Source organism: Halobacteriovorax sp. GB3, assembly GCF_028649655.1.
Classification (GTDB): Bacteria; Bdellovibrionota; Bacteriovoracia; order Bacteriovoracales; family Bacteriovoracaceae; genus BSW11-IV.
In genome coordinates this window covers 115,343-173,013 of the sequence record NZ_JAQSLN010000002.1, presented here as the reverse complement: position 1 = coordinate 173,013, position 57,671 = coordinate 115,343, and the positions used below count along the sequence as shown (strand labels likewise).

53 protein-coding genes (2 of these 53 running past the window's edge) are annotated in these 57,671 nt (G+C 34.8%); 12 read left to right on the top strand and 41 right to left on the bottom strand.

The annotated features are described in order from the left end of the window. From HBN50_RS05425 to HBN50_RS05310, 24 genes are all read right to left on the bottom strand, one after another. Positions 1-69, bottom strand: partial view of an MraY family glycosyltransferase gene (locus HBN50_RS05425; protein WP_273868513.1) — the 5' portion only. 1,080 nt of this gene lie to the left of the window's left edge; only the first 69 of its 1,149 coding nucleotides appear in the window; it begins with the start codon at positions 67-69; its stop codon lies off the left edge, out of view. Beyond that, positions 70-1,077, bottom strand: coding sequence for a polysaccharide biosynthesis protein (locus HBN50_RS05420; RefSeq protein ID WP_273868512.1), 1,008 nt, complete (start codon positions 1,075-1,077; stop codon positions 70-72). An 81-nt stretch (positions 1,078-1,158) separates the two neighbouring features. Next, entirely contained in the window at positions 1,159-2,277 is a 1,119-nt protein-coding gene (gene wecB, locus HBN50_RS05415; protein ID WP_273868511.1) for a non-hydrolyzing UDP-N-acetylglucosamine 2-epimerase, read from the bottom strand. After that, on the bottom strand, positions 2,243-3,511 hold the full coding sequence (locus tag HBN50_RS05410) for a glycosyltransferase family 4 protein (RefSeq protein ID WP_273868510.1): 1,269 nt from the start codon (positions 3,509-3,511) through the stop codon (positions 2,243-2,245). The genes wecB and HBN50_RS05410 overlap by 35 nt, the downstream gene beginning before the upstream one ends. Position 3,512: 1 nt before the next feature. Further along, entirely contained in the window at positions 3,513-4,391 is an 879-nt protein-coding gene (locus tag HBN50_RS05405) for a dTDP-4-dehydrorhamnose reductase family protein (RefSeq protein ID WP_273868509.1), read from the bottom strand. A gap of 2 nt (positions 4,392-4,393) precedes the next feature. Next, the gene (locus HBN50_RS05400; RefSeq protein WP_273868508.1) at positions 4,394-5,254 is read right to left on the bottom strand and encodes a class I SAM-dependent methyltransferase; all 861 of its coding nucleotides are present in this window, start codon (positions 5,252-5,254) and stop codon (positions 4,394-4,396) included. After that, positions 5,254-7,098, bottom strand: coding sequence for a glycosyltransferase (locus tag HBN50_RS05395; RefSeq protein WP_273868506.1), 1,845 nt, complete (start codon positions 7,096-7,098; stop codon positions 5,254-5,256). Before HBN50_RS05395 ends, HBN50_RS05400 begins: the two co-directional genes overlap by 1 nt. A gap of 7 nt (positions 7,099-7,105) precedes the next feature. Further along, positions 7,106-9,010 carry a hypothetical protein gene (locus HBN50_RS05390; RefSeq protein WP_273868504.1) on the bottom strand — a complete coding sequence of 635 codons (1,905 nt, stop codon included), beginning with the start codon at positions 9,008-9,010 and terminating at the stop codon, positions 7,106-7,108. 75 nt (positions 9,011-9,085) lie between these two features. Then, positions 9,086-10,000 (bottom strand): transketolase family protein, encoded by a 915-nt coding sequence (locus HBN50_RS05385; protein WP_273868502.1) that lies wholly within the window; start codon positions 9,998-10,000, stop codon positions 9,086-9,088. After that, complete coding sequence (locus HBN50_RS05380; protein WP_273868499.1) at positions 10,000-10,806, bottom strand: transketolase; 807 nt, start codon at positions 10,804-10,806, stop codon at positions 10,000-10,002. Before HBN50_RS05380 ends, HBN50_RS05385 begins: the two co-directional genes overlap by 1 nt. Continuing rightward, the gene (locus HBN50_RS05375; RefSeq protein ID WP_273868498.1) at positions 10,803-11,921 is read right to left on the bottom strand and encodes a DegT/DnrJ/EryC1/StrS family aminotransferase; all 1,119 of its coding nucleotides are present in this window, start codon (positions 11,919-11,921) and stop codon (positions 10,803-10,805) included. The genes HBN50_RS05380 and HBN50_RS05375 overlap by 4 nt, the downstream gene beginning before the upstream one ends. Positions 11,922-12,006: 85 nt before the next feature. After that, positions 12,007-12,816 (bottom strand): polysaccharide deacetylase family protein, encoded by an 810-nt coding sequence (locus tag HBN50_RS05370; protein WP_273868497.1) that lies wholly within the window; start codon positions 12,814-12,816, stop codon positions 12,007-12,009. After that, positions 12,806-13,933 carry a GNAT family N-acetyltransferase gene (locus tag HBN50_RS05365; RefSeq protein ID WP_273868496.1) on the bottom strand — a complete coding sequence of 376 codons (1,128 nt, stop codon included), beginning with the start codon at positions 13,931-13,933 and terminating at the stop codon, positions 12,806-12,808. Before HBN50_RS05365 ends, HBN50_RS05370 begins: the two co-directional genes overlap by 11 nt. Continuing rightward, positions 13,924-15,012, bottom strand: coding sequence for a DegT/DnrJ/EryC1/StrS family aminotransferase (locus tag HBN50_RS05360; RefSeq protein ID WP_273868495.1), 1,089 nt, complete (start codon positions 15,010-15,012; stop codon positions 13,924-13,926). Before HBN50_RS05360 ends, HBN50_RS05365 begins: the two co-directional genes overlap by 10 nt. Continuing rightward, entirely contained in the window at positions 15,012-16,202 is a 1,191-nt protein-coding gene (locus HBN50_RS05355; RefSeq protein WP_273868494.1) for a glycosyltransferase, read from the bottom strand. The genes HBN50_RS05360 and HBN50_RS05355 overlap by 1 nt, the downstream gene beginning before the upstream one ends. Further along, positions 16,199-17,656 (bottom strand): oligosaccharide flippase family protein, encoded by a 1,458-nt coding sequence (locus tag HBN50_RS05350; protein ID WP_273868492.1) that lies wholly within the window; start codon positions 17,654-17,656, stop codon positions 16,199-16,201. The genes HBN50_RS05355 and HBN50_RS05350 overlap by 4 nt, the downstream gene beginning before the upstream one ends. After that, entirely contained in the window at positions 17,656-19,125 is a 1,470-nt protein-coding gene (locus HBN50_RS05345; RefSeq protein ID WP_273868491.1) for a hypothetical protein, read from the bottom strand. The genes HBN50_RS05350 and HBN50_RS05345 overlap by 1 nt, the downstream gene beginning before the upstream one ends. Next, complete coding sequence (locus HBN50_RS05340) at positions 19,119-19,802, bottom strand: hypothetical protein (RefSeq protein ID WP_273868490.1); 684 nt, start codon at positions 19,800-19,802, stop codon at positions 19,119-19,121. The genes HBN50_RS05345 and HBN50_RS05340 overlap by 7 nt, the downstream gene beginning before the upstream one ends. 5 nt (positions 19,803-19,807) lie before the next feature. Continuing rightward, positions 19,808-20,587: a class I SAM-dependent methyltransferase gene (locus tag HBN50_RS05335; protein ID WP_273868489.1), complete on the bottom strand. Its 780-nt coding sequence runs from the start codon at positions 20,585-20,587 to the stop codon at positions 19,808-19,810. A gap of 1 nt (position 20,588) precedes the next feature. Next, on the bottom strand, positions 20,589-21,728 hold the full coding sequence (locus tag HBN50_RS05330) for a glycosyltransferase family 4 protein (protein ID WP_273868488.1): 1,140 nt from the start codon (positions 21,726-21,728) through the stop codon (positions 20,589-20,591). Between the two features lie 193 nt (positions 21,729-21,921). Next, a complete protein-coding gene (locus HBN50_RS05325; protein ID WP_273868487.1) occupies positions 21,922-23,346 on the bottom strand; it encodes a UbiA family prenyltransferase in 1,425 nt (474 codons plus the stop codon). Next, positions 23,330-24,097: a class I SAM-dependent methyltransferase gene (locus HBN50_RS05320; RefSeq protein ID WP_273868486.1), complete on the bottom strand. Its 768-nt coding sequence runs from the start codon at positions 24,095-24,097 to the stop codon at positions 23,330-23,332. Before HBN50_RS05320 ends, HBN50_RS05325 begins: the two co-directional genes overlap by 17 nt. Beyond that, positions 24,097-25,071 carry a UbiA family prenyltransferase gene (locus tag HBN50_RS05315; protein ID WP_273868485.1) on the bottom strand — a complete coding sequence of 325 codons (975 nt, stop codon included), beginning with the start codon at positions 25,069-25,071 and terminating at the stop codon, positions 24,097-24,099. Before HBN50_RS05315 ends, HBN50_RS05320 begins: the two co-directional genes overlap by 1 nt. Beyond that, positions 25,068-26,603 carry a B12-binding domain-containing radical SAM protein gene (locus HBN50_RS05310; protein ID WP_273868484.1) on the bottom strand — a complete coding sequence of 512 codons (1,536 nt, stop codon included), beginning with the start codon at positions 26,601-26,603 and terminating at the stop codon, positions 25,068-25,070. Before HBN50_RS05310 ends, HBN50_RS05315 begins: the two co-directional genes overlap by 4 nt. Positions 26,604-26,692: 89 nt before the next feature. Between HBN50_RS05310 and HBN50_RS05305 the strand changes: the two genes are divergently transcribed. Together HBN50_RS05305 and HBN50_RS05300 are read left to right on the top strand one after the other, a co-directional pair. Further along, positions 26,693-28,357, top strand: coding sequence for a hypothetical protein (locus HBN50_RS05305; protein WP_273868483.1), 1,665 nt, complete (start codon positions 26,693-26,695; stop codon positions 28,355-28,357). Between the two features lie 124 nt (positions 28,358-28,481). Further along, positions 28,482-30,305, top strand: coding sequence for a polysaccharide biosynthesis protein (locus HBN50_RS05300; protein WP_273868482.1), 1,824 nt, complete (start codon positions 28,482-28,484; stop codon positions 30,303-30,305). Between the two features lie 2 nt (positions 30,306-30,307). Here HBN50_RS05300 and HBN50_RS05295 read toward each other — a convergent pair whose 3' ends face one another. Genes HBN50_RS05295 through HBN50_RS05285 form a run of 3 tightly spaced genes read right to left on the bottom strand, consistent with a single transcriptional unit; the run spans position 30,308 to position 33,600 of the window. Next, a complete protein-coding gene (locus tag HBN50_RS05295) occupies positions 30,308-31,495 on the bottom strand; it encodes an O-antigen ligase family protein (RefSeq protein WP_273868481.1) in 1,188 nt (395 codons plus the stop codon). Between the two features lie 13 nt (positions 31,496-31,508). Then, the gene (gene galE / locus HBN50_RS05290; protein ID WP_273868480.1) at positions 31,509-32,492 is read right to left on the bottom strand and encodes a UDP-glucose 4-epimerase GalE; all 984 of its coding nucleotides are present in this window, start codon (positions 32,490-32,492) and stop codon (positions 31,509-31,511) included. Beyond that, a complete protein-coding gene (locus tag HBN50_RS05285) occupies positions 32,485-33,600 on the bottom strand; it encodes a glycosyltransferase (RefSeq protein ID WP_273868479.1) in 1,116 nt (371 codons plus the stop codon). Before HBN50_RS05285 ends, galE begins: the two co-directional genes overlap by 8 nt. 229 nt (positions 33,601-33,829) lie before the next feature. Between HBN50_RS05285 and HBN50_RS05280 the strand changes: the two genes are divergently transcribed. Then, entirely contained in the window at positions 33,830-34,141 is a 312-nt protein-coding gene (locus HBN50_RS05280) for a hypothetical protein (protein ID WP_273868478.1), read from the top strand. Positions 34,142-34,213: 72 nt separating this feature from the next. Here HBN50_RS05280 and HBN50_RS05275 read toward each other — a convergent pair whose 3' ends face one another. Further along, entirely contained in the window at positions 34,214-35,002 is a 789-nt protein-coding gene (locus tag HBN50_RS05275; protein ID WP_273868477.1) for a mechanosensitive ion channel family protein, read from the bottom strand. Next, a complete protein-coding gene (locus HBN50_RS05270) occupies positions 34,992-36,920 on the bottom strand; it encodes an ATP-binding protein (protein ID WP_273868476.1) in 1,929 nt (642 codons plus the stop codon). The genes HBN50_RS05275 and HBN50_RS05270 overlap by 11 nt, the downstream gene beginning before the upstream one ends. A gap of 192 nt (positions 36,921-37,112) precedes the next feature. On the opposite strand from HBN50_RS05270, the gene HBN50_RS05265 reads away from it, so the two are divergent. Together HBN50_RS05265 and HBN50_RS05260 are read left to right on the top strand one after the other, a co-directional pair. Further along, positions 37,113-38,480 carry a hypothetical protein gene (locus HBN50_RS05265; protein ID WP_273868475.1) on the top strand — a complete coding sequence of 456 codons (1,368 nt, stop codon included), beginning with the start codon at positions 37,113-37,115 and terminating at the stop codon, positions 38,478-38,480. A 416-nt stretch (positions 38,481-38,896) separates the two neighbouring features. Then, on the top strand, positions 38,897-42,007 hold the full coding sequence (locus HBN50_RS05260; protein ID WP_273868474.1) for an SNF2-related protein: 3,111 nt from the start codon (positions 38,897-38,899) through the stop codon (positions 42,005-42,007). Here HBN50_RS05260 and HBN50_RS05255 read toward each other — a convergent pair. Both HBN50_RS05255 and HBN50_RS05250 read right to left on the bottom strand, forming a co-directional pair. Further along, on the bottom strand, positions 41,973-42,371 hold the full coding sequence (locus tag HBN50_RS05255) for a hypothetical protein (protein WP_273868473.1): 399 nt from the start codon (positions 42,369-42,371) through the stop codon (positions 41,973-41,975). The two genes, HBN50_RS05260 and HBN50_RS05255, sit on opposite strands and share 35 nt — an antisense overlap. Next, a complete protein-coding gene (locus HBN50_RS05250; protein WP_273868472.1) occupies positions 42,368-43,153 on the bottom strand; it encodes a helix-turn-helix domain-containing protein in 786 nt (261 codons plus the stop codon). Before HBN50_RS05250 ends, HBN50_RS05255 begins: the two co-directional genes overlap by 4 nt. Positions 43,154-43,487: 334 nt before the next feature. On the opposite strand from HBN50_RS05250, the gene HBN50_RS05245 reads away from it, so the two are divergent. After that, positions 43,488-44,171: a sensor histidine kinase gene (locus HBN50_RS05245; protein WP_273868471.1), complete on the top strand. Its 684-nt coding sequence runs from the start codon at positions 43,488-43,490 to the stop codon at positions 44,169-44,171. Positions 44,172-44,202: 31 nt separating this feature from the next. On the opposite strand, the gene fghA is transcribed toward HBN50_RS05245, so the two are convergent. Further along, entirely contained in the window at positions 44,203-45,033 is an 831-nt protein-coding gene (fghA, locus tag HBN50_RS05240; protein ID WP_273868470.1) for an S-formylglutathione hydrolase, read from the bottom strand. A 3-nt stretch (positions 45,034-45,036) separates the two neighbouring features. After that, positions 45,037-46,155, bottom strand: a complete 1,119-nt coding sequence (locus HBN50_RS05235) for an S-(hydroxymethyl)glutathione dehydrogenase/class III alcohol dehydrogenase (RefSeq protein ID WP_273868469.1) — start codon at positions 46,153-46,155, stop codon at positions 45,037-45,039. A gap of 88 nt (positions 46,156-46,243) precedes the next feature. On the opposite strand from HBN50_RS05235, the gene HBN50_RS05230 reads away from it, so the two are divergent. Further along, positions 46,244-47,128, top strand: coding sequence for a LysR family transcriptional regulator (locus tag HBN50_RS05230; RefSeq protein WP_273868468.1), 885 nt, complete (start codon positions 46,244-46,246; stop codon positions 47,126-47,128). On the opposite strand, the gene rfbB is transcribed toward HBN50_RS05230, so the two are convergent. From rfbB to HBN50_RS05205, 5 genes are read right to left on the bottom strand one after another with little or no spacing between them, the layout of a single operon-like run. Further along, the gene (gene rfbB / locus HBN50_RS05225) at positions 47,123-48,136 is read right to left on the bottom strand and encodes a dTDP-glucose 4,6-dehydratase (protein ID WP_273868467.1); all 1,014 of its coding nucleotides are present in this window, start codon (positions 48,134-48,136) and stop codon (positions 47,123-47,125) included. The genes HBN50_RS05230 and rfbB overlap by 6 nt on opposite strands. Next, positions 48,115-48,954 (bottom strand): dTDP-4-dehydrorhamnose reductase, encoded by an 840-nt coding sequence (gene rfbD, locus HBN50_RS05220; RefSeq protein WP_273868466.1) that lies wholly within the window; start codon positions 48,952-48,954, stop codon positions 48,115-48,117. The genes rfbB and rfbD overlap by 22 nt, the downstream gene beginning before the upstream one ends. Beyond that, on the bottom strand, positions 48,951-49,499 hold the full coding sequence (rfbC, locus tag HBN50_RS05215) for a dTDP-4-dehydrorhamnose 3,5-epimerase (RefSeq protein WP_273868464.1): 549 nt from the start codon (positions 49,497-49,499) through the stop codon (positions 48,951-48,953). Before rfbC ends, rfbD begins: the two co-directional genes overlap by 4 nt. Continuing rightward, complete coding sequence (gene rfbA / locus HBN50_RS05210) at positions 49,496-50,368, bottom strand: glucose-1-phosphate thymidylyltransferase RfbA (protein ID WP_273868463.1); 873 nt, start codon at positions 50,366-50,368, stop codon at positions 49,496-49,498. Before rfbA ends, rfbC begins: the two co-directional genes overlap by 4 nt. Positions 50,369-50,377: 9 nt before the next feature. Beyond that, on the bottom strand, positions 50,378-51,424 hold the full coding sequence (locus HBN50_RS05205) for a hypothetical protein (protein ID WP_273868462.1): 1,047 nt from the start codon (positions 51,422-51,424) through the stop codon (positions 50,378-50,380). Positions 51,425-51,582: 158 nt separating this feature from the next. On the opposite strand from HBN50_RS05205, the gene HBN50_RS05200 reads away from it, so the two are divergent. The 3 genes from HBN50_RS05200 to HBN50_RS05190 are packed head-to-tail and all read left to right on the top strand — an operon-like array spanning position 51,583 to position 53,157. Beyond that, positions 51,583-52,065 (top strand): glutathione peroxidase, encoded by a 483-nt coding sequence (locus tag HBN50_RS05200; RefSeq protein WP_273868460.1) that lies wholly within the window; start codon positions 51,583-51,585, stop codon positions 52,063-52,065. 8 nt (positions 52,066-52,073) lie between these two features. Beyond that, entirely contained in the window at positions 52,074-52,523 is a 450-nt protein-coding gene (locus HBN50_RS05195) for a MarR family winged helix-turn-helix transcriptional regulator (RefSeq protein WP_273868459.1), read from the top strand. Further along, entirely contained in the window at positions 52,513-53,157 is a 645-nt protein-coding gene (locus HBN50_RS05190; RefSeq protein WP_443135164.1) for an NAD(P)H-dependent oxidoreductase, read from the top strand. The genes HBN50_RS05195 and HBN50_RS05190 overlap by 11 nt, the downstream gene beginning before the upstream one ends. A 28-nt stretch (positions 53,158-53,185) precedes the next feature. Here the strand turns inward: HBN50_RS05190 and HBN50_RS05185 are convergent, their stop codons facing one another. The 3 genes from HBN50_RS05185 to HBN50_RS05175 all read right to left on the bottom strand — a co-directional run bounded on the left by HBN50_RS05185 (position 53,186) and on the right by HBN50_RS05175 (position 55,976). Beyond that, positions 53,186-54,064 carry an aldose 1-epimerase family protein gene (locus tag HBN50_RS05185; RefSeq protein WP_273868457.1) on the bottom strand — a complete coding sequence of 293 codons (879 nt, stop codon included), beginning with the start codon at positions 54,062-54,064 and terminating at the stop codon, positions 53,186-53,188. Between the two features lie 33 nt (positions 54,065-54,097). Continuing rightward, the gene (locus HBN50_RS05180; RefSeq protein ID WP_273868456.1) at positions 54,098-54,772 is read right to left on the bottom strand and encodes a response regulator transcription factor; all 675 of its coding nucleotides are present in this window, start codon (positions 54,770-54,772) and stop codon (positions 54,098-54,100) included. A 106-nt stretch (positions 54,773-54,878) separates the two neighbouring features. Further along, positions 54,879-55,976 (bottom strand): response regulator, encoded by a 1,098-nt coding sequence (locus tag HBN50_RS05175; RefSeq protein WP_273868455.1) that lies wholly within the window; start codon positions 55,974-55,976, stop codon positions 54,879-54,881. A gap of 184 nt (positions 55,977-56,160) precedes the next feature. On the opposite strand from HBN50_RS05175, the gene HBN50_RS05170 reads away from it, so the two are divergent. Together HBN50_RS05170 and metH are read left to right on the top strand one after the other, a co-directional pair. Next, complete coding sequence (locus HBN50_RS05170; protein WP_273868454.1) at positions 56,161-57,108, top strand: methylenetetrahydrofolate reductase; 948 nt, start codon at positions 56,161-56,163, stop codon at positions 57,106-57,108. A 10-nt stretch (positions 57,109-57,118) separates the two neighbouring features. Next, positions 57,119-57,671: the start of a methionine synthase gene (metH, locus tag HBN50_RS05165; protein WP_273868453.1), read on the top strand. Its footprint extends 3,164 nt past the window's final position; only the first 553 of its 3,717 coding nucleotides appear in the window; the start codon lies at positions 57,119-57,121; its stop codon lies beyond the right edge, outside the window.

Below are 57,671 nucleotides of genomic sequence, written 5' to 3'. Positions count from 1 at the left end.
GATTGAAACAACACTGATAAAAAGTGATGTTAAAAAAGAAGCAATATAAACGAGATAGACTGAATCCATTTAGAAAGTTCCTTCAAGTTCCCTAAGATCTTTAAGGAGAGCGATCAACTCATCTTCCGTTAACTGGCTTGTATTGTGCGAATTGTATTCCATCGCCTCAGTAATATCAGATTCTCCATCTTCAAAGTAAGCACCATAGTTTAGGTCTCTTTGGTCAGGAACAATTCTAAAGTAATTTCCAAGATCCTCAGCTTTTACCATCTCTTCTCTTGTTAGTAGAGTTTCGTAAAGCTTTTCACCATGACGAGTACCGATCACTTTAATTTCATGATCATGCTTGCCCATCATCGACTTGATAGCCTTAGCCAGAGTTTCAATTGTAGAAGCTGGAGCCTTTTGAACAAAAATATCTCCATTGCGACCATTTTTAAATGCATAGAGAACTAACTCAACGGCCTCATCTAAACTCATCATATAACGAGTCATTGAAGGATCTGTTATTGTAATTGGCTGATTCGCTTTAACTTGATCGATAAAAAGAGGAATTACTGAACCTCTTGATGCCATGACGTTACCATAGCGAGTTCCACAGATAACTGTTTGCTCGTCATCAAGTTGGCGAGACTTAGCGATGAAAGTTTTTTCCATCATTGCCTTACTCATCCCCATAGCATTGATAGGATAAACGGCTTTGTCAGTACTCAAGCAAATGACCTTCTTAACACCTTCTGCAATTGCAGCATTAAGAACATTTTCAGTTCCTAAGATATTTGTTTTAACAGCTTGAATTGGATAAAATTCACAAGATGGAACTTGTTTTAAAGCTGCTGCATGAAAAACGTAGTCAACGCCTCTCAAGGCAGTTTGAACAGAGTTCTGATCGCGTACATCTCCAATATAAAACTTAAGTTTCGAAGAGCTATACTGCTTTCTCATATCATCTTGTTTTTTCTCATCACGAGAAAAAATGCGAATCTCTTTAATAGAGGTATCTAGAAAACGACGTAAAACAGCATTCCCAAATGAACCCGTTCCACCCGTTATTAATAAAGTTTTTCCATCAAACATATCATCTCTCAATTTTATTTAGGTCAATATCATAAACACAAATTATCAACATGTGAACTAACTACTTAAGATATTTTTATCTTATTTATGCCAAACAACACGGTTCACATATTCCGTATAACTTGAAATAATTTTGACAACGTGCGAGGAAACATTGCTTACTTCGTAGTCTCTAATTTGATTGAACTTTCTCGAATCATCAGATGTAGCCAATTTAATTGAATTAATAACACCCTCTGCAGTTAGACCTGACATAACGACAGCTCCAACATCCATCCCTTCAGGTCTTTCGTGTGTCTTTCTAATCATAACTCCAGGGAAGCGCATTGCATCAACCTCTTCTGTCAATGTTCCACTATCCGAAAGAACGCAAAAGGCACATTGTTGAAGTTGATTGTAGTCAAAATATCCTAGAGGCTTACTTAGAATCACTCTCTCATCTAATTCGAGATCACTGAGAGCATCGATTCTCTTTCTCGTTCTAGGGTGAACAGAAACGAGAACTTTCTTATCAAAATGTCTTGCGGCTTCATTCAGTGAACCGAGAAGCATTCTTAGATCTGTTTCATAATCAACATTTTCCTCTCTGTGAGCACTAACAAGTATGTATCCATGCTTATCTAAACCGAGGTTTTCTAGAACTTTCGATGAATTAATACTGTCTTTATAAGTTTCATAAATCTCAGGAATTGGACTTCCCGTCTTTATGATCGTCTCAGGCTTAATCCCCTCTCTCTCTAAATATTTTCTCGCGTGATCAGAGTGAACCATATTGATATCGCTTAAATGATCGACGATTTTTCTATTCAACTCTTCAGGAACGAGTTGATCAAAGCATCTATTTCCTGCTTCCATGTGGAAAACCGGAATCTGAAGCCTTTTAGCACTAAGAACGCATAGGCAGCTATTTGTATCACCATAAACGAGTAGAGCATCTGGCTTTGCTTCTCTAAGATACTCATCACTTTTTGAAATAACATTTGCAACAGTTTGAGATGCACTCTCTCCTGCAACATTAAGAAACATATCCGGTTTTCTAATACCTAAATCTTCGAAGAAAACTTGATTTAATTCGTAATCATAGTTTTGTCCTGTATGAACAAGCTTATGATCAAAGAACTCGTCACACTTTTTTATGACCTTCGAAAGTTTAATAAGCTCAGGTCTAGTTCCTACGATTGTTACAAGTTTCAACTTCATTTCTCTCTCCAAAATTATATAAAATGTTTGTTATTTTTTTCATCTGTAAGTCTCTCTTAAAAAAGCGAGAATAGTATGAGTGTCCGTTGAGCCCCATCTCATTTCTTTGCTCTTTCGTTAATGAGATAAACTTTTGTATATTATTGGCTAAGTGTTCCACATCATCAAACTTGCTGACAAGACCACACTGCGCAAGATTGATCAACTCCTCAGTCTCCCCTTCAATTGAAGCGAGTATAGGCTTAGCACAAGCTAGATATGACTGAATTTTACTTGGTACTGTAATCTTAAACGTCTCATCATTTCTAAGTCCTAAATACATAACATCGGCTATGGAAAAGAATGAAGGCATCTCTTTTCCAGGACGAGAACCTAGAAAAGTAATTTTATCTTCCAATTCATTGTCTTTTACAAATTGCTCAAGAGTTTCCCTATTTCTTCCATCCCCTAAGAGAAGAAGACGAATATTTAAATGTTCAACTTTCTTAATGGCCAGAACAAGAGTTTCGAGACCTTGTGCTACGCCAATATTTCCAGCAAACATAAGTGTAAATATATTGGGATCATAGAGCGACTTAGCTTCTGTATTAACTTTCTCATCACTTGGTAATAAAGAGCTGTAGAAATCTTCGGCCCAATAAGGAAAATATTCAATATTAGCTTGATCATGGCGCTTACGTACCGACTTTTCGAAGCCCTTACATGAAACGAGAATGAGATCGCTCAGGCGATAAATTACTCTTACAGCAACGTCCACAACAGAAAGAATCTTTTTATTATTAATTGTTTTTGTCGCAACGAGACTCTCTGGCCACAGATCAGTAATCCACAACACGGAAGGGACTCGAAAAAATATTTTCAACACAAGTGCCGGGATGGCCATAAAAATAGGAGAAGTTTGAGTAACGAAAGTTAAATGAAACCGATATTTTAGATGTAAGAAAAAGGAAAAAAAGCTCGCAAAGAATGGAAAGCTAATATAATTCAAAGCAAGCTGAATCTTACTCGTTCCTCTTGCAATAAGAGGAGAACGATAGATGGTAATATCTTTATAAGTTTCTTTTAACGGACGTAAAAAACTGTAACCTTCGTCAAAAATACCTAATGGATAATTTGGTTTTCCAGTTAAAACCACAAGGTCAATTCTCTCTCGATCTAAACCATTCACAAGATCATTAAACCTGAAATTTTCAGGCCAAAAATGTTGTGATACGAGAAGAACTTTTTTTTTCACATTAACTTCTTAAGTTTTCGTAGTATTCATTATCAACAGATAAGTCTTTAACAAGCTCTTCCCAAGATGGTGGATTAAATCCTGTTTTTTCATTAAAAATCTTTCCATCCAAAGATCTGTCGAGAACAAAATCCGAATTTTTATGAATTGTTATCTCTTTTCCAAAATGATCTTTTACTAAATTTAAGAGATCAAATTTCGATATCTTTGGACTCGCCACATTAAGTACACCTGAAAGATCTGGATTTTTGAAAACAATAGAATCCAGTATTCTAGCAATCGTTTCGGTTGGATATCCAGTGTAGATAGCTTTATCAAAACCTTTAATCTCACCTTCTTGTGAAAGAAACCATTCGATTAGACTTCCCTTTGGAAAAATCTCACGCCCAATGATTGAAGTTCTCATTGTTAAGCAATGTTTAGAATAATCCACTTCTCCAAGAAATTTTGATCTTCCATAAAGGTCTGTCGCATTAGATTGATGCTGTTCATTGTAAAAACCTTCAGCACCATCAAAGACGCAATCAGTACTAAAGTGAACAAGCTTAGAATTATATTTTTCACAAATTGAAGTCAATTCGTGAGGTAATAAAGAATTTATTTTAATCGATGTAATATGATTTTTTGAAGCATCGATTTGTTTTATAATTCCGACACAGTTTAAAACATAGTCAGGGCCAATCTTTTTAATCGCTTCTTCTACCGAATTTAAATTATTAACATCGACATCTGTAATGGCCTTTTCTAGGTCAATATGAGGAAGATGATTAAGTTCCGAAACTTTATTTCTTACCGTTGCATAAACATCATGATTCTTACTAAGAGAACTCCAAAGACGATGCCCTAGCATCCCTGTTCCACCAATTACCAATATTTTCACATTTACTCCATGTTCTTCATTTTTTGAAAAGTTACAATCATCTCACCTCCATAAAATGGTAAGGGTAACCTTTTAAGAAATCTAGGAAGTGGTTTGTAAAACAATGAAAAGATCCACCTAAGCTCAGGTCCAAAAAAATTCAATTGATGATAAACATATTCAGGTGTTAGTTTTTTCACATGAGCATCAAATAATACTTCCCCAAAGTTGTATTTCAAAGCTAATTTTTTTAAACTTTTCCTCGAAAAATAAAAAGTATGTTCAGGAGCAGCATATGGAAACCATTTGCTTCCCAACAGATACCTTAAAAAAGATCCTTCATTTGGAGTTTGTATAACAAGCGCCCCCCCTTCCTTGAGATTTTTTTTCGCGAATTTAAAGATTTGTACAGGATCTAACATATGCTCAATTAGCCCAAATGCTGTTATGTAATCGAACTTCTTGGACGAGTCGAATTCTTCAATTGCTCCATTGAATATTCTTCCACAATGCTTTTTATTAGCGATATCAGAAGCATTTTTTTGCAACTCAACCCCATATGTTTCCCAGTCTTCTTTAGCGACGAGATCTAAGAAAAGACCATCAAAGCATCCTATATCTAGTAAAGAAGGTTTTTCTGGAATATTAAGCTTATTCTTAATGTAAGTTAAAAGTTGATGATAAACATCTAACCTTGCAGATGAGTTTTTAACATCATAATTTCCGTTATCTTCTCTTTCTTTATAATGTTTTATTAATACATCCATCGACGGCATAGGAGATAACGAGGAGACATTACATTCATTACATCTTAAAAAATTATAACCTTGCTTTTTAAACATAAAGTCACGTCGATCTGAATCACAAATTTTACAGTTTTCCATTATCTTTCCATTTGTTTAATATTACCAAAAATACTTAATGCTTTTTCAAAGCTTACCGATTTTTCACTATTTTTAGTTGCTGTACAACCAAAATTAATAATCTCTCTATTTAAATCTCTAGAATTAGCTTCTAATATATTTAAAAGTAACTTTTGCATCTCATCAACTGGTAATTGTCCTATGATCTTCTTCCTAACATCCTCTTCAATCGAATCTCCTTTCACAAAAGAACCAATTCTAAGAACACTTACAAGAGGTATTTTCATATTAGATAGGACAAGCTTTTCATAATTTATTAGTCGATCAACATTAGAATCCGTTGAATTGATTACAGTTCTTTCGTCACATAGTTTTTTTTCCTTCCCTATTGCTTCAGAATAAACAGCTAAACTAGAAAAAAAGTAAAATTTTGGTATTTTCAATATTGCCAACATTTCCAAAAAAGCATGCATCGACAATATATCATCTTCAATTTTTTGTTTTTCATTAGAAGAGTTAGAATCAGTGAAAAAGAAAACAGATTGAACTCCTCTTATAGATTTTAAAGCACAACCGACATGCCCGATCTCGCCATGAACAACTTCTACATTTTCACCAAATCGACTAAGAACAGAATCACATGTGCCCTTATTTTTTTCCAATAACCTAACCTTGACTCCATTTGATATTAAAAAATCAATAAGATTCTCTCCATATTTTTCGACAGCCCCAACAAGTAAAACAGGTGCATTTTTTAAAACGATTGGAGCTAAAATTTCACTGCTAATATGAGGAGCAAGATTTAAAAAGATTCTTGGAAGAGTGACAACAGGAAACAAAAGAAGAGAAAACAAAAAAAAGAACAACTGATTTTCAAATAAAACAGAACCTAAAGTAATCAAGGCGACAAAGACCATCAAGAAGAGTAAAGATTTTTTAACACTAGAGGCTTCCCCATTTCTACCATAAATTCCAAAACTCCATGCCCCAGTTAACAAAAATAAACATGAAAAATAAAGTTCATACACAGAAACCGCTACATTAAACAACTTCAAGATAGTAAAAAGAAAAAAACTTAAAAATGATATTGCTAATAGATCATATAACAATCTTGCTTTATTTGGACCCATTTCAGCGTACTCTTTTAATAAGCCCTTTATAGGATATTTCAAATAGCTCCAAAAGACATGAGGCTGATAAACAAACGAACTACCTCGCTGATCACAATCTCTAGTATAAAGAGTAACAGGAATTTCAATGAAATTTAATTTCCTTTTTTTTAGAAAATATAATTCTTCCATAATTGACGGAAAACGATTTTCTTGAAAATCAAAGTCATGAATATATTCTAGCTTAATAGCACGATACCCATTAGTACAATCACTTAAACCCAATCCAAATAACTTTGATGCTACAATATTACCTATCCACGAAATAACCCACCTCTTAAATGGTACTCCTTCAACACGCCCTCCACCTTTGTAACGTGTTGCCTTGATAAAGTCGTAGCCTTCATACATTTTCTCTATAAAACGTGGAATATCCTTAGGGTCATTCGTCAAATCCGAATCTAAATGTATGATGTATTCAAAACCATTTTTATACGCAACCTTATTTGCTGAACTCAAAGCTTGACCATAACCCTTATTGGATTCATGAACTACTAGAATAAAGCCTATTTCTGATTTTAATTTCTGTAAAACTTCAAGAGTATTATCAGAGCTACCGTCCTCAACAACGAGCAATTGAACATCCGCATTCTCTATAGAAGAACACCATTGATGTATTGTTCTAATACATCGTTCAGCACCCATAGACTCATTAAACATTGGAACCGCAACACAAACTCTAATTTTTTTTTCCATAAACTCTCTATATTCTTATTATTTTATAACTATCATTTTTGTAAACTACAGGATATTTTAAATTATTTATTTCAGAGCTGATTACGATATAATTCAAGCCAAACTTCATCTTTATGCGCTCCAGCTCATAATTATTTAACTCCAAAATCTTTCTCCCATTTGTTATTTGTTTTATACTTTCTTCATAACTATAACTTTTTAAAGTATAAAAATAAGGATTTCCCACTTTAAACTTTATAACAGGTCTATTCGCTATAACTCTCCAACCATAATAAGATGGATGATCTTTAATATAGAATCCTTCATTCTCATCAGTATTTTGATTTACCCATACCTGCATTTGATAAAAGTCTTTACTCTTATTTTCGATGTAGTTTGACCCACTAATATATTTACGGCCAAGTCCAAACAAAATGAAAAGTGGCAGCAAACCTACAATTTTATATTTTCTAAACAGAAAGAGAAAAAGGCTTAAAAGAAAAAGTGTTGCAAGCGGAAGATAACTATTGAAGTCAATCACTTCAATCCCTTTACTGTATGAGTAAAGAAAGAGTGAAAAGACTGAAAAGCTGCAACCAATAAGAACTTGTTTTACATATTTTGATTTAAACTGCGAGTAAAGAATAAGAGCGAATAGCAATCCTAACAATACAACCTGGAGTTTTTTATCAGGGATGGCATATGCAAAACACTTCACAAAGCTTACAGACATAATAAAAAGAGACACAAGTCTTTGGCCAATTTTAAGCTTAGGCATTTTCTCTTGTGATATAGGTAGAAAGTAGAGGGCCAGACCAAATATACCAACAGAATAAACAAGTGATCCAAACTCAGAAGCATTTAGTAGAATGAGAAGACCAATAAATTGAGCGACAAGATCTTCATCACTTAATCGGATAATTCCTAAGATCAAAATTGGAATTGAAATAAATGACAAGAGTTGTGTTGACCTTGTTCCAATGAGGCGCATTCCAGGAATCACACCAAACTTAACAGAGAGAATGTGAATCAAGATAAATACACAACATGCTATTCCAGTAGATAGGTAAACATTTTGAAATCTCTTATGAACTTCTTTTTTATAAAAATAGCTGAAGGCAAGAATAAGAGCACCCAATAGGAAAAGAATAACTGGAATAATACGGCTCATTCCAGGATTGATATGTCCATTAGAACGAACGAGCTCTTTTAGAATTGATCCAGCAATCTCACTTCCTTTTGAGGCATTGATCAAAGGCCAAGAAATAAAGAGCGCAAGGCCAGCAACTAAAGCACAACAGTCTCTTAGAAAACTTTTTACACTAGTAAAAGTTAAAAGGAGATAGATCCCATAGATACCAATTCCATAGACTCCCATTGAGGGATGGAAGAAACCACCTATTATCACGAATAACAATGCAAGATTTCTTCTCTCTCTCAAAAGAAATAGTAGGCTAAAGCCAATAAACGGTAGTGCAAATAATCCGGCATAAGGCATCCATTCAAGACCACCATAATCAGCTAAATTTTGATTTGTAGGATTAGCTAAAGCACTAAAAAATACGGCTAGGTATGCCGTAAGGTCATTTTTGAAGATTTCTTTTGAAATTAAAAATGTAGCGAGAAAAAAAAGAAAAGATTGTAAAAAGATAACAACCTTAGCAATAGCAAGGGCCGAGATTCCAAACTTTAAAACAATAAGAGTTGAAAGATAATTTAGAGCAGATGCATTTGCAGGTAAAATATTATTCTGAATTTCGTAGTCATTTATAAAACGAGCACTATCTTTAAGATAATTCGAATAGGCTAAAAAAGAATCATCTCCTGCAATTGTAGCAAATCTGATATCAAAGTCCCCAACAAGGAAGATGACAAATATAAGAGAAAAAATAAAAAGGAAAATGATATTTTTATATCTTGAAAGAGCAGTCAAAATTACACCTGGATTAAGAAATAAAACAGGTGTAATTCAACCACAATTAATTCGCTTTATAAACAAAAAACTCGGCTATAACAGCTCTAAAGCGACTTTTTCAATCTCTTTAGCATCCATTTTGTAGTGAGCTTTTAAGTAAGGTTGAGATCCAACAATTGAAGAAAAACCTTCTTTCATCCCAATTCTTCTAAAAGGGATCTTATCGTGGGAACTCTCCATCCACTTTTCAGCGACCAATCCACCAAGACCACCAACAACAGTGTTTTCTTCAACAGTAATAAGCGCCTTATGTTTTGCAACATCACTAAGCCATTGTTCTGTTTCAACATTATTTAAGTCTGGAATTGTATAAACTGAAGAAGTTAGATTATGATTTTTTTCTAATGATTCAGCTGCTTCAAGAACATCAAGACAAATCCCACCACAAGTTACAAAACAAACATCACTCCCTTTTCTAACTAGTTGAGGCTCATTTGTTTTATATTGAGAGAAATCTCTGTCGACAGGAGCATTTGTTTTATCTAAACGAAGATATGAAGTTCCTTTTGAATTAACGAGATGCTCAGTAATATGCTTAACCTCATTTAAATCTGTTGGAGCATAAACACCCATTGGAAAAGATCTCATGATAGAGAGGTCTTCCGTTGCATGGTGAGACATTCCTAGAGCACCATAGCTAAATCCACCACCGATTGATACAACGGTTAGATTTGCATCATGGTAGCAAGCATCATTTCTAATTTGCTCTAAACACCTTAACGTTGAGAAGTTCGCAATCGAGTAGACAAAAACTTTAAATCCTTCAAGAGCAAGCCCAGTAGCTAAACCTAGCATATTTTGCTCTGCAATTCCGGCATTGATAAATTGATCAGGAAGTTCTTCTCTAAATTTATCAAAAACACCAAAACCTAGATCACCAGTGACAAGAATAACTTTTGAATCTTTCTTAGCTAATTCGCTCAATTTTTCAATGAAAGCGTCTCTCATTACTTATCCCTCGTTAACTCTTCAAGAGCTGCATCAAATTCATCACCTTGAGCATTTCGATAATGCCAAAGGACTTGGTTCTCCATAAAGCTTACGCCTTTCCCCTTGATCGTATCAGCAATAACAACAGTTGGTTTATCACCAATAATAATGCTGTCAAACGCACCAATAAGGGCCTTGTGATCGTGTCCATCAACTCTCACGACATTCCAGCCAAAGCTTTCCCACTTATCAGTAAAAGGTTCAAGGGCCATTGTGTTTTCAACAGTATCAAGACTTTGATACTTATTATAATCAACAACAGCAACGAGGTTTCCAAGTTTAAATTGATTAGCAAATAGAGCAGCTTCCCAAACAGAACCTTCATCACACTCGCCATCACCAAGAACAGTGAAAACTCGATGACCTCTTTTTAGTTTTTTAGCCGCTAAGGCCATACCAACGGCCACAGGTAATCCATGACCTAAAGATCCCGTAGAGAATTCAACACCAGGGATTCCTTTATGCGAAACGTGCCCACTTAAATTCGATCCATCTTGATAATGAGTCATTAGCTTTTCCTTATCGAAAAAACCAACTTCAGCAAGAGCAGCATAAACACCTGCTCCGGCATGACCTTTACTTAGAATGAAACGATCTCTATTTTCACTTTTAGGATTCTTCACATCATATTGAAGAATCTTTCCGTATAAAACAGCGATAACATCGGCCATGGAAAAAACACATCCAATGTGTGAGCTTTTTCCACGGCTAGTCATATTAAGTGCGTTAATTCTTATATTTTTTGCTAATTCTTCAGTATTCATAGGCTCTTATAAAACTTAGTAATCGTTTCACAAACGTATTCAATATCGTCATTAGAAACAGACATATTAATTGGAAGAAGTAGCATAGTAGATGTAACTTGCTCAGTGAATGGAAGATCCTTAGACAGCTTAAGGGCCTCAAATTCGTGAACAGCTTTTCCACCCCACTGACAAAGAGTTCCAATATTATTATCGGCAAGGAACTTCTTCAGTTCATCTCTTCTTTCAGCTCTAATTTCATAGTTTTGAAAAATATCAAAATAGTCTCCACCTTCAGTTGGAGCAGGAGGAAGAGCAAGTTGCTCGAGATCTTTAAGTCTATCATTATAAATAGCAGCGATCTCTCTTCTTCTTGTAATAACTGATGGGTATGACTTTAATTTCTGATTAAGGAAAGCTGCTTGAAGGTTATCCATTCTAAGATTTAGACCCCAATCAACAACTTCACCAGTTTCAGGACATCTACCGTGATCTCTTTGAATCATTAAGCTCTTGTAAACTTCTTCATCATTTGTAAAAACGGCACCAGCGTCACCAAAACATCCTAATACCTTAGCAGGGTAAAAACTGATTGAACCAGATGATCCAAAAGTTCCTGCACATTGTCCCTTGAATTTCGCACCAAGAGCTTGAGCTGAATCTTCTACAATTTTAAGATTATACTCATTGGCAATCTCAATAATATCGTCCATTTTTGAACAACGACCGTTTAACTGCGTTGGAACAATGAACTTCGTCTTATCAGTAATATTCTTTCTAATATCTTCAACAGAGATTTGGTGATCAGGAGCACACTCTACAGGAACAGGTTTTCCTCCAGCATAGTGAATGGCCGCTGCTGTCGCAACAAATGTGTGAGAAGAGAAAATACACTCATCACCCTCTTTAATTCCCGCAGCTCTTAAACCCATAGTAATGGCATCAGTACCGTTAGCAACACCAACAGCATATTTAACTCCTACAAACTCTGCTAAGTTTTTTTCAAACTCAGTTAAGTCTTTTTGGAGAATGAAGGCTCCTCTACTACAAACATCTTTGAAGATGTTCATATAAGTCTCTTCTTCAGACTTAAAGACATAAGGATAATCAAAAAATGGCACTTTGCGAGTTGACATAAAAACCTCTTTTAAAATGTCGATTATTGGCTAAAAGTATATACAAACTATAACGAGAGAGAAACAAAATCCTTGCAATATTTGTTTAGAGATCGGTTTTCCCTTTTTGCATCTTCCCAAGGTAGTTATAGGCTCCTTCAATCTTACACACTGCATCCTTTAAAGTGTCATCCATATCAATCATGACCCTTGGAATACAGAATAAATCTTCACATTTGACCTCAGTAGACATGAACGTCGCATAGGCAGATTTAAAACCTACGTCCTCTACTCTTTTTAATATGTCCTTATTGATTGCCCCATTCGGATAAGCAAAGTGGGTTGGTTTACGTCCGCACATCTGTTCAATTTCTTTTACACTTCTCTCAAGTTCGTAAGTCACTTCATCAAGAGTAATTTCATTCAAAGAAATATGAGTATGAGTATGGGCCTCAAATCTAACAAGATCATCATTCATCGATTTAATATCATTAAGCTCAAGAGGGATCAGCTTTTCACCCCCTTCAGTGAACTCAACTTCTTTTTTTACAAAACCACTCGCGATAAAAATGGTCGCAGGACAGTTATATTTTTTCAGGATAGGATATGCGACATCAAAATTATCTTTGTAGCCATCATCAAAGGTAACAGCTGCATACTTATGAGCATTTTTACTACTCTTAACTAAATTCGCGATTTCATCTAAATGAACAACAATATAATTTTCAACAAGATACTTTATTTGCTTTTCAAACTCATCCGTATCAACCCTCAAGCCTTCTCTGTTAAGAGATTTTCCAATTGAGTGATAATAAAGAATTGGAATATGTTTTTCGAATCCCGACTTTTTATTGAACGTAGAATAAGCAAAGGCACCTGCTCTTTTTATAACCTTTTTAATTTTTCTAACTTCCATGTTTACTAAGCTTCCTATACAAAGAGTTTAATATCTTATTTTGTTTTACCATTGGTTTAACTTTTTCTTTTAAATCATTTTTGGTTTCAAATAAAAGTCTATCCATTGGTCTTTTGAAGTAATTAAATTGAAAACAGTCGACACTCTCATTTGCCCATTTTAATTTATAATTCTCAACTCCAATCATTAAATCAAAGCCCTTCATCTCATTTAAAAAGCTCGATTCTACAAGGTATGAAAGATGCAGTTTTCCTAGAGATCCAATCCTAATTGCGGAATCAAAACTTGGAATCCAATAGCGGAAATGGTCTCTATCTTTGAATCCCATGACCACTGAGACCACTTTATCATCAATAATAATCCCACTTATATTAGTCTCTGAAACTGGAGATAAATCATCGATCAATCTCTTATAAAAAGAAGATAATTCTTCTTCTAAAAAGAAACTTGTTCCGACTTTGTTTTCTTGTCTTGATACGTGAAACTTAACGAGACTCTTATAAAGGTCCTCTTTTTGATCGTGATCGATAAAAACAGGCTCACAATTAAATTCTTTTTTAATTTTATTTTTGGTTGTTCTAAGTTCCTGCCTAAGCTTTTTACTTAATTTTGGGAAAAAGCTTTCCCAGTCCTCTTCTATTTTCAATACAGGAGCATGGCAAATAAAAGAAGATACACCATTTGATTTTCCGAGATATTTCTCAAGTTGCTCAAAAGATAAAGAATCATTTCTTACTCTTGAAAGCTCTATTTGAGACCACATCTTCTTATGCTCATTCAATGTAGCGAAGAGCTCATTGAAGAAATAATCGGCGAAAGTATTATCGAATATAAAGTCAGAATAATCGGCAACGTAGTCATCATTAAGGAATGAAAGAACAGATTTTCTGCCTCGCTTTTTTAACGACAAAGGAGCTATCCCAACAGGAAGACCTTCTTTATTACTAACGACAACAAGAAACAGTTCTCCCTCATTCTTTCCAATTGTCTCATACCAATTGTAATTCCAATGCCAAGATGAAAAGACTGTTAAATGTTCATTCAATTCATAAAGTCTATCCCAGTCTTCTTGAATTGATTTAAATGATGCTAGATCATTAATAATCTTTACTGACATAGTATTTCCTTCACATGAATTTGGTGAGAGAGAATATCTCGATGAGTAGGAATCCCTATAAATGAAGAGCACTTGCTTCTTAGTTCTGCATAGGAATCATTCGTTTTTATAATTTTTTCATTATCTACGAAAGGTTCATTCAAAGAAGGCTCTAAAAACAGTCCTTCTCTATAAAGAGATTCAAGGATGTTATCTCTATTTTCCAGTCTTACAGGAACAATATATGCAATCGCATCTTTATTTGATTCGTGAATTAACACTTGGACTTTTGACTTATCAAGTGACCTTACGACTGATTGAAAAATAGTATTTCTCTCTTCAATATATTTTTTTATAGAGATAAATTTTAATAAATGACGACTGATCTTTGAGATCCTTTTAGAATAATTCTGAAAAGATAAATCAAGGTCTTCATAGTTTTTAAGAGGTTTCGAAAGCTGAATTTTTTTATATTTAAATTTCAAAAAAGAGCTCAACATGGGCTTTAGTAAAATCACCATAAAGCTAATGAATTGCTTAACTTCTTCTTTAAAAGATTGATTATTAAACCCAATATTATTGAGATTAAATTGTTCGTTATTGCAAACCAGTACTGCACCATCAGGTATCGGTAAAAATTTGCGCAAACTAAAAATAGAAAAATCGCCTATTTTCCCGATTTGAGATTGATCTGATGACGGCATTGTTAAGGCACAGTCTTCAATCATATAAATTTGATGCTGATTACAAAACTCTCTGACTTTTTGGGCCGATGATGAAAGTCCGAAAAAGTTCACATAAAGAAATATCGACACATTCGTTAAGTCTAAATTTTCATTAAGAACAGGATTAAATTGATCATCGATATCATAATAGAGGATCTCATATCCCTGATTAATAATTGGAGCGATGGCCACAGAGCAAATTGAGGCAGGAGCTAAAACTCTTCTTCTCTCATCCTCTCTCTTGATCAATTCAAGTGCCTGAAAGATCCCATTTCTAGCATGAGATAAGAAGACACTCTCTCCAAGACCAAAGTGAAACCTCTCATTTTTAAATGAGAGAGAAGAAAAAGAAAATTTTGGTCTCTGCCAAAGCATTAAGACTCCATCGACAATTCAACAAACTTCTTAACTTGCTTTCCACCATCTGAATTTGCCAACAAGTTTTCAGCAAATTTTCTAGAATTATCTGATAGAAGATTTCTTAATTCATTATCTCTTCCGATCTCTTCTATAGCATCGGCAATTTCTATTTCAGATTCAGGTTCGATTAGATACGCTGTATCTTTGTGATTCAATTTATAAGGGATTCCGTTAACTTTAGTTGCAATCACTGGTAGACAATACGTCATTGCTTCGTAAATCACTCTTGGAAATCCTTCTCCAGCATACGAAGGAACAATAAAGATATCGGCCTGCTTATAATTTTCCATAAGACGATCATCATTACTTAAATGACCTGTAAAACGGATATAATCTTGTAAATTATGATCTTGAACGTAAGCTTCCAGACTAGGCTTTTCTTCACCATCTCCTACAATTGTAAGAGAGTAATTTGTCTTTCCATTTTTAACTAGATATTCAACAGCTTTAATCAAATAAAGACAACCCTTTCTCGGGATTAGATAACCAACAAAGAGAAGAGAGATCTTTTCTTTTTCTTCAATGGACCTAGGAGTTAATTTTAACTCTGGCCAATTTAGTCTTGGAATCGTTTCAACGACAGGAAGTTTAACGTAATCGTATTTTGACTTTAAAAGGCCACCTGCTGTTAATGTAAATTTCCCATCGACAACAGCGGAATCCTGAAAGTAAGCAAGGAGCTTGTGATAAATAGGATGAATAATCTTTCCAAAGAAACCTTTCCAAGGAATCAATAAATGAGATTCTTCAGGCCAGTCAGAGGCGAGATAACAAGAGTAAGGTATTCCTCTAAAACGGCATATCATAGAAGTAAAAGCCGCCGGATATCCAGGAAAGAAAATATAGACGAATTCCCAATTTTTGGAGAGCTTCAATAATTTAAAAATCATTAAAATTATTTGTAGCTTCTTTTTTACTAGTCCAAAAAAGAGAGGGAGTTCAGTTACTTTTATATTTGTAGCTTGAAACTTTCTTTGAGCTATCGACTTATAATAGTCATGCCCTTTTTTGTATGAATAAGTTACGATTTCGACTTCATCAAAATGCTTGGCAATATTATCGAAATAAATGGCCTCACCTTCTGTGTAATAATAATCTTTACCATCAAAGGCCACTGGCCCTTCAGGAATTATTGTCAACTTCATTCCATTACCTTCTTTTTTAAAATAAATTCGGAGCTTCGTACGCCAAACAGCGTCATTACAATGTAGTAAGCGGCAGCTCCAATGCCAATCGATAAGATTAGGCTTAAAACGGGAGAATTAATACTTACAAATCTTTGGAATAAAAACAAACTAGCTCCCATCACTAAACAAGATATCATTGATTTCACAGCAAATAAAATAGGAAATCCCCATCGAATATTTAGCTTGAAATTGAGCCCTAAAACTAAAATAAGAAGAAAAGCAAAAGAAATACATGTAGCAAGGGCGGCTCCTGTAACTTGTAATTTTGGAATAAGTACAAGATTGAGGACAATATTTAGGGCCCCAGCAACAGTATACAAGCTTGCCTGTAATTTCATACGCTTTAAGAGTAGAAAGCTTTTTTGATAATACTGAAGAAGTGCTGAGATAAAGGCCGTTATCAATAGGTATGGAACATACTCATTCGCCGCTTGATATCGTTCATCAAAAAATGTAGCAAAGACATCTTTTGACACAAAGAAAATACCAACAATCGCAGGTAGAGCAAAGAGTAAGTATGTCTGAACACCTTTATCTATTACATAGGATGTATCTTGCTTTAATTCCCATGAATCAACGATCTTAGAGTAATACGTCATAATGAGAGTTGTACCAATAACTCCTAAACTATTTGCAATAATTAAGTTTGAAACGTTATAGAATGAAACAGATTCTGGTCCCAATAGGATATTGATCATATATCGATCAGATTGGATAAGAATTAACCCACCAACTCCCGTCATAATAGTTGGAAGTCCAAAATGAAGAACTTCTTTAATAAAAGATTTATCAATTGATAATGAACTGATTTTAATACTTTTTGATACTAAAAAGATAACAAATAGAAAGGACAAAAGTGTACTACACGCCCAAAGCGAAAATAAATACGAAATGTCCTTAGTGAGAAAAACAGAACAAAGAACCACCCCTAGCTTCATTAAGTTATTGAGTACAAATACAAGGGCGTAGCCCGTGGCATTCTCATCGGCCCGCAACGTACATAAGTTTAAATCGACTAATGAATTCAGAAGATAAAAAACAAGAATCTGGACAATCATCCAACTCGTGGCCCCAGGAAATAAGGGAAAAAAGAAATTTATAAATATTGCAGATAAGATGACAATCAAAGATGCAAAAATTTGAGTCAATATTAAACTACCGTAAGTACTCTCTTTAGATCTCTCTTGAGAAGAATAGAACCTAAGAATACTTGTACCAACCCAAGAGCTTCCAAATAGAGTTAGGAAGTTAATAGAGGTTATATAAATAACATACTCTCCATAGACTTCTGTAGAAAGACTTCTTGTGAGAAGAACAACAATTAAAAAAGAAAAAACTGGCGAAAGAAGCTGCGCTACTAAATAAGCAACCGCTCCCCTTCTAAAAAAGTCCTGAATTCTCTTAATCATCATTAATTTAACTCAACAGCTTTATCCCAGAATGTTTCCTTAATCTTGATCATACAATCATCTACAGTATTCGTCGTATCAACTTCTAAAATTTTCACATCTTGTGGAAATTGAATTTTTTGAAACAATTCATAGCGAGACCTGACAAACTCTTCAGGCTCAGGGTTATCTCTTTTAGAATTTCTAACGAGAGTTTCATCCAAAGGAGCTGAAACTTTAATAATGAGATTTGGAGTTCCTATTTTATTATAAAAATGAGACTCAACTTTACCTAGAAACTTCCCAAGTCCGGCCTTCGCATCGATTCTAGGACCATCAATCATACCAACTTCTTTATTTGGAAAACGGTCTGTTAAAACGATAAATCCTTTATTCTTATACTTCATAAGTTTTTTAGTTAAAAAGTAACGATCAATTGCATCTGACATACAAATGAGAGGATGAGGCTTATTCTCTTTTAACTTTTTGAGCTTAATTTCTTGATCTTTCTTTTCATCTACTTTCTTAAAAGAGTTTAGTAATCCCTTTATCTTCACTAATGAAGGGAGAGCTCTTCTAAAAAGAGAAGTAAAAATAGTCGCAGGAGGTTTCCCACAATGTACGCGGACATATGAAAAATCAGATTTCACCCACTTCTCAAGTCCATTACTTAGAGTCGTCTTTCCACTGGCTTCCGTTCCTACAAATGAAACAATCATTCCATTCTTAGAAATTTTCCTAAAACTTCTTCCTTTAAAAACACGGCCCTTAATAATCATAAGAGCAAAGAAGATAAACCTTAAAGCTTCAATATAGAGAGAGTTTTTAATTCTATACTTATTAAGATGCTTATAGACAGCTAGTCCCTTTTTAATTCTTACTGTTAGTGGTTCATTATCAACTAATCTCTTAGTTAATTCCTGAAAGTGCTCCAAAGTAAACTCTGGAAAATAAGAATTTAGTAATCTCTCTACTACACTCCAATCACTTCTCTCTAAAAGCCAGTTAAGTTCTTTGTTAATGTTTTTGTAATCATACCAAAGTAGCCTCAACTCAACGATAGAGATGTGTTCAATGTACTTTCTAAGAACAAGTAAAACGAGTTCAACCTCAGGAAGAGGAATTTTAAAAGAACTTGTCTCTTTCAAATTTTCAAAAATTATATTCGTCGGTATGTTGTAATTTTTAAGAATTGACCCACCAGTGATTAATTCGTAATAAACATGAAGATGAACAATTTTCCCAGAGTCTTTGTCGATACCGTAATAATGTAGGATTTCATCACTCTCATTATAGAATGGCTCTTTTGTAGGTAAGAAACCTAGATCAAAAATAACTTTTTCAAAATCCGCTCTACATTTCTTTTCGACAAGTAAATCGACATCTCCAAAACCGTTTACAGTTTCTTCTAGGATATTATTACTCTTCCAGTGACAAAACTTAACATTTGCCTTATCAGAGTTATCAATAATTTCTTTAATAACTTTTAACATAAATCCTCTTCATACTTTTTTTTATTACCGATGAGAAAGTCTTCAGATGAAGTGATTCTATCATTACAGAGCTTTAAAACTTCTTTAAAAAGATCATGAGCGCTTTCAACAAATTTCAAGGCCTCTTCATCACTATTGATACGACTTGAGCGATCGGTTCGCTTTAACATTCTTTCTTTTAAAACATCCATGCTTTCATGAAGTACAACAACTTTGTCAGTAACTCGAAAGCTTTTACAAAACTTTGAAACACCTTTTAAATTCACTTCTGAGTTAGGCTGAACCCATAAATTATGTAAAAAGTGAAAGGGCCCCTCATCAAAAATCACATTTTCATTCTTTAATCGAAAAAGAACGACAAGGCCGAGTCTTCTTAACAACAAACGCAAAATTGTAATCTTTGGCTTTAAGCCTTTTTCGACAGCAACGGCCTTTAACAATACTTGATATGAAAATGACAGATTGAAAATGAAACCAACTATTGAAAGAGGACTCAAGATTAGATCTAATTTAATATTGTGATTTGCGCAATTATAGACAAGAGAGTTAGATGATACGATTCTCTCATTATCAGTAACAAATTTAAATTGCCCTTGCTTAGCAAATTCAGAATTTGCCAATTTTTCACAATAAGAAGATTTCCCCGAACAAGTTGGACCAGACAATTCAATAATCATACTGACTAACCAGCAAAACAATAAAGGAGTTTGTAGTCATTATCTACGAGGTTCTCGTCTAGTAAGTCTATCGCTTCTTCAAATTCATCTTCTATTGTTAAATTCTTTTGTAGCTCAATATTCTTTTTAAGAAGCACTTTCTTAAGAGCTTCTTTGATAACTTTTGCTCCAGGCAAGATATTCATCAATTTAGCGGCCTGGATTCTTAGAAATCTAGCATTCTTAACAACATCACTAGCGATCTTGAATGTTCCAAATATCTGAACTTCTGAGAATGACTTTTCAAAAATCTTCTTCAGCTCAGCATTATTGTAATAAGCAACACTATACTGGCTTCCAATAAACCCTTTAATTTCTTTATTTGGAATACAAATTAGTGCTTTCCCTCCAGGTCTTAAAACACGCTTCATTTCAGCAATGCATTTATCTACATCTTGAAAATAAAAAAGAGCTTCAAAACAGAGAATGACATCAAATGAGTTATCGTCAAATGATAGCTTATGAGCATCAAGCTCTTTAAAGTGAGCATTGCTAAAAGGATTATTCTTCTTCGCAAGCTCAACAACAGCAGGGTTTATATCACCGCCCCAGTATGACTTTGCGCCTTTTTTAATCAGGTGAGATGCTCCCAGTCCGGGGCCACATGCAATTTCCAAGACATCTTTCCCTTCAGTTAGTTTCGAAGCTTGGAAATATCTCATCTTCATCATTCTTAACTGTTCGTCAGTAAAGTTTTGTCCCGGAAGTTCAGTAATATCAGTATAGCTTAAAGCATCTACCTGCATTTTATGCCCTTTTATATAAATCTTCGAATTTGAGTACTGTTTTATTTAAGGCCAAGTTCTCAAAGATATAATCTTTTCCACTCTTAGTTAAGGCCTTAACATCGTCAGTTCCTTCAAGAGCTTTTTCAATAGCATCAATGAGAGAACTATTGTCCCCATAAGGAACAAGTTGAGCAGCTTTCATTCTTTCAAGGTCTTCAGCAGCGCCATTACCACTTGTTGCTACAACATCGAGATCACAAAGAAGAGCTTCAATAGTTGTATGAGCTATTCCTTGCTCATAGCGAGAAGGTTGAACAAAAATATCAGCATCAACAAGAGCTTCCATTTTCTGCTGATGATTCATAAAACCTGGAAAAAGAATTTTATCTTCTAAATTATTTTCAGAAACGATTTTATCTAACTGCGGCTTAAATCCATCGTCTGGCCCAGCAAGTACTAACTTTACGTCATCGCGCTTCTTTGCCAATTCAGTAAAGGCCTTTACGAGAAAGTCTAGACCCTTGATCTCGTGGAGACGTCCAAGAAAGAAAATCATCTTCTCATTTTCTTTAAAACCAAGTTTTGCTCTAAATGCACCTTTAGAAGGTAATGTAGAGTAATCTTCAACATCAAAACCAGGGTGTTGAATTATGAGTTTTTGTCTATCTCCACCAAGAGCGGCATATTCCTCTGCACCAACTCCTGTTTCAGCAACAAGAAAAGAAGACTGATTAAACATTCCTAGTCCAAACATATCGTGAAAAAATCTCTTTCTTCCTTTAGCATCCGTACCTGGAAGGTTTCCGTGACAGTCAATGATAGTAGGAACTGAGAACAATTTTGCAAAGAATGAAATCGGAATATTGATGAAGCTTGTGTACGAATGGTAATGCACGACATCAAATCCCTTAACTTTAAGTGAGCCAAGAATTGCCCCTGGAGCAAAATTCATTCCTCCAAAGCGAAGCCAAGTTTTAAATTGAACCACTTTGACACGACTATCCAATTCCGCGAGAAACTTTTCATCTCTCTTATCGTCTGTAGAATAAATAGTAACATCGTGCCCTTGAAATGCTAATTTATTAGCTAACTTAAAAACAACTGAGGAAACTCCCCCACCAAGTGGAGAGAATACATCAAGAACAAGCAGAACCTTCAAATTTGACTCCTTTCAAATAATATCGAGATAAAAATTTATCATTGGGATTTTTATGTGGCAAAATATATTATTTAATTCAGTTAATTTTTAGAGTTCTTCAAACAGGCCTTACACAACACTCCCTAGCCTTGCCCTTATTTTTTTAAAAACCATCGAATTCTTAATAAAAAGTCACATTTCAAGAAGCTTTAAACTAAGCGATGACATATTGCTTAATGATAAAAAAGATAACAAACCCAACAACTGCAGACTGTAGAATACGTTGATTGATGATGTAGTAAAGAGGATAGGATTTCATCTTTCCGTTCAAAATCCCCTTAAATAGATAGAGTGAAAGTATTAGAAGAAAAGCTCCACTCCATTTATTCACAATTTGAACATTTAGAAGAGAAATCATTGAGAATGTTAACAATGATACAGAGAACGATTTCAAAAAGAACAAGTCATTCAAACCATATGGATTTTTAATATTATCTAAAGTCCCGTTAACAGCTAAGTTCTGTGCCAAGATTCGGTAAGTATCTAAGCAAGAGAATGAAGCAATAAATAACAAGATAAAGAGACAGACCTCGAAGTTAAGAGAAAGACCTAAAATCAAGCATCCAATATAAAATCTCGAAAGGTTTAAGAATGCTTTTGAAGCAATATCGACAATGGCCAAGTACTTAAGCTTATAAGAATAAAGGAAGCCAACAATAAAAAAGATAAGAAACGCTAGTGCCACATCTAACTTAAAATAAAGAAAGACCGATGCAATACTGAAGAGACTTAGTCCGAGAGAGGATATCACTGTTTTAGCAATCGAAATTTTTCCTGCAGCGACAGGTCTTGCTCTTCTTAAGAGATGCCTTCTATCAAACTCTAAATCAAATAAGTCATTTATGAGATAAAGAGAAATAGATAATAATGAAAGTAATAATGAAGCAATGACTAACGATAAGAAATTACTTTTCACCAAAGACTCAGGTGTATTAAAAAGAAAAATGGGAGCAAAAACAGATAAACTCTTAACTAAACGATTCAGTCTAATCGTATAGAATAACGTTTTTAGACTACTTTTAGGCTTTTCAAATACTTTTTCATATTGAACTTTTGGAAACTTTTTCTCCTGCCCAACGAGATAACTTTTAAAAGCTTTATCCCATACGGCAAGATCGCTTTTAGAATCTCCAATATAGTCAAAGCCTTTTTCACCGTATAATTCAACTAGCTTGTGTGCTTTATTTTCACCAATAAGATTCAACTGATCACTTGAAGTATATATTTCGGAGCAAAAATCAAATTTTGAATATAGACGATTAACTATGTACTCACTACAACCAGAGGCTATAACAACTTTTCGCCCACTTCTAAACTCTGACATACAAAAATTTAATACGTCTTTATTTACAGGAATATTTCTTAAAGAAATATTGCTTTCTTTTGCAACGATGTTCTTTATAATTGATTTTTTCCTATAACGGACAAGCAAAAAAAGAAATCTAAAAAGATTTAAAAGATTAGAACAGATATATTGGATTAAAGACTCATGAAATATATCAGTCTTTAATAGTGTTCCATCTAAGTCAACACAAAGAGGTCTTTGCCAATTATCTTTCTGCTTATTGCTTTCTTGCATAGACAAAGATTTTAGGATTTAACCAGCCAATTAATGGACTAAGGATTTTCAAATTCAAAAACTTAGAAATGAGATTAAAGACTAAGCTATCCGGGCCAATAACAATACCATTGAATCTAATGTGAGCAATTTCAGCTTTCCCTTTCATGATAGATCTATACTTCGCAGGGGTACCTAACTGAAGAAGTCCCCACTCTGTCTTGTCCAACAGATGCACGAGATAAATAAGAGGGTTTAATTTATTTGGTTCAAAAACAAGAATTTTTCCATCTTTTTTAAGAACTCTTAGAACTTCTTTAAGACCAGCTTCTATATCTTCTAGGTGATGAATTACATCCATTAATAAGACGGCATCAAAAGACTCATCTTCAAAAGGAAGAACATTCGGTTCAACAAGGGAGAAGTCGATATTGTCTATTTCAAGTTCTGATTGAAAATGCTTGGCTTCTTTTATAAAGCCGCTAGAAATATCAACAGCTTTAATTTCTTTACAATGCTTAGATGCTAGAAATGTAAATGTCCCAGGACCACATCCGAAATCGAGAACCTTGTCTTCTTTATTGAGTAATGGAGTTATTTCTTTTAAAAAGTTGCTTCTAACGATCTCTCTATTCATTAGGTTGATTGGATTATATCGCGCATCTTTTCCAAGAAAACTTCTCTTTTCTTCCCCTGTCATCAAATTATTATAGAAATCCTTCGTATACTCAGAGGAGGCAACGGTAAATCTTTTAGAGTCTTTTTTAGTCACTAGAACAACCTTTTAATATATTCTTTCAATACACCAATACTAAATTCTTTTGAAAGAATTAAAAATTCCATAATTTCAATTTCTACAAATGATAACAACACAAACAAAATAGAAATTATGATAACGAGAATAACAAGAATCTTATCTCGAAACAACTTCTCAGGAGTTTGAGTAATGGCATTCTTCTGCATTGCTAAATAAAAATAATAAGCAAATAACAAAGATAAAGCTGGAAGTAGTAAAATATACTCTACTTTATACTTCGCAAGAAAGATTGCGATAAAAAATGAAGAAAAGATCGCATAAAGAACAGAAGATGAAAGCAAAATCTCTTCAGTATAACTTTGGAACGACTTTCTATAGCGATGAAGATTTTCAACAGAGTCAATGCTCTTTATATGCACATATTCTGAGAATCTCTTTAATGACATTAAAAACGCTCCACCTAACCAATAAAGTAAAATAAGACTTAGTGGAGGTAAAGAAGCTGACGTCACCATAGTCCAACCTAAGATAAGTCGAATAGGATTGTTAATGGCCTCAGACAGGACATCTAGAAACATTTTCTCTTTTGTTCTAAAAGGTCTTACATTATATAAAACACCCATTAAGAAAAATGCAATCGTCGCAAAAAAGAATGACTCATTGATAAAATAAGCAATCGAGATCCCAGCAATACCAAGTAAAAAGTACTCCGAGTAAACAATTACTTTATTTAACTGTTCAGTTACGGCTGTTCTATCTTTTTTGATAGGATGGTATTTATCAAACTCTGCATCAAGCCACTCATTAATGACATAGTTAGCAGAGGCGATACAACAAGCAGCGGCAAATCCTAAAATGATATTCAAAACCATATTTGGACTATGCTCAGAGGACAAAGAGTAACTGATAATAATCCCAGGGATAATAAATATATGCTTTACCCAATGATCTGGACGAGCAATTGAAATATACTTTGAAATACTATTCATGACCTCACCTCCTTTTCAGACTTAGAAAAGATTCTTCCAATGAGATACTTAAAATACATCATTCTAATTTTATAAATTTTATAAAACGACATTTCCATTTTTGTTTCAAAGTTTTTGGAAGCGAAACCAATCAACTCTCTAATGACTTTCTTTGGGCGAAATGCTTTAAAAAAGAAGAAAGTTAAGTACATTCTCAATCGAAACCAGTTAACTGTACTATAGTCATCTCTCCATGTTGGCGAATGCGTTAATTCTGAATAATGCGAGTAACCCGTGATTGAATCAGATAACTTTGCTCCTGGAAGAGGAGTGAATATTGTTACGGCAATTTCATCGACACCAGAAGAGACGAGTTTTTTAACGTAAGAAATACTAAGCTTTCTATCAACTTCTGTTTCTCCAGGAGTCCCTGCAATAAAACACGCCTGAGTTCTAATTCCAATATCATTCATTTTCTTAACCATTTTTAAACCATGCTTATGATCAAAAGGCTTATTCATAATTTTCAAAAGGTCTTTAGATCCTGTTTCAGGTGAAAATGAAATAAAGACACATCCTGCTTCTTTCATCTTATCAAGAGTCGACTCTTTTCTTATCGTCTCAATTTTCGTCCCCTGCGCGAGCTTCCAAACAACTGGAATATTCTTTTTTATAATTTCGTCGCACAATTCGAGAGTTCTCTTCTCTTTAACGGTAGGGTCTAGATCAGAAACATGGAAATCAGTAATACCCATTTTCTTATAAAAATATTCCATTTCATCAGCGACATCTTTACCACTTCTCGATCTCCATACAGGGTTTAAAGTTGGAGAAATACAAAAAGTACATCTAAATGGACAACCTCTAGAAGTAAGTAGAGGTAGGAACTTCACATTTTTTTTGATTGGTGCATGAGCAAAACCACAGCTCCAATAGCCTTCTAAATCAAACTCTTCCCACAAAGGAAATGAAATACGATCAAGTTCTGTATCAAGCTCAGCCTTCTCTGTAAAAACGACTTTATCGTCTTTTCCCTTAAAAGCGACTCCTGCCACAGTTGAAAGATCTCCATCTTTCAATCCTTTCAAAATCGCTGGTGTTCTACTTTCAGGCTCTCCGAAAATCGTTAGATCGACACCTTTTTCAATAAACTCTGTTGAAATTTCCTTCAGAGAGAATGAGTTCACAGTTTGAATATTTTCGAAAAGACACACTTTTAATTCAGGTCTAGCTCTTTTAAGTTCTTTAACGATCAATTCTGTAGAATAGAGATCCTCAACAGTTCTACAATAAACAAAGACAGCCTCAGTTTCATTGGAAATCCTAGAGACAACTTCCTCTTCAGAAAGTCCAATCAACATAAACTGTCCACTGACTCTTTTATTTTCAGCATCAGCGCCAAAACAATCAATCACATTAACAGAGCATCCGGCGTCTTTTAGAGATCGTGCAAAATATGCGGCCATATGGGGCATAAATGGAATCCCAGTGTGAGGGTCTAAATTATGCACCACAACACAGGGAACAACGACGGCAACTCTAGTATCAGACATAATCCTCTAACTCCATTAAATCTTTTCATAATAAAAATGATATTCTAGTATCTAAACAATAATTATGACAACCACATCAAAGTCAAATAATGATTAAACTACAAAATCTTTCTATATTTTTCGCCTTATTGATACTTTCTCTCTTCGCTACAACAATTCTTAGATCACATCACTTTTTAAATAGCAAAAAATACCAATATGCAACAAGTGATGGCGTTTTGATGCTCAACCATCAATCAATGATTCAAAAGAGTAATAATGAGGAAGTTCTAGGAGAATTCCAAGTCGCAAGAAATGGACTTCGCCCAATGACTGAGAAGAACTTTTTTGAATTCATTATCGGCCTTTCAAAAAAGCTCAATATCTCAAGCTATCAAGGGAGTAAAATATTTGCGACATCTATTTTCTTTTTAGCATTGATGTCAATTACGCTCGGAGCATTCATACTAAGTAATAGTCTATTATTAGCAGGGACACTTCTCATCTTCACAACTCAAAGTCCCTATTTCAATTGGATGCGCTATCAGACTTTTTGCCCTAAGATGTGGGGTTTCTCTTTTTTCCCAATTATCTTCCTTCTATTTTTAAAAATTATTGAAGATTTTTCTTCTAAGACGGTACGAGATTCAAAAGTTTCATTAATTGCTTTTTTTACACTCTTTGCTCTTGCTTCAACTTTTTATCCAGCAAGCGTCGCTTATTATGTACCGGCCATGCTCTTTGCAGGCTTAGTTTTAATCATAATAAAAGAGTCTTTTAACATTAGAAATATTCTCTCTAAAAGCGAGCACAAAAGAGTTCTCTTGTTTTTTACGTTCTTATCGTTAAGCTTTTTAGTCTTCTTCTTAACAAAAGAGAAACCTCATGGCCTAATTGGTCCACCTCCTAAAGAGATCACTGAATTAGTATATAACAATCACAAACTGACATATAATCGCTTTTTGGAATATGTTCAAAACACCTATTTCTATTTGATTGTATCTATTTTTATGATTTTTGACTTTCATTTCAGAAGAAGAACAAGTTTCAGAAACATCGCCATTTTCTTCCTAACTTTTTCTCTTGCTGTCATTGCCGAGTCTATAGCAACTCAATATATGGCCAACTTCAACGACTTCATTAGAATGATTTGGCCTTGGAGAAGTTATTACTTTGGTTATTTCTCATTCTCTTGTATATGTGCCCTATGGGTCTACGATCGTTTTTCATTGCAAATAACTCAAGCAAAAGGACTTTTGAAGTACGCTTCAGCGACAATTATTTTTGTTATAGCTTTCAATCACTATACTTTTACTAGTGCCGGTCAATTAATAAAAAACATTGCTCCTCATTATACAAATAAGAACTTAGTAACTGCCGAATCAATTGAATTTGAAAATATGAAAAATGTGATTGATTTTGCGAAAAGGCAACCTGCTGCGTCTATTTTTGTCATGCCTAGAAGAGGGGCATACACTCTTTTTGACTCAATCTTTGAAATCGAAACCAATCAAATAGCGATAATGGGAGATCTAGAAAGAACCCTCTTTATCGGAATGACCAATAAAACAAAGAAATACTATAATTTCTTATACCGTTTCAAGTCGATCTATAATCACCCTCAAAAGAATTATGAAAATAAGATCATCGAGCTTGCCAAAGACCTCAATTCCAAATTTGTAATTATTGATAATAAATTCTTAGAAAAGAACAAAATCGAACTGAAAGGCCCTATTGCTTTTAAGGATGAGATATGGACTATTCTTACTTATTAAAGAACAGACCTTGAGTACACGCCGAAAGGATTTATGTGAAATTATCTTGAGATTATGATTTATCATTGTGATTTTTCTGTGGCAAAATAAATTGTTTAATTCAGTCAAAATTTAGGGTTATTAGATGAGTATATTTAATTGGATTTCTAAGCCATTCGTCCTTTTGGACAAGCGTCAAAAAGTTGGAATTATTCTCGACTACTTCCTTCTTTTTATCGCACTATTCATTACGCAATTTTATCTCAACCAAGAGCTTCCGAGTAAAACGACTCTTTTTATCTTCCCATTAATCAAAATATTAATTTTGATGTTTTTCTCTGTTCATAGAAGTATCTGGAAGTTCTTTTCAATTCGTGACTTTACAACACTTCTCAAGGCACTAACTCTCGTTAACGTTCTACTTTACATTGGTTCGGGATTATTTTTCGACCAAAAAGAACTATTGAAAGTTACATTCAATCTACTGATTGATCTCAATATATTGGTTGGTGCTAGATTATTCTTCAGATTAAAGTTTTCTTACTACAATAAAAGAGAAACAACTCCTGCCATTCTAATTGGAGCAGGACAAGCTGGTGAGCAAATCCTTAGAGAACTTATAGGATCACCAAAAGGCTCTCAATATCAAATTGCAGGAATCTTTGACGATAATATTAAATATATTTCAAGAACAATTCATGGAATTTCAATTTTAGGTTCAACACATGACATTCCAAATTTTATTAAAAATTCAAATATCAAGATGGCCATCATTGCTATTCCATCTGCCAGTTCGAGTGAAAAAAGAAGAATTTTGAAAATTTGCGAAGAAGCTAACTTGGAAATAAAAACCCTACCAGGTACAGATGAACTCTTGAGTGACAAAGTAAGTATAAGCCTTCTTAGAAATGTAACTCCAGAAGATCTACTAGAAAGAGCCCTCATTAATATCTCTCACGAAAATATTATTTCTCAACACAAAGATAAAACGATTCTCGTTACGGGAGCTGGAGGATCGATAGGATCGGAGCTTTGCCGTCAGATTCTCTCTCTAAAACCTAAGAGACTAGTTATTTTAGACTCAAGTGAGTTCTTTCTCTATTCGATTGAAAAGAAGTTAAAATCAGAGTTTCCAGGTGTTGATCTCATACCAGTCATTGGCGATGTTCGGAATATTGAAAAAGTTAATTTAACGATTGAAACATATAAACCTGAAATTATATATCATGCAGCAGCCTATAAACATGTTCCTATTATGGAAGCTTATCCTGTAGAGGCCATTCAAACGAATGTTCAAGGAACAATTAATATGGCCAACGCTGCAGAGAAATATGGCGTACCTAATTTTGTTCTTATCTCAACAGACAAAGCGGTAAATCCGACAAATGTTATGGGTGCGACAAAGAGAATGGCAGAAATTTTTTGCCAATATAAAAACCTAAGTTCCACTACTAGGTATAAATGTGTTCGCTTTGGAAATGTTTTAGGAAGTAATGGAAGCGTTGTCCCTCTCTTTAAAGAACAAATTAAAAATGGTGGGCCAATTACTGTCACTCACCCTGAAATAACACGCTATTTTATGACAATCCCTGAAGCATGCCAGTTAGTTTTACAGACGAACTCAATGTCAGAGGATGGAGATATTTTTGTTCTGGATATGGGCTCCCCTGTAAAAATCGTAGATTTGGCAAAAAACCTAATCAAACTCTCAGGACTAGAGGTCGATAAAGATATTAAAATTGAATATACGGGACTTAGACCTGGAGAAAAACTTTATGAAGAACTTCTAGCTGATAAAGAATCAACAATTCAAACAAAGCATCCTAGAGTAAGGGCAGCAATAGCGAGAAAACCTTCTGACGAAACAATTGATAAGATTTTCAATCTTCTCAATTCATCACACTCTCTCTCTGTTCCAGACATTAAGAATAAAATTAAAGAAGTCGTTTCAGAATATACATTTGAGTGAGGCTAAGATTCTCTTAGCTTCACTCCAACAACACCTAGGGCCCAAAGTCCCATAATTAGAAATAAGTTCTCTCCATCACCAAAAGTATATTGAACCATTCCTGAAGTTAAAAAACTTATAACGAAAGGAAAGATCAATACGCTTGTAAGGTACGCCTCAAAAAGCCAGAAGCTAAGAAAGAGCAACATTACAACAACTCCGACACTTCCTGTAGAAGCTAGATGTTCCAAATAATTGTTATGAGCATGACCATCGACATTTGGCCATTCGATATTATGGCGCTTTTTTATTTCAATAACATTTGGTTCAAAGTTCCTATACCCAAAACCAAAAACAGGTTTTTCACTAAAAGCAGCAACTGCCGCCTTATAAAAAGCAATTCTTTGAGTATTAGAGCCTTCTCTCTTAAAGAACATCTCTCGAACCTTAGGAGATAAGAAAGAAAGACCAGAAACAAGAACAACACCGGCAATTACACTGATAAATATTTTTCTATTTTTCTTGAAAAAGAAAAAAGGTAGCGCAACAAGAAAACCAATCCATGCCCCACGAGCATAACTTAGGATAAGACCAATAAAGTTAATGGCCCAGACAAGATAGATTAAATTTACATTTATATATTTCGTAAATCTATCTTTATAAAGAACAATTCCAGTCATTAGAACCATAAATAAACTAATTCCATAACCATAGGTCATATACATTCCATAAAGTCCACATGCTCTTGTCGCATGACATGCATCTTTCATTTTAATTGGATTAAAACCAGAATATAGTCCAATGATCCCAGAAATTGTTGCAACAGTCGTTGCTAGTAAAAATGTATTAAAAAGAACTTTTTCTCTCTTAGCTGTCATCCAATTTTTAAATGTATAGAAATAGGCAAATACACCTAGCATAGGTAAAAGAAAGTATTTTATCTTAGAGATATTTTTAAAAGGCCTTTCAATAGAGTCCGTATTCATCAAAACAGAAGCTACAATTGCAATGCACATAGCACCTAAAAACCAAAATGAACGAGGAAGCTTAAAAGGTTTTTCCTTATAAAACTTAATCGCAAAATAAAAGCCAGGAATAATAATAAAAATATGGCTTAAAGCAGAGAAACTTACTGAGGTAAAAATTCCCGCAGCAAGAACGAATAATGAAGCATATGTTAAACGATAATTCCATTTCTCAAACTGAGTCAAAGTATACTCCCTCTTATTTTAACTTCTTTTCCCAATCAAGAGCTGTTCTTACAATAAGCTCAAGATCGTCATGTTCTGGATTCCAACCAAGAACGCTTTTAATTTTATCTGATTTTGCAAGTAGAACAGGAGCATCTCCAGCTCTACGCGGTCCTAACTCGACATCGAAGTCTACATTAGAAACTTTTTTCACAACATCAACGACTTCTTTAACAGTAAAGCCATGGCCATATCCACAATTAAAGAGATCGGATTTTCCGCCTTCAAGCAAATACTCAAGAGAAGCAACATGTGCACTCGCAAGATCATCTGTATGGATGTAGTCGCGAACACAAGTACCATCTTTTGTTTGGTAATCATCACCATTAATAAACATTTTCTCTCTCTTACCAAGAGCTGTTTCACAGGCAATCTTAATTAAATGAGTTGATAAAGGAGAACATTGCCCTACACTTCCATCAATACTCGCTCCTGCAACATTAAAATATCTAAGAACAACATAATTAAAATCAGGATAAGCAATAGATAAATCTTCAAGCAATTGCTCAGTCATTAATTTCGTTTTTCCATAAGGATTAATTGGAGAAACAGGAGTCTCTTCCGTACAAATCCCATCTTCATTTATTCCATATACAGCTGCTGTACTAGAAAAAATGAAATTATTAATTTTGTGTTTAATACAAAGATTCAAAAGATTAAGAGTATTCTGAGTATTATTGAAATAATATTTTAGAGGGTCCTCAACACTTTCAGGAACAATGATAGAACCAGCAAAGTGAAAACAAGCATCAAACTTCTTATCCACAATAAGAGCTTCCAACTTCTCGAGGTCCTCAATTTCACCAACAACGAGTTCTCCAGATACAACAGATTCCTTGCGCCCAGTTGATAAATTATCATAAATAGTAAGTTCATACTGCTCATCTTTCCCAAGAAGATTCACAATATGTGACCCGATATAACCAGCTCCACCTGTAATCAATATCTTTTTAGGCATCGGTCTTTCCTTTATTTCTCATTGTTGTTTCAATTAGATCTAAAATTTTCTTCTTAAAAACTTCCTTTGAAAATTCAGAAGCTCTTTTATATAAAACAGATTGATCGATATCTCTCTTTTCAAAAGATAGTACAGCTCTTTGCAATTCTTCCTCTGTTTGCTCGTGGAAAAACTCAGCAACATCATCTGTTAAAGTCTCTAAGACTCCACCAATTTTATAGGCAATAACTGGTGTACCACTTGCCATCGATTCTAATGGGGTAATTCCAAAATCCTCTACACCCGGAAATATAAGGGCCTTTGCTTTGGCAAATCCTTCAATGACTTCTTCTCTTGAAACATTCCCTAAAAACTCAATGGTATCGCCAGAAATAGACTTTAAGTATTCCTCTTGCTGTCCAGAACCGATAATCTTCAGACGTTTCTTCATTTTATTGAAGGTCTTTATCGCAAGATCGACTCTTTTATTTGGAGCAAAAGCCGTAACCATTACGTAGTAATCCTCTTTTTCAGGAGGATTCTCTTGAGTTGATTTAAAGTCCTCTAAGTCGACAAATGGGTGAATAACACCAGAGTCGATTCCGTAATATTTTTGAATTCTCTTTCTCACAAACTCAGCATTAGCAATTGGAACATCTACATTAGCATTAGAATCCAAGTCCCAATTCACAAGATAATTTTTAAAAACCTTTGCTCCTAATCGCTGATAAAATGGAGCATCCGCACCGAAGTACACATCATATTGATCATAAAGATACCTCATAGGACTATGAATATATGAAATATGAACCGAATCTGCAGGCTTCTTCACACCTTTAATCACACAGTGAGATGAACTAAGCACTAAGTCAGCCTCTTCAATTATTTTCAACCCTTCTGCAGCTTTTGGAAAAAGTGGTAGAAGTTTACGATAATGCTTATGAACTCCAGGAATACTATTAAGAAATGAAGTATGAATGACTCGATTTTCAATCATAGGACTTGTTGAGCCCTCTTTATAAATTAGAGTATAAAGTGGCGCATCTGGAAAAAGCTCACAAAAGACTTCTAAAACTCTCTCTCCGCCTCTAAAACCAGTTAGCCAATCATGTAAAAGAACTACTTTCACCAATATCCCCAATAAAAAATATACTACTACGTAATATAGTGTAAATTACGAGACCCGTCACGTAATGTACTAATTTTTCATCGATTTAGCCTCTATATGACTCATTTATAAATATCTGGAATCACATAAAAGAAGACCTACAAAGTCCTAAACATTTTTCAATTTTCTCCCATTCAGATTGCACAAATCTCCTAACCAGTATTTAGTACAAACTCGACTGGAGGAGTCTATGAAAAAACTAATAGCAGCATTAGCAATAATCGTTTCTACATCTACTTTCGCTCAAAAGTATTTTGGTGCCCAGGCCCTATGTCTGATGACGGGAAGAGATAGTGCTCAATGTGAAGTTTGTAATAACTATGCCTATAGCATTGGTTGTAAGATGAGAAGTGAGGGTATAACCCTGCGAGGCTACAGAGTTGCAAACGAGGGCTATATCATCATTCGACCGGGTCAGTGTGGTATGACTTACGTCAAGGCCAACAACTCAATCATGGACCCACTTGTTGATGCTGTCGCAACAGCAACATGCCACTTCTAATTTTTGTCCTGGATACTTTTCTAGCGGCTGCGCGTCTAACGCAATGACGCTAGAAAAGTGTCCAGGATCAATTTAGGGGCGTTTAATTCCTCGCTCGAGGAAAACTTTATTCGCTCTCTTTACAATATCCGTCTGAAAGGCCTTTTCATACCTCACATCGAGAACATAGGCCTTCACACTAAAACGATAAGCAAGCTTCATCGCAATCTCAACTTCCTGAACAACGACATTAATCGGCTTAGCAAGATAAGCAAAGCGAGAAGTCACAACGATTTCATTAAGTATATCAGTCACTGTATTAATATCTTCATCCAGTGCAATATGAAAGTTCACTACAATCATCATATTCAATGCACCAAAATTTCCTGAACTAACCTGCTCTGTAATAAACTTTGTGTTAGGAATTGTGACAACGTTATCGTCTAAAGTCGTTAATCTTACTGCTCGAAGACCAATACTCGTAATCTCACCATAGGTATCTCCTATCATAACCCTATCGCCAACTTGAGCGGGCTTATCAAAGAGAAAAACAATTCCAGAAACAAATGAACTGACAACATCTTTTATGGCAAAACCGATCGCAACAGCCAGAGAACCTGCTATTGCAAAGATCAACTCTCTCGGCGGCCTGAAAGCAAGATAAATAATAAAAGGAATCCCCAAGACATAGAGACTGAAAGAAATAATGGTTGAAACCTGTAGAATAGCGAGACGATTTTTTCCAAATTTCTCAGCGAGTTTTTCTCCAAGTTTATTAACAACTCGAACACATCCTATAATAAGAAGGATTCCAAAAATTAAAAATAAAATGTTTTGAACTCTAAGTAGCTCTAAAACCTGATTAACTTGATCATTCTTCATAGATAAAATTCTTCGTCTTTAAGTGTTTAACTAGTGGGTATTGATAAGAGACATTGTAAGAGTAAATTCCATCGTCATTTCTAATTAGAACTTCATTCTCTAATCCGATACGAAGTGCATGTCTAACAGTTCCTTCACTGATATTTGTAACACCGACCAACTCTCTAGCTCGAATGGACTCATGCCTCATAATGCTTGCAAAAATAAATAGCGTATCATCAGAAAGTCCCGACAAAAAATCAGTTTTCTTATTAACAGGAACGCCAACTTTAAACGCCTTCCTTCTCCAAGGTCTTAAAGATGAAAACCATAGATGAGTTGCTAAGGCGACATTTCCCTTAGACGTATCCCAAAGCATTCTGAAAAAAAGTGTCTCAACATAAGAAGTCGATCCAGTCTCGTCACTCGTTCTTAAGGCCTGAATAATATCAGAATAGCTAATCTGATACTTCGTCGAATTATGAATTGTCATAATATAGTCTTGTAAGGCTTCTTCACTTAAAGAATCAACTCTATAGACGGCCCTGAAATACTGATTCTTTTTAAAGACCTGACTAATATAGCTCCAAGAGTACTGATTAAATGAAGCAACCCAAAAAATATTTTCAGTTCTCGCATTTAGAATTTCAAAAAGTGCTTTAACTCCTTCAAGCCCTCCATATTCAGACAGAAAAAGATGGTGAGCATCATCGAATAGTACTACTTTCTTTTCATTCTTTTGATCGAACTCAATTATCTTAGAGATCTCTTCAAACTCTTCTATTCCGAGCAGATCAGCGACCAATGAAAAGAGTTGTTTCTTTGTAGAAACCTTCTCGTTAAATTTATGATAAATAACTTCACAGTCTTTTCCTTGTAGACGCTCTGCTAATTTATTAAGGGCCAGTGTTTTACCAACACCTTTTTCGCCATAGATTGCAACAGTATGTTCTTCAGATTTATCGACAAGCCATTCATCAACTTCCGCAAAAATTTTATCTACAACTTTTTGTTCAACGTAAATTCTATTTTCTTGAAATGCAGAACGATATTGATTTGAGATATCCTCAATATTAGTTTCTTCAAACTGTTCTGAAGTCTCTAGTTTCTTTTGAAAGAGCTTTGTCGCGAGAGCTCTAGTTATGGACCACTCAGAAATTTGTCCTTTAAGCTTTTTCCAAAAGAAATGAAAAAATGCGAGAAGAAATCCCACTGGAAGAAGTACATTTTTTATGAAAGCACTACCTGAAAATAAAATTGTTTCCATCTTAGGATAGTATTTTTTAAGAATGTTCTGTGTTTCAACACTCCAGTTTCTTAGTGACTTATAAAAAAGACCAATCAAAATAATAAAGAGAATTTTGAAAGCGTATTCGTATACAAGTCCCTTTTTTAAAGTGAGCTCAATTGCATAAAGAGAACCAAAAAAGAATAATAAGTATCTGGCGAATAGTTTTGAATCATTTAGAATTTTTTGAATTTTATCTCTTTCTCTTTTGACTCCGGCAAATTCAGAGAAAAGTCTAAGCGCACTAATAAATAGCTGATTAAAAATCAAGTAGACAACATAAAACTTGATAAAAGAAAGTATAAATACAAGATCAGATAATGCTGTCTCCATTAGAATCTTTCTTGCGACAACTAAAAACACAAGAGCAAGAACATAAGGAATAAATGGACCCGCCCACTGGAGAAAGAATGCAGCCCTTGTCTCGAGAGAACTCAATGTAATACTATTAATCAAACCTAGTCTCATTCGAACTGCTTGATTCATAATTTTCTTTTTCAAAAAATTGTAGACAAGAGGCAAGAGGATAAAGCTACCGATTAGAAAAAGCTCTTTCGTTAGCTGTTCGGTTGTACCCGTTTTATAGAAATTCGATACTTCTAAAAACCATGGACCTAATTTTGTAAAATAATCAGTAATTTGAATGTTCATTATAAAATTCTTTCAATAAATTCTCTTTCCGTCCACCTTTAATAACGCACCGACGCTAGAAAAGTATCCAGGATGAAAATGGATGAAAATGGTTTATCAGAAATGAAAAACTGGCGTGTATTCTAATTAAGACATGTTGCTCAATGTGCTTTTGAAGTCTAAATAACCTTCAGTCTATAAATTGGAGGACTTATGAAATACCTTATCCTTATATTCGCTTTTACAATTTCACTTAAGAGTGTCTATTCAGAAGAAATACAAGAGCTTTATTCCATAAATCCTGATAATGCGAACAAGGGTCTAATTCAATTGGCCATCATAATGGATGGTTTTACAGATAGTACAAAATCAATAATAGAAAAATACGAAAATATGAAGATATGTAAAGCTTCAAGAAAGTGTTTTAATAAGATCTTAGAAGAAGCCGAAAATTTTTACCTGAATCTTCTAGTAAGTAATCAATTTTCCATGGCCAATAGGATGAATGGAATTATTTCAAATCTCGATCCCATAAAAGGTAAAAGACTTAGTGAAAAGTTTAATACTAAAGAAAGTCTTAGTTTCGATAACCCTATAGAGTTTCAACTTTCAAATATAAGACAAGACAAGAACTTTGACATTATATTTAATCATACTCAATTTAAAAAGCTCTCCAAAGAAATTCAAAGAAATTATCTTAAAAATCAGAAGTTTCTAAAGAAACTAAAAGAAGAGAGGAAATCACAAGAAAAAGAAATAATTAAAAAATGGCCAGAATACGAAGAGATCATAAGCTCGAAGAGTTATTTCGAATTCAAAGAGAAAATAAAAGAAAATCCTAATGAGAGTCAAAATAACGAACTCTCTATAAAATGCACCCTTGGATGCTCTTCATCTTTTATCACAGCTCTCTCAGCTGGTGCTAGTATTGCAAAATATCTCTCCCCTGTACTCACACCAGTTGCCTCAACTATCGTTGGAGCAAGTGCAACAACAGTTATAGCTCCAAACGGTTGCTATCAATCATGTAAGGATGACTTTTCCAAAAATAAGGAAGATATCGATAAGAATGACAAAAACACTGAAACAGGCCAAAGCAATAAAGTAAATTTTGAAAAAGTGGAACTAATTAAGAAAGATAACAATGAAAAAATTGAAAAATTAGAGAATAAAAAAGACGCTCAAACAAAAAGATCTGAAATTTCGGAAGAATTATTGGAGGAAATTCGCGATGACTACGAGCTATTACAAGAAAATGGTCAAAATAGTTATGATGCCACGACTTTTGTACTAACAAAGCTGAAGCTAGAAGAAAATAAAGACCTTGAAGAAAAAAGACGAAAGAAAGAAGAAGATAAAAGGATTATGAGATGTAATGAAATCAATCTTTTTTTAAACAAGAATGAAAGAGAAATAGATTGTAGAAAAATTAAAATCAACAATTCCTCTGAAATCAAAAGCACTCAAGAAAGACTTTCAGAGCATTTTCAGAGAAATAAAAAGATAAAAAACCGTATTGCAAAAAGAAACTGTAAAATTTTGAAAAATGAAAGCAACAAGCCAGTAAAACACTGTAAATAGGAATAACTCATGAACAATAAAAACCAAATCATTCATATCATTATTATTCTAATATCAACATTTGCAATATACTATTTCAATGGCGAAATACTTACGGCTACTACTTACTTTTTGGTCACGGTTTTATCATCGGTTTCTTACTTAAAAAGTCTAAAGTCGAAAAAGGGAATCTTGAGTTTAGATAAGACGACGAATGTTCTAACTACAGTTACATTATTGGGGTTGATTCCCTTATTTCTCTATTTTAAAACTTACGACCAAGTCTTATTTATGAGCCTTTATTGCGGAAACCTTAAACTAATACAATCTCTAAAAGATTAATTCTTACTTTTGAAGTAGTTTTCTAACTGAAATAAATTTAACGCACCGACGCTAGAAAAGTATCCAGGATGAATTATGTTTGATAGACTTCTTCCATGCTTTTTGGTGACGATTTTCCCTTTGATATTAAGAAACGCGGAGAGGACCTTTTTCGAGAGGGGCTCGTGCATATTGTTTCTGAACAAAGAGATCAGATTCAATTTCAAATCTTCGGGGAGTCCAAATTTTATTCAACTTTTAAAGACCCAAATAATCAGGGAGAAATTGAAGCTCACTGTACTTGTGAACACTTTGGCCGGGGATTTCTTTGCACTCACCTCTGGGCCTCTGTCTTAGAACTGAATAAAACGAGCTTTGGAGCTCATATTGAGAATAAGTATCTCGACCCTGAGATAAAAAGTGTTAAATCCCCTCGTGACATCAAAATTCCTTTTTCAATTAAAGATTTTTTGAAAGATGCTAAGAATAGCTCCAATGTTACAAAAGTACTTAACAAAAAAACCTCAAAAGCAGATAGAGTTTTTAAAAAATCTATTTTTGTGCTCAACCTCGACGACAAAGAAACAGAAGATAAGTATGAAATCAGTACTTATTTTCAAACCCGCTTAAAAACTGGAGACTGGAGTAAAGAAAAGAATCTTATTTTTTATAAGAACTCTCTCGAAGAAGACTTCTATGAAATCGGGAACCCTCGTGAAAAACGACTACTCGACAAGATGAAGTTTTATCACGATAAGAGCAATCACTTTTCATTCTATCCTGATGAATTAACCCCTCTCATGAAAGACCTTATAAACTCAGGGTCATTCTACATCAAGTCAGAGGGTAAACGTCTTAATATAAAAATTGATACTACAAGAAGTTGCCACTTACACTTTAAAGTTGATGATAATCAAGAAAACTCGGGCTGGGATCTCAAAATATTTATTAAAATTGATGATCGCTTAATTCCGTTTGAGATGGATCACCTAAGTCCACTTCTTGAGCTCAATTATTTTTCTTATAATGAAATCTTCTATCCTATCGAGATATTCGGTCTTTACCCACTGATCAAAAACAACTTCTCTCATGGAAATAGCATAGAAATTAATCAAAGAGATCGCCACTTTCTAACGGAGTTTTTACAAAAATGCTTACCTAAAGGTGCCTATGACATTAGTGGTACAAATGAGTTTTTTGAAAAAACAGAGAAGCCTAGGGCTATCTTAAAGATTCGTACAATTCAATATAAAAATGAACTTCAAACTCTTGCTGAGTTAGAGTTTCATTACGACCACGGAGACGACTTATTTGAATCAATTGATCTTTCTTTTGAAACAAACATAAAAAAAAGCATCTTAGAAACAAATGGTATAGAGCTCTTTCATGAGAATTTTAAAGACAATGAATATATATTAAATTCTGGAAAATTTCATAATATTATTTCACATCTAATTTCAATTGGAATAGAGGTTTACGCCGATAAAAAACGCGTCATCTCTCACAGTAAAAGTGATCTTAAAATAGAGCCTACTGGTACAGATTGGTTCGAAGTAAAAGCGAAAGTATTTTATGAGAAGCAAAGTGTATCTCTTCCTAATATATTAAAAGGGAAATACACTAATGGTTTAATTCCAATTGGTGATGATCAATTCGGCCTTCTTCCACTGGAATGGTTGGAGTCACAGAAAGCATTAAGAAAAATCTCAAAAATCGAAAATGAAAATATTCAAATCCACTCTTCTTTTGCACTAATGATTGATACTCTCTTTAAAAAGAATGAAATTGAAACGAATGATTTTTTTAAAAATTTCATCACTCATATTAAAGACTTCAAAGGCGCTAATCAGATTATAGAAAGCGATCAATTTCATGGGACTCTTCGCCAATATCAAAGAGAAGGTCTTAGCTGGATGCAAATGCTCAAAGATATTCGGCTTGGCGGATGTCTTGCTGATGATATGGGGCTTGGAAAGACAATTCAAATTCTTGCAGAGATTGAAAGACATAAAAGTCAAAATGAGACGAATTTAATCGTCGCTCCAAAAAGCCTAGTCTTTAACTGGAAAAATGAAGCACAGAAATTCGTTCCACACCTAAAAGTGGCCATCTATGAAGGAAGTCCTCTTGAAAGAGCTACACTTTTAAAGGATCGATCAATTGACCTTCTAATAGTTAGCTACGGACTGCTTAGAAGAGAAATACTTGAATTTAAAAAAGAGAAGTTTCAACATCTTATTCTTGATGAAGCTCAAGCAATAAAGAACTCTAAGTCCCAAACGATGAAGGCCTGTTGCCTTTTAAAGGCCAAGTATCGCCTGGCCCTAACGGGTACTCCAGTTGAAAATAGTTTAACTGATCTTCTTTCTATATTCGAGTTTCTAAACCCTGGACACTTCACGACTGCAGATGTCTTTGACGATAGAAAATCTAATAAGAAAATATTAAACTCTCTTCGTCCTTTTATTTTACGTAGAACAAAAGAAAAAGTTCTAACAGAACTACCAGAGAAGACAGAGTCCACTCTCCTAATAGATCTAAAAGGACAACACAAGGAAGCCTATGAAGAAATAAAGAATTTCTATCAAAAGGCCCTTAATAAGAAAATTCTTAACGATGGATTAAAGAAAAATAAAATCCATGTTCTCGACGCTCTTCTAAGATTAAGACAAGCGGCAAACCATCCTGCAATAATAAACGAGTACGAATATGAAGGACAATCCTCCAAAATAAATATCTTATTAGAAAAAATAAAAGATGTTCAAAAAGATGGAAGAAAAATTATCGTCTTCTCACAATTTGTCTCTCTTTTAAAACAAATGAAAAACACACTCATAGAAAACGAGATAGGCTTTGAATACCTTGATGGATCAACACAGAACAGAGAGCTCGTAGTCAACAGGTTCAAGACCTCAAAAGAGAAGAATATCTTCTTAATCTCAATTAAGGCCGGTGGTGTTGGACTCAATCTTACAGAAGCTGATTATTGCTTCATTCTTGATCCATGGTGGAACCCAGCAGTCGAAGCTCAAGCCATTGATAGAATTCACAGGATAGGTCAAACAAAGAAGGTCTTTTCATATAAAATCATTGCAAAAGACACTGTTGAAGAGAAGATTGTTAAACTTCAACAACAGAAGAAAGGATTGGCCGATGACCTCCTCTCTTCCGATGGTGAATTTATTAAGAACCTTAGTCGTGAAGATTTAGATTACCTTTTAACTTAAAAAGAACTGTTTCATTTGATTTAAAATCAAAAGATTCATTTTTAATTGCTTCAAAATTATTATTGGCACAATTTACTGAATCTAAAACTCCGACTTCGCCTAAACAATATTGGAAACTATTTGTTTGTAGTGCCCATGGATTGTTGTCTACGAATATTTTTCCGTTAAACCTTGAGTCTTTGAAAACTTTAAATGCTTTCTCTAAATCTACGTCTTCGTATTTTTTCGATTCTTCTCTATATTCATAAATACCAACTCTTTTATTTGGTTTTGGTTCTACATCTGAGCCTCCTGCCGTTGTCGAAGTCCCAGCGAGAGAGTTAAATGATAGAACAAAAAGAAATAATACTTTTAAAAATTTCATTGTATTTTCTCCTTTTGTTTTGATTCCATTAAAAGGTCTGAAACAAGCCCAACATAAACTTGCATATCGCCTTCATATTCTTTCATACTTATTATCTTCTTAATTTCCTCATTCGCATCGAATAAAATTTCCTGTATTCTTTTCTGTCCCTCTTTTGAAACAGACTCAGAATGATAGCTAAGAAAATTATAACTATTTCTAAAAGATAAGTCCGAACAATGCATTACACTTTTAGATAAGACATTACGTACAGTTTTATCAGAAAAAGAAATTAGATCTGAGCACCCTCTTACTCTCCCATCCTCATCGACTTTAACAATTTCGCGTTCATTGAGGTGATCAAGAGCTAATACTCCAACTTGTCCAAAAGCTTCAAAGATTTGATTTCTAGTTGTTCCAATTCTTGAAAAGCAAATCAAAAGAATTCGAAAATACTTATCGTCAGAAAGATATTCTTCAGCGTGTAGCTCAGAGTACTTAACCTTATCTCTCATTGAACGATAAATATCTTTATAAGCCCCGGCCACCTCAGGAAAATATTCTTCAAGATAAGCCAAGATATCATCACAACCAGTACCGCGTAAGACACGCAGAACTTGGTCAATTGATGGAGTGCGAATGTCTCCATTCATAATTCTTGTAAGTGATGACGCTGACATATTGAAGCGTTTTGCCACTTGGTGCGAATTGAGTCGCGGATGCTTTCTTTTATAACTTTTCACTCGTTCTGCTAGAACTTCGCACAAAGTTCTAGCGGATTCCGCGTAGACAACATTGTCCACTGCTACCTCCTATTTACTTCTCGATTTAAATTAAATAATAGGGCCTTCGATTTTGAGATACTCTTCTTTGTATGTTTTACTCGTTGGACCAGCTCATAATTTTAGAGACTTAGCTGTAAGGTAAGAGAAATTAGGCCTAAGTTTTCTTAAAGAATTTCGATAATCAAGAAAGCTTAACCTCCAGTATTCATCGGAGTTTCAAAACGATTCTTTTTCATATCACAACGCAATCATTTCACTCTGACGAACTATGCTCATTTCACTGTGTAATTCCCTAGAACTTTTTCTCCCCCTAGTTTAGAACCCACTCACAGAAAAAACGGGAGAAAAAAATATGCAAACATCAAATCAAACACACATAAATTTAGAGATTGCTCAACTTGTTCATGATCTTCGCTCACCTTTGCAGGCACTCAAAGGGATATCTTCAGGAATGGTTCCAAATGAAAAGATGGCCAACGACCTTTTGAAAGAAGCTTCGACTCGTTTTGAAGAACTGATTGGTGAGTTATCAAGAATTTCAAAAAGAAAAAAGAGTGATTCACAGGAATTTGATATTTATGAACTAATCAATAGCACAATCAACATGAAGTACGTTGAATATCCTTACAGACGTTTTAAGATTTTGATTCGAAATAAATGCCAGTCATCGAAAGTTTCGCAACTTGATCCTAAAGAGTTCAAAAGAGTTATTTCAAATTTACTTAACAATGCAATTGAGTCACTTGGTGAGCAGAATGGAAAGATCTTGATCACGCTAAAAGAAGTCGATAATCAAATTCATATTTCAATCAAAGACAATGGTCACGGTATTCCGCAAGAGCTTATTACACATATAACTGGACTTGGGCATAGTTATGGGAAAGAAAATGGTACCGGTCTTGGTCTCTATCACGCTAAAAACTCTATCGAATCATGGAATGGTTCCCTCAATATTGAGTCTCTTCTATCAATTGGGACAATCGTCTCTCTTAGCCTTCCAACGAAAAAAGCACCACGTTTTCAAGTGGTGCTTTAATCTTATCGGCAAGCATGGATGCTTGTTTTCTCTACAAATACTTCTGATGAAATTTTATGTGATCTTCTATAAAAGTCGAAATAAAGAAGTAACTGTGATCGTATCCCTCTTGAAATCTCACTTCTAAGGCTTGATTGTTGTTAGAGCAGGCCTTAACAAAATTATCTGTTAATAGTTCCTTCTCTAAAAACTCATCGGCCAGACCTTGATCAATTAAAATCGGATTTTCAGACTTGATCCCAGTATTGATTAATTCCGTCGCATCGTATTCAATCCACTTTGAACGATCAGCACCCAAGTAACCTTCAAGCGCTTTTTGGCCCCACGGACAGCGTGATGGATTAACAATCGGAGAGAAGGCTGAAATTGATTTGAAGACGCCTCCCTCTTTAAGTCCAAGAATAAGTGCTCCATGGCCACCCATTGAGTGTCCCATGATAGAGAGCTTAGTTACTCCAAAATGAGATTCTAGAAGTTCAACAATTTCACCTCGAATATAGTCGTACATTTGATAATGATTCTCGTACCCTTCAGATGTAGCATTAACGTAAAACCCTGCACCAGAACCAAAATCGTAAGAATCGTGCTCATTTGGTAACTCAAGTCCACGAGGAGAAGTATCTGGACAAATAATCATTGTCTTTGAACCACTTAAAACTTTTTGAGCACCGGCCTTCGTGATGAAGTTCTCTTCTGTACAAGTGAGTCCAGAAAGCCAGATAATACAGCTTTCGAGCTCTTCAATTGCACATGGCAGATAACAAGAAAATTTCATCTTTGTTTTCGTTACCTCTGAATCGTGTTCAAAGTATTGAGTCCAACCACCGAAGGTTTTATTTTCTTTTATCTTTGTTAATTCCATTTTCTACCCGTTTGTATATTCTATTACCGAACGAATACTCTTACCTTCATGCATTAGATCAAAGGCTTTATTAATTTCTTCAAGAGGCATTTTGAATGTTACAAGATCATCAAGATTGATTTCTCCATTCATGTATTGATCAACAAAACCAGGAAGCTCTGAGCGCCCCTTAACACCACCAAAAGCAGATCCTCTCCAAACTCTTCCTGTTACAAGTTGAAATGGTCTTGTACTAATTTCCTGACCAGCACCGGCAACACCAATGATGATTGATTCTCCCCATCCTTTGTGGCAACACTCAAGAGCAGATCTCATCAACTCAACGTTACCAACACATTCAAAAGAATAATCAACACCACCGTCAGTCATTTCTACAATAACTTCTTGAATTGGCTTGTCGAACTTTTTTGGATTAACGAAATCCGTCGCTCCAAACTTCTTTGCCATTTCAAATTTATCTTCATTGATATCAACGGCAATAATTTTTGAAGCTTTCGCCATTTTTGCACCTTGAAGAACAGAAAGACCAATTCCTCCAAGTCCAAATACAGCAATTGTTGCACCCTCTTCGACCTTTGCCGTTTTCAAAACGGCACCGATTCCAGTTGTTACTCCACAACCAAGAAGACAAACTTTATCCAGAGGAGCTTCCTTACTAATTTTTGCTAGAGAGATTTCTGGAACAACCGTATACTCAGCAAATGTCGAAGTTCCCATATAATGAAAAATTGGTTTTCCATCCTTTGAAAATCTTGAAGTACCATCTGGCATTAATCCACGACCTTGAGTTTCACGAATTCTTTGACAAAGATTTGTCTTACCTGAAGTACAGAACTTACACTCTCCACACTCTGGAGTATAAAGAGGAATAACGTGATCACCCTTCTTAAGAGTTGTTACACCCTCACCAACTTCTTCTACAATCCCCCCACCTTCGTGTCCGAGAATCACTGGAAAGATTCCCTCAGGATCTGCACCAGAAAGAGTATAGGCATCAGTGTGACAAACTCCCGTTGCAACCATTCTTACTAGAACCTCGCCCTTCTTTGGCGCTTCTAGATCAACTTCTTCTATTTTAAGAGGCTCATTTGGTCCCCATGCTACAGCAGCTTTTACTTTCATATCTTCTCCTTATTTATTCAATTTTCCCAATTTTAAGGCCGAGCAAAATTATTGACAATACACCAAAAAGACAACACAGTGTTTCCATATGAAAACAATCAAATGGCTCACTTCCATCATGGCATTTACTAAAATTGCCGAACTTGAATCCTACTCTAAGGCCGCAAAGGAACTCGATGTATCAAAGGCGCATCTTAGTAAAATGATTAAGGAATTAGAGGATTCAATAGGCCAAAGACTCATCAATAGAACTACCAGAGCTCTAAAATTAACCTATGAAGGTGAGCGATTTTTTCACCAATGTAAGGGCTCTATAGACAACCTTAAATTTGCTCAAGATGAAATGTTAAAAGCAAATCAAATTCCAAGGGGTCAATTGCGTCTTAGTGTGGCCGGTGCTTTTGCAGAAGAATACGTTACCCCTGTGGTTGCGAAATTGTGCCGACTCTACCCTGAGCTCAATGTTGAGATGGTTTATTCTCAAAGAATGGTTAAGCTCGTAGAAGAGAATTTTGATGTGGCGATTCGAGTTGGAAAATTAGAAGACTCCTCTCTTGTTGCAAAACAAATTGCTTCGCGAAAAGAATATATTTGTGTCTCACCTGTGTATTTAGAACAACAGGGACAGCCTAAAACACCTGAAGAACTTAAAAAACATAATTGCCTTCTTAGTACGAATAATATTTGGACGTTTTGGAACAAAAGAAAATTAACTCCAATTAAAATTCGAGGCAACTTTAAAAGTAATAATGCTAGAGCTATTTTAAAAGCAGGACTAGAAGGACTTGGGATTGTTCGACTACCTGAAGTTTATGTTCGTGAATATCTCGATCGCGGCGAACTCGTTTCAATCTTAGAGAAATTTCTTCCGGAAGACACTCCCATATGGGCGGTTATGCCCAGCAAGCAAAACCTTTCGATTAACACGAGGGTTTTTCTTACTGAGCTTGAGATTTATTTGAAAAATTTATGAGTTTCGATCAAGTTCCCAGTTAATTGTATCTTGGATACCTTGTTCGAAATTGTGAGCAGGGGCCCACTTCAACTCGCCCTTTAATTTTGAGGCATCGATTGCGTAACGACGATCATGGCCAGGACGATCTTTAACAAAGCTGATGAGGTCCTTGTAGCTTCCTTTTTGGCGCGGCTTTATATCATCTAAAAGTGCACAAATTGTATGAACAACTTCTAAGTTTGTTTTCTCCGCATCTCCACCAACATTATACGTTTCTCCTGCACGCCCCTTATGGAAAACGAGATCGATTGCTTCACAGTGGTCAGTCACATAGAGCCAATCTCTAATATTTTTTCCATCTCCATAAATTGGAATTGGGTTTTCATTAAGGGCATTTCGACAGATTGTTGGAATTAACTTTTCACCATGTTGACGAGGGCCATAGTTATTTGAACAATTTGTCGTTACTACATTCATTCCATAAGTATGGAAATAACTTCTTACGATCATGTCTGATGAGGCTTTAGAAGCTGAGTACGGTGAATTTGGTGCGTAGGGAGTTGTCTCTGTAAAGTATCCCGTTTCACCTAGAGTCCCATACACCTCATCTGTAGAGATGTGGTGAAAACGTGCTTCTTTATAAGCATCTTTAATTTCAAAAGGACCATTCATCCAAGTTGTTCTTGCCACATCGAGAAGAGTAAATGTTCCATTAACATTTGTTCTTACAAATTCACCAGGTCCAGATATTGAGTTATCTACGTGTGATTCTGCAGCGAAGTGAATGACACCTTGAATATTATTTTCAGTGAATATTTTTTCAACGAGTTCCCTATCGCAGATGTCTCCTTTAACAAACTCATAATTTGACTCGTCTAATCCTTGGAGATTTTTTAAATCACCTGCATACGTAAGAAGGTCTAGATTAATAACCTTATAATCTTGATATCTATTTACAAAAAGGTGGACAAAATTTGATCCGATGAAGCCAGCTCCACCAGTAACTAAGATAGATTTTTTAGACATTTTCTAAGTCCTTCTTTCCAATAGGGAACATTATAATTTAACGTTTTTTTAATTTTTGATTTATTTAAAACTGAATAATGAGGTCTCTTTGCTTTCGTTGGAAATTGGTGAGATTCAATTGGATGAATCGTACATTTACTTTTCAACTCTTCCATAATCTCTACTGCAAAGTCGTACCATGACAACACTCCCTCATTTGAAAAGTGAAAGATTTCGCCACGACATTTCTCAAATTCATTCGTCATTCTTATTAGAAATTCGGCCAGATCTGTAGCATATGTTGGAGAACCAACTTGATCAAAGACAACAGATAATTCTTCTTTTTTTGATAAAGCCATCATCGTCTTCACAAAGTTCTTTCCGTATTCAGAGTAGACCCAAGACGTACGGACAATAGAGTAATTTTTAAAAGAACTTTGTATAAGTGACTCTTCCCCTTCTTTTTTTGAGGCTCCATAAACTGATTGTGGAGAAACAGAATCACTTTCTTTATAAGGTCGATGATTATTACCATCGAAGACATAGTCAGTTGAAATATGAATGAGGTTAAGATCTTTTTCCTGACAGATTTTTGATAGGATCGCTAGAGAGTCTCTGTTCACAAGAAAAGCATTGTCTTGATCTTCTTCAGCAAGATCAACGGCAGTATAAGCGGCACAGTTAATAAGAAAGTCACCTTCCTTTGAATTTTCCAAGGCCTTATGAACTGATTCATAAGATGTAATATCGCATTCAGAAGAACTAAAAGTTTGAATCTCTGATTCCACTTTTTTTAAAGATTTTCCTAGCTGTCCATTACCACCTGTAACAAAAATCATAATCTCTCACAATATTCATTATATGTCGGAAGGAGTTTATCTTTTTCAGATAAGCTGATCTTATCTTCCTCGACTTGCCAATCAATTGATAAAGTTGAATCACTATAGATGATTCCTCTTTCACTTTCTTTGTTATAAAAGTTATCGCATTTGTATTGAAAAAGTGCATTTTTAGATAAAACAGAAAAACCATGAGCAAAGTTTCTTGGAATCAGTAGTTGCCTATGATTCTCTTCACTGAGTTCAATCGAAAAGCTTTGACCAAATGTTTCACTCCCTACTCGCAAATCAACAGCGACATCTAGAACTTTACCAACAGGACATCTAACAAGCTTAGCTTGAGCGAACTCTCCAATTTGTAAATGGAGCCCTCTAATTGTGCCGTAGGAAGAAAATGATTGATTATCTTGTACGAAATCATATTCCAGGTCATTCTTTAAGAATCTCTCTTTATTAAAACTCTCGTAGAAATATCCTCTATCATCATCGAAAACAGAAGGTTCAATAATCAAAAGATCTTTTATGGGTGTTTCAACAATCTTCACACGTGATCCTTTAAAACTCGAAGAAGATGTTTACCATATTCACTATTCTTCATAGAACTAGCGACTTTTTCAACTTCACTTGCATCAATCCAATTCTTTTTAAATGCAATTTCTTCAAGACATGCAACTTTAAGCCCCTGTCTCTGCTCAATTGTTTGAATGAAGTTAGAAGCATCGAGAAGTGACGAGTGTGTTCCTGTATCAAGCCAAGCAATTCCTCTCCCTAGAAGTTCAAGAGAAAGCTCTCCCTTTTCCAGATAGGCCTGATTGACTGTTGTAATTTCCAGCTCACCTCGATGTGATGGCTTAACATTTTTAGCAATCTCAACGACGCTATTATCATAATAGTAAAGCCCAGTAACAGCGTAATTAGACTTTGGCACTTCTGGCTTTTCTTCAATCGACAAGACCTTATGATTTTTATCAAATTCAGCAACACCATATCTTTCAGGATCTTGAACATTATAACCAAAGATCGTTGCACCACTTTCAAGACTAGCCGCTCTTTCTAGTTTTTGAGTGAGACCGTGGCCATAAAAGATATTATCTCCAAGAACAAGACAAACACTATCATCACCAATAAATTCTTCACCAATGATAAACGCTTGGGCAAGCCCATCGGGACTTGGCTGAACAGCGTACTCAATATTTAATCCCAGTTGGTTTCCGTTACCAAAGAGGCTTTTAAAGTGAACAATATCTCTAGGAGTTGAGATAATAAGAATATCTCTAATATTCGAGAGCATTAAAACAGAAAGAGGATAGTAAATCATCGGCTTATCATAAATGGGTATGATTTGCTTTGAGATTGAAAGTGTTGCGGGATTTAATCTTGTTCCAGAACCACCGGCTAAAATAATACCTTTCATCTTCTCTCCCTATAATTTCACTGAAACATCAATATTTGAAAGTCTCAATATTAATTCAAAATCTTTTGACCAAGAACTTGCAAGATCAGACTCCATATCAACACTTTTAGGTTGATCATATTGAATTCTTTCCATCAAGCTTGGCTTCATAATAACCATATTTTTAAATCGATGTTCAAAAGGAACTTCTTCAGATGTTAGAACAAAGTTGACTTCATCTGCATTTATCTTAGAAGTGATATCTTCCGAAAATTCAGTATAGTCACCGACAATATAAACAACTTTCTTAGTTTCTAGTTCAAATGGATCTCTAAGTCTTTCAACTCGCTCTTTCATAAAAGATGGATGCTCAATAAGAACCTTTTGCATTTTTGTTTTAGCGAAGGCCTTTTTTTCACGGCTCCAATATTTATTAAACTTTGCAGCTGGACGAATGCGTCTCATAATCTCTTCTTGCTTAAGCTTATGTTGTTCAGCTGGGCGAACATGTCCGTAATGATATAAACAAACATCACTGTCCACTTGCTTCTTGTATCCACTGAAACCTTGAGCATCTCCGTGGCAAATAATATCAGACTTTAGCTTGAATGCTCTAATCTCAGCTGGCTGCCATCTCTTATTAACCGCAATATGATAGTGATCTTTCCAATAGTGTAAAAAACGTAGTCTTACAGCATCAGCTCCACTTGCAATGGCGGCCTCAATATCTTCTTTTAGTTTTTTGTACTCACTAGGATGAATGATTTCATCACAATGAAGAAAAATGGCCCATGCATCATCCTCATTTCCATGATCTTTTCTAAGTTCATCAAGCGCAACATTTGCTTGTTGAGAAAAAATCATTCCTCCATCACCCATGTACTTATCTTCCCAAACAGTGTCGATAACTTTGACTTTCCCTAGAGTCTTAACTCTTTCACCTGTTTTATCTTCACTATCGCCGAGGGCCAAATAAATTTCATCAACAAGCCCTGACATCGACTCAAGCATTTCCATATAAGGGTAGTCTAATTTGTCTACGCCTCGCATAAAGGTGAAGCCATAAAATTTTGTCATTAAAACTCCTAAAGTCTCATTATCTTAAGCGGTTATTTTAATTCAAAAGCACCACTACGCCAAGGAATGCGTAAACTTAACAATAAATTGACAAAAATTAAGTTGTACACAATTTAAATACATCGTATCTTATCTATAATTCAAAAAAAGGGGATATTATGAGTGTTTATGATTTCAAGGCCAAAGACATTAAAGGAAATGAAAGAAGTTTAGAAGAATTTAGAGGAAAGCCTCTTATTATTGTAAATACTGCCAGTAAGTGTGGATTTACGCCGCAGTACAAAGACCTTCAAGAGCTTTATAAAAAGCACGAAGGTGAATTCGAAGTTCTCGCCTTCCCTTGTAACCAATTTGGTAAACAGGAACCAGGTGAAGCGGAAGAGATTCAGCAATTTTGCGATCTTCAATTCAATGTAACATTTCCAATTTTTGATAAAATTGATGTTAACGGTGATGAAGCCCACCCTCTTTATGAGTACCTCAAAGAAAAACAACCAGGACTTCTTGGATCAAAACCAATTAAATGGAATTTTACAAAATTCCTTGTAGATGGAAATGGTGAACCAGTTAAGAGATATGCTCCACAAGATAAGCCACAAAAAATTGAAGAGGACCTACTAGATCTTCTTGGTAAGAAATAGGTTTTACAATGAATAAAGACGCACTCTTATTAGAAAATCAATTTTGCTTTAGTCTCTATAGACTTAGTAAATTAGTGACGGCAAGATATCGACCTCTTCTTGAAAAGCTCGATATAACTTATCCGCAATACCTTGTGATGATTGTTCTATGGGAAAAAGAAGCCGTTAATGTCAAAGAGCTAGGTCAGAAACTAAGTCTAGACTCTGGAACTTTGAGTCCCTTGATTAAGCGACTCATTGACAAAGGATTGATCGAAAAGAAGCGTTGTAAAAATGATGAAAGAATCGTCTATGTCTCTTTAACAGACGATGGAAAGAAATTAAAAAACAAAGCAAAGAAAGTTCCGGGAAAAATCCTTTGTAATTACGAAGGAGATCCAAGCGAACTGATGAATTTTAAAGTTAAAATTGACGAGCTATTTGAATTGCTCAATACAACGGAGAAAAATTGTGAATGAACAAATTTTAGAAGCACTTGATTGGAGATATGCCACGAAGATCTTTGATGCAGACAAGAAAATTAACGAAAAAGATTGGAATACTCTTGTTGAGTCAGTAAGACTAGCTCCTTCTTCTTACGGGCTTCAACCATGGAAGTTTATCGTTGTAGAAAATAAAGAACTTCGTGCAAAACTAAGAGAAGTTTCTTGGAATCAATCTCAAGTAACTGATGCTTCTCACTATTTGGTTTTCACAACTCTTGAAAAACTAGATGCACAATACGTAGATAAATTTGTTGCCGATATTGCTAAAACAAGAGGACTTCAAGTTGAAGACTTGGCTGGATATAGAGACATGATGGTCGGAAATCTCGTTGAAGGACCAAGATCTCAAACAATCGATGCTTGGGCCCAAAGACAGTCATATATTGCAATGGGACAACTCACTTTAGCGGCTGGACTCTTAAAAATTGATACTTGTGCTCTTGAAGGACTTGATCCTGCAGCTTACGACAAACTTTTAGGACTAGAAGACGGCCCATATAAGACAATTGCTGCAGTTGCACTTGGATATAGAAAAGATGATGACAAATACAAAGACCTTAAAAAAGTACGCTTCGATCAAGAAGAAGTATTTGAATATAAAAAATAGGGTTACTTACTAGGGGGATATTCTCCCCCTAGTTTACATGAATTGTGTACTCACACTTAAATGACTTTTCTTGCTCTAAACTAATCAACCCTTCTTTTATCACGAAATCATTATTGGAATCAGTTGCATCGGCAACACCATACCATGGCTCGATACACACAAAAGGAGCTCCTTCAGGTGCCCACAATCCTAAATAAGGGATATCTCCAAAGTCGATTGTGACAGAATGCTCATCAAATGAATTTTTCAAAAAGACTCGCTTAGAATCAGGATCTTTAAAGATAAGAGCATCACTTTTAAAGAGATCTTTTGTGAGTTCAATTCTCTTATCATCAATCATCATTGTCTTATCATCTGGTGAATGAAAATCAACAAGACCATTGTGTAGATAGTATGCGCCTTTTTCTTCACGCTTTTCAAATTCAACAAAGTAATCTTCGAGCTGTCCTTTATTTAATGGGACATTAAATGCGGGATGGGAACCAATAGAAAAGAACATCTCTTTTCTATCTAAGTTTTTAACTTCATATGAAATGATAAGTTTTGGTCCATAGACTTTGTAGCGAACATCGAGACTAAATTTAAAAGGAAAAATCTTAAGAGTCTCATCACTTTGAATGAGTCTCAATTTAACAGAGTCTTTTTCCTTTTCGATAATTTCAAATTCACTATCGCGTGCGAAACCATGTCGACTCATACCGTAGTACTTACGGCCAATTCGATATTTATCTTCACGTAAACTTCCAACGATTGGAAAAAGGATGGGAGCAGAACGTTCCCAGTGATCAGAGTCACCCTGCCAAATGTATTCTATATTTGACTCTCTATCTTTTAGGCCCTTTAATTCAGCTCCAAAAGAAGAAATCCTAGCAGTAACGAAATGACTTGAAATCTTTATTTCATCCATACTTACTAGGATAATAGATATTCGAAAAAATTGCTAGACGACAAGTTCTTTTAAAATAAAGCCTCGCCCTTTAATACTGGCAATCTTGTGGTTAAAACCATCTAATTTCGACCTTAAGTTGGTAATATGAGTATTCATTGTTCCAACAGCAACCTCAGTATCACCCCAAACGATCTTAGATAATTCTTCTCTTGGAACTAGTTTTCCTTTATTTGTCGATAGACCTAAAAGGATTTTAAATTCAGTCCCAGTGAGGCTTAGCCTATTTCCATCAAGAAATACTTGCATCGCTTTCTTATCAATTTTGATATTTCCTACTGACATTTCATCTTCAGTAAATGACTTATACTTTTTAATTCTATTTGCAATTCGAAGCTGAAGTTCTTCACCTGTCATCGTTCTCGTTAGATAATCATCGCAACCAATTTTTAATCCTTTGATCGTCGACTTTTCAGTAGAGTCACTGCTGAAAAAGAGTACTGGGCAGTTTTTAACAAGGTTTCTATCACGCATTTTCTTAAAAAGATCAAAACCATCACATAATGGCATGTGCACATCGAGAACAATTGCATCGAATGTTTCATCTGCTAAGACAGAAAGAGCATTGATAGGATTTTGAACTAATTTAACATTGAATTTTTGAGAGAAGATATCTCCAAAGTAATCTAGATTCATTTCACTATCATCAACATATAAAACTTTGTACATATAAAACACCTCTTTATTATCCAAAAAGATTCTATCAGGAATAAAATATTTATCCAATACTTCTTTCCTAGAATTAAGCAGGTAATAATGGCCGAGTGTTTTAGTTTTATTGCGTACTAAACTTTTCAAGTGCCTTTTTCAAAACTTCTCTATTCAAAGGCTTTGAAATGTAATCTTTCATACCTGCCTCTAAGCAAGCCTGCTTATCTCTTTCAAATGCTTCAGCAGTTAACGCAATGATATAAACAGAAGGGTCATGTGAAAGGATTTCTTTTGTCGCTTTGATTCCATTGATATCTGGTAATTTAATATCCATAAATATCAAATCAAATTTTTCATTTTGCGAAAGATTAATCGCAGACTCTCCACTTGATGCGAATTTAGGAAGGATTCCAAATTTATTCAGAAATGCTTCAATCACCTGTTGATTAACAGACATGTCCTCAACAACAAGAACATTTACCTTTGAAAGATCTCTATGCTTGTCCTCAAGGATTACCTGATCAATTTCATTAACTTTAAAATCAAATGTAAATTTTGTGCCGATATCTTTTTTGGACTCTATTGAGAAAGAGTAGTCATGATGATCCAAGAGACTTTTAACTACAGTAAGCCCAAGACCTACTTTTCGAATGTCTGAATTTTCATCTTGCCCACGATAAAAAGGCTCAAATACCTTTTGGATTTCATCTTCATCTATCCCTCTTCCCGTATCTGAAATAGAGAACTCAAAGAGATCATTTTCTTTATAAACACCCTTCAGTCTCACTTCTCCCATTTCAGAGTAAGAACAAGCATTATCAAGTAGGCATAAAAGAATCCTTCTCAAGTGGCTCGTATTAATGCGAGCTATTCGATCGAGTGATTCAAGATCTAAAATGAAAGAGATTCCCTTCTCTTTCATTTTAAGATCATAATTAGAGCAAACTCTTCGAATAAATGACTCTAAATTCACTTTTTCAAAAGAGCTTGCGACTCGGCCATTATTTATGGCCGTAATTTCTAAAACACTATCAACAAGCTCTAGAAGCTCTTCACCACATTCCTTTATAATATTGAGCTTCCCTCTTTGATCATCATCTAGTTGACTCATTAGCAACAGATCTGACATCCCTAGGATTCCATTTAATGGAGTTCGAACTTCGTGACTCATAGAAGTGATGAAGTTTGAGAAATCTGTAGAATCAAGCTTTTTCAATTTCATGAGATAACCATAGTTAAGAGTTTTTACAAATAGTCCTTTCGGTAAGTATAATTGTTATTCTATGCCTTAGGTGAATATTGAGTATATTTTAAGGTAACTTTTATCGAAGTAACCTTTCCCCCTATAACATAGAGGGTTTTAAGCTTATAATTAAGAGAAATTGTCTTTAGAAATTGGATAAAAAATGAAAGTAATCGATCACATTGAAAAAGCCGGAAATAATGCCTTATTTAGTTTTGAAATTGTCCCTCCTCCAAGAGGTAGAAACGTTCAAGACTTAACAGATATCGTCAAAGGGCTTGAGCCTTATAATCCTTCTTGGATTGATGTTACGGCCCATCCAGCTGGAGCTTATTACAATGAAAATCCAGATGGAACAATTGAGCGAAAGATTTTTAAAAAGAGACCAGGAACAATCGGTATCTGTGGAATTATCCAAAACCGTTTTAAGATTGACACTGTTGCTCACCTACTAACTCAAGGTTTTACAAGAGAAGAGACGGAAGATGCTCTTATTGAATTAAACTACCTTGGAATTCATAACGTTCTTGCTCTTCGCGGGGACGGATTAAATTATAATAAAAAAGTTTCTGCCAATAGATCAGTTAATACTTATGCTATTGATCTAGTTAATCAAATTCAAGATATCAAAGAGGGTCGTTTTTTAGATGAAATTTCAAATGCTCGTCCTCTTGACTTTTGCATGGGTGTTGCTGGTTATCCAGAGAAGCACTTTGAAGCACCAAATATGAAATTCGATCTTCAATGGTTAAAAAAGAAAGTTGAAGCGGGTGCAGATTATGTCGTGACGCAAATGTTTTTTGATACTTCGAAATACATTAACTTTGTTAAACAATGTCGAGAAGAAGGAATCAATGTTCCTATCGTGCCTGGACTCAAAGTTCTAAAGAACATGAAGCAATTGACGACAATTCCAAGAAATTTCTATATTGATTTTCCTGATGAGCTTGTTGACGAAGTGACGGCCAATCCTAAGCATATTGAAGAAATTGGTGTTCGCTGGGCCATTAGACAAAGTGAAGAGCTTTTAAACTTTGGAGTTCCTAGTCTTCACTTTTATGTAATGAATGATACAGAGTCTGTAAAAGAAGTTGTTAAAAAGTTTTACTAATTGGAAAAAAATGAAAAAGTTAACTTCTCGTGGTAACAAGCTTAAGAAAATATTAGAAGAGAGAATTGTGTTTCTGGATGGTGCCATGGGCACGATGATTCAACAATACAAACTAACTGAAGAGGATTATCGTGGAGATCGTTACAAAGACTTCCCTCACGATTTAAAAGGTAATAATGATCTTCTCAGTATCACTCAGCCTCAAATTATCAAAGATATTCACAAAAAATATCTCGAAGCTGGTTCAGACATTATTGAAACGAATACTTTTAGTGGAACGAAGATAGCTCAGGCTGACTATCATCTCGAAGAAGCTGTTTATGAGATCAATAAAAGATCTGCTGAGCTTGCTAAAGAAGCATGCCTTGAATTTATGAGTAAAAATCCAGGTAGAGAATGTTTTGTAGCTGGAGCTCTAGGTCCAACAAATAAAACAGCTTCCATTTCACCTGATGTAAATAACCCAGCTTATCGTGGTGTTACCTTCGAAGAGCTTGTAGAAAATTACTATTATCAAATAGAGGGTCTTGTTGATGGTGGAGTCGATATCATTTTGCCTGAGA

What these genes read in the sequence shown, in the direction of transcription:
- HBN50_RS05275 (WP_273868477.1), bottom strand. Translation starts at nt 35,002, where the DNA reads ATGAAGAATGATCAAGTTAATCAGGTTTTAGAGCTACTTAGAGTTCAA.
- HBN50_RS05255 (WP_273868473.1), bottom strand. Translation starts at nt 42,371, where the DNA reads ATGAAATTTTTAAAAGTATTATTTCTTTTTGTTCTATCATTTAACTCT.
- HBN50_RS05260 (WP_273868474.1), top strand. Translation starts at nt 38,897, where the DNA reads ATGCTTTTTGGTGACGATTTTCCCTTTGATATTAAGAAACGCGGAGAG.
- rfbB (WP_273868467.1), bottom strand. Translation starts at nt 48,136, where the DNA reads ATGTCTAAAAAATCTATCTTAGTTACTGGTGGAGCTGGCTTCATCGGA.
- HBN50_RS05325 (WP_273868487.1), bottom strand. Translation starts at nt 23,346, where the DNA reads ATGCAAGAAAGCAATAAGCAGAAAGATAATTGGCAAAGACCTCTTTGT.
- HBN50_RS05205 (WP_273868462.1), bottom strand. Translation starts at nt 51,424, where the DNA reads ATGACAAAATTTTATGGCTTCACCTTTATGCGAGGCGTAGACAAATTA.
- HBN50_RS05310 (WP_273868484.1), bottom strand. Translation starts at nt 26,603, where the DNA reads ATGTCTGATACTAGAGTTGCCGTCGTTGTTCCCTGTGTTGTGGTGCAT.
- HBN50_RS05400 (WP_273868508.1), bottom strand. Translation starts at nt 5,254, where the DNA reads ATGGAAAACTGTAAAATTTGTGATTCAGATCGACGTGACTTTATGTTT.
- HBN50_RS05305 (WP_273868483.1), top strand. Translation starts at nt 26,693, where the DNA reads ATGATTAAACTACAAAATCTTTCTATATTTTTCGCCTTATTGATACTT.
- rfbA (WP_273868463.1), bottom strand. Translation starts at nt 50,368, where the DNA reads ATGAAAGGTATTATTTTAGCCGGTGGTTCTGGAACAAGATTAAATCCC.
- HBN50_RS05380 (WP_273868499.1), bottom strand. Translation starts at nt 10,806, where the DNA reads ATGAATACTGAAGAATTAGCAAAAAATATAAGAATTAACGCACTTAAT.
- HBN50_RS05345 (WP_273868491.1), bottom strand. Translation starts at nt 19,125, where the DNA reads ATGTTAAAAGTTATTAAAGAAATTATTGATAACTCTGATAAGGCAAAT.
- rfbD (WP_273868466.1), bottom strand. Translation starts at nt 48,954, where the DNA reads ATGATTTTTGTTACAGGTGGTAATGGACAGCTAGGAAAATCTTTAAAA.
- HBN50_RS05340 (WP_273868490.1), bottom strand. Translation starts at nt 19,802, where the DNA reads ATGATTATTGAATTGTCTGGTCCAACTTGTTCGGGGAAATCTTCTTAT.
- HBN50_RS05180 (WP_273868456.1), bottom strand. Translation starts at nt 54,772, where the DNA reads ATGTACAAAGTTTTATATGTTGATGATAGTGAAATGAATCTAGATTAC.
- HBN50_RS05300 (WP_273868482.1), top strand. Translation starts at nt 28,482, where the DNA reads ATGAGTATATTTAATTGGATTTCTAAGCCATTCGTCCTTTTGGACAAG.
- HBN50_RS05350 (WP_273868492.1), bottom strand. Translation starts at nt 17,656, where the DNA reads ATGATGATTAAGAGAATTCAGGACTTTTTTAGAAGGGGAGCGGTTGCT.
- HBN50_RS05370 (WP_273868497.1), bottom strand. Translation starts at nt 12,816, where the DNA reads ATGGAAGTTAGAAAAATTAAAAAGGTTATAAAAAGAGCAGGTGCCTTT.
- HBN50_RS05315 (WP_273868485.1), bottom strand. Translation starts at nt 25,071, where the DNA reads ATGAATAGTATTTCAAAGTATATTTCAATTGCTCGTCCAGATCATTGG.
- HBN50_RS05335 (WP_273868489.1), bottom strand. Translation starts at nt 20,587, where the DNA reads ATGCAGGTAGATGCTTTAAGCTATACTGATATTACTGAACTTCCGGGA.
- HBN50_RS05270 (WP_273868476.1), bottom strand. Translation starts at nt 36,920, where the DNA reads ATGAACATTCAAATTACTGATTATTTTACAAAATTAGGTCCATGGTTT.
- HBN50_RS05365 (WP_273868496.1), bottom strand. Translation starts at nt 13,933, where the DNA reads ATGTCAGTAAAGATTATTAATGATCTAGCATCATTTAAATCAATTCAA.
- HBN50_RS05280 (WP_273868478.1), top strand. Translation starts at nt 33,830, where the DNA reads ATGAAAAAACTAATAGCAGCATTAGCAATAATCGTTTCTACATCTACT.
- HBN50_RS05420 (WP_273868512.1), bottom strand. Translation starts at nt 1,077, where the DNA reads ATGTTTGATGGAAAAACTTTATTAATAACGGGTGGAACGGGTTCATTT.
- HBN50_RS05375 (WP_273868498.1), bottom strand. Translation starts at nt 11,921, where the DNA reads ATGTCAACTCGCAAAGTGCCATTTTTTGATTATCCTTATGTCTTTAAG.
- HBN50_RS05355 (WP_273868494.1), bottom strand. Translation starts at nt 16,202, where the DNA reads ATGAAGTTGACAATAATTCCTGAAGGGCCAGTGGCCTTTGATGGTAAA.
- HBN50_RS05200 (WP_273868460.1), top strand. Translation starts at nt 51,583, where the DNA reads ATGAGTGTTTATGATTTCAAGGCCAAAGACATTAAAGGAAATGAAAGA.
- HBN50_RS05230 (WP_273868468.1), top strand. Translation starts at nt 46,244, where the DNA reads ATGAAAACAATCAAATGGCTCACTTCCATCATGGCATTTACTAAAATT.
- HBN50_RS05175 (WP_273868455.1), bottom strand. Translation starts at nt 55,976, where the DNA reads ATGAAATTGAAAAAGCTTGATTCTACAGATTTCTCAAACTTCATCACT.
- HBN50_RS05195 (WP_273868459.1), top strand. Translation starts at nt 52,074, where the DNA reads ATGAATAAAGACGCACTCTTATTAGAAAATCAATTTTGCTTTAGTCTC.
- HBN50_RS05360 (WP_273868495.1), bottom strand. Translation starts at nt 15,012, where the DNA reads ATGCTTTGGCAGAGACCAAAATTTTCTTTTTCTTCTCTCTCATTTAAA.
- wecB (WP_273868511.1), bottom strand. Translation starts at nt 2,277, where the DNA reads ATGAAGTTGAAACTTGTAACAATCGTAGGAACTAGACCTGAGCTTATT.
- HBN50_RS05245 (WP_273868471.1), top strand. Translation starts at nt 43,488, where the DNA reads ATGCAAACATCAAATCAAACACACATAAATTTAGAGATTGCTCAACTT.
- HBN50_RS05265 (WP_273868475.1), top strand. Translation starts at nt 37,113, where the DNA reads ATGAAATACCTTATCCTTATATTCGCTTTTACAATTTCACTTAAGAGT.
- HBN50_RS05395 (WP_273868506.1), bottom strand. Translation starts at nt 7,098, where the DNA reads ATGGAAAAAAAAATTAGAGTTTGTGTTGCGGTTCCAATGTTTAATGAG.
- galE (WP_273868480.1), bottom strand. Translation starts at nt 32,492, where the DNA reads ATGCCTAAAAAGATATTGATTACAGGTGGAGCTGGTTATATCGGGTCA.
- HBN50_RS05235 (WP_273868469.1), bottom strand. Translation starts at nt 46,155, where the DNA reads ATGAAAGTAAAAGCTGCTGTAGCATGGGGACCAAATGAGCCTCTTAAA.
- fghA (WP_273868470.1), bottom strand. Translation starts at nt 45,033, where the DNA reads ATGGAATTAACAAAGATAAAAGAAAATAAAACCTTCGGTGGTTGGACT.
- HBN50_RS05185 (WP_273868457.1), bottom strand. Translation starts at nt 54,064, where the DNA reads ATGGATGAAATAAAGATTTCAAGTCATTTCGTTACTGCTAGGATTTCT.
- HBN50_RS05385 (WP_273868502.1), bottom strand. Translation starts at nt 10,000, where the DNA reads ATGAGAGACGCTTTCATTGAAAAATTGAGCGAATTAGCTAAGAAAGAT.
- HBN50_RS05170 (WP_273868454.1), top strand. Translation starts at nt 56,161, where the DNA reads ATGAAAGTAATCGATCACATTGAAAAAGCCGGAAATAATGCCTTATTT.